This is a genomic window from Thalassospira sp. UBA4513, assembly GCF_002388495.1.
Classification (GTDB): Bacteria; Pseudomonadota; Alphaproteobacteria; order Rhodospirillales; family Thalassospiraceae; genus Thalassospira; species Thalassospira tepidiphila.
The window spans coordinates 23,595-81,265 of sequence record NZ_DGMR01000023.1 but is presented as its reverse complement, the minus strand read 5'-3'; the positions used below and the strand labels follow the sequence as shown (position 1 = coordinate 81,265).

Annotated in this window: 49 protein-coding genes (1 of these 49 only partly in view); 20 read left to right on the top strand and 29 right to left on the bottom strand. The window is 55.2% G+C overall.

Features of this window, described 5'->3' with window-relative positions; translation table 11 throughout:
* Positions 1 to 634, bottom strand: the 5' portion of a protein-coding gene (locus tag B2T33_RS09430; RefSeq protein ID WP_062955687.1) for an ABC transporter permease. The gene continues 314 nt to the left of window position 1, outside the view; 634 of the gene's 948 nt are visible here — the first part of the coding sequence; it begins with the start codon at positions 632 to 634; its stop codon lies beyond the left edge, outside the window.
* Between the two features lie 90 nt (positions 635 to 724).
* A complete protein-coding gene (locus B2T33_RS09425; RefSeq protein WP_286791782.1) occupies positions 725 to 2,293 on the bottom strand; it encodes an ABC transporter substrate-binding protein in 1,569 nt (522 codons plus the stop codon).
* 240 nt (positions 2,294 to 2,533) lie between these two features.
* On the opposite strand from B2T33_RS09425, the gene B2T33_RS09420 reads away from it, so the two are divergent.
* The 5 genes from B2T33_RS09420 to B2T33_RS09400 all read left to right on the top strand — a co-directional run bounded on the left by B2T33_RS09420 (position 2,534) and on the right by B2T33_RS09400 (position 8,904).
* The gene (locus B2T33_RS09420) at positions 2,534 to 3,199 is read left to right on the top strand and encodes a DUF1028 domain-containing protein (protein WP_197147076.1); all 666 of its coding nucleotides are present in this window, start codon (positions 2,534 to 2,536) and stop codon (positions 3,197 to 3,199) included.
* 19 nt (positions 3,200 to 3,218) lie between these two features.
* Positions 3,219 to 4,466: an allantoate amidohydrolase gene (locus B2T33_RS09415; protein ID WP_286791779.1), complete on the top strand. Its 1,248-nt coding sequence runs from the start codon at positions 3,219 to 3,221 to the stop codon at positions 4,464 to 4,466.
* Between the two features lie 594 nt (positions 4,467 to 5,060).
* The gene (locus B2T33_RS09410) at positions 5,061 to 5,495 is read left to right on the top strand and encodes a universal stress protein (protein ID WP_064781861.1); all 435 of its coding nucleotides are present in this window, start codon (positions 5,061 to 5,063) and stop codon (positions 5,493 to 5,495) included.
* A gap of 31 nt (positions 5,496 to 5,526) precedes the next feature.
* Positions 5,527 to 7,047 carry an alanine/glycine:cation symporter family protein gene (locus B2T33_RS09405; RefSeq protein WP_197147074.1) on the top strand — a complete coding sequence of 507 codons (1,521 nt, stop codon included), beginning with the start codon at positions 5,527 to 5,529 and terminating at the stop codon, positions 7,045 to 7,047.
* A gap of 210 nt (positions 7,048 to 7,257) precedes the next feature.
* Positions 7,258 to 8,904 carry a U32 family peptidase C-terminal domain-containing protein gene (locus tag B2T33_RS09400; RefSeq protein ID WP_008890140.1) on the top strand — a complete coding sequence of 549 codons (1,647 nt, stop codon included), beginning with the start codon at positions 7,258 to 7,260 and terminating at the stop codon, positions 8,902 to 8,904.
* Between the two features lie 66 nt (positions 8,905 to 8,970).
* Here B2T33_RS09400 and B2T33_RS09395 read toward each other — a convergent pair whose 3' ends face one another.
* The 3 genes from B2T33_RS09395 to B2T33_RS09385 all read right to left on the bottom strand — a co-directional run bounded on the left by B2T33_RS09395 (position 8,971) and on the right by B2T33_RS09385 (position 11,315).
* On the bottom strand, positions 8,971 to 9,564 hold the full coding sequence (locus B2T33_RS09395) for a DedA family protein (protein ID WP_064781859.1): 594 nt from the start codon (positions 9,562 to 9,564) through the stop codon (positions 8,971 to 8,973).
* Positions 9,565 to 9,654: 90 nt separating this feature from the next.
* Positions 9,655 to 10,068, bottom strand: a complete 414-nt coding sequence (locus B2T33_RS09390; RefSeq protein WP_008890142.1) for a DUF3830 family protein — start codon at positions 10,066 to 10,068, stop codon at positions 9,655 to 9,657.
* A gap of 8 nt (positions 10,069 to 10,076) precedes the next feature.
* The gene (locus tag B2T33_RS09385) at positions 10,077 to 11,315 is read right to left on the bottom strand and encodes an SLC13 family permease (RefSeq protein WP_286791773.1); all 1,239 of its coding nucleotides are present in this window, start codon (positions 11,313 to 11,315) and stop codon (positions 10,077 to 10,079) included.
* Positions 11,316 to 11,918: 603 nt separating this feature from the next.
* Here B2T33_RS09385 and B2T33_RS09380 point away from each other — a divergent pair.
* A complete protein-coding gene (locus B2T33_RS09380; RefSeq protein WP_008890144.1) occupies positions 11,919 to 13,052 on the top strand; it encodes a type III PLP-dependent enzyme in 1,134 nt (377 codons plus the stop codon).
* A 23-nt stretch (positions 13,053 to 13,075) separates the two neighbouring features.
* Positions 13,076 to 13,582 carry a GNAT family N-acetyltransferase gene (locus tag B2T33_RS09375; protein ID WP_286791770.1) on the top strand — a complete coding sequence of 169 codons (507 nt, stop codon included), beginning with the start codon at positions 13,076 to 13,078 and terminating at the stop codon, positions 13,580 to 13,582.
* 82 nt (positions 13,583 to 13,664) lie between these two features.
* Here the strand turns inward: B2T33_RS09375 and B2T33_RS09370 are convergent, their stop codons facing one another.
* Both B2T33_RS09370 and B2T33_RS09365 read right to left on the bottom strand, forming a co-directional pair.
* Positions 13,665 to 15,239 (bottom strand): YbaY family lipoprotein, encoded by a 1,575-nt coding sequence (locus B2T33_RS09370; protein ID WP_063087934.1) that lies wholly within the window; start codon positions 15,237 to 15,239, stop codon positions 13,665 to 13,667.
* A 181-nt stretch (positions 15,240 to 15,420) separates the two neighbouring features.
* Positions 15,421 to 16,311, bottom strand: a complete 891-nt coding sequence (locus B2T33_RS09365) for an SMP-30/gluconolactonase/LRE family protein (protein ID WP_286791767.1) — start codon at positions 16,309 to 16,311, stop codon at positions 15,421 to 15,423.
* Between the two features lie 303 nt (positions 16,312 to 16,614).
* Here B2T33_RS09365 and B2T33_RS09360 point away from each other — a divergent pair, with 303 nt between their 5' ends.
* The 4 genes from B2T33_RS09360 to fhuB all read left to right on the top strand — a co-directional run bounded on the left by B2T33_RS09360 (position 16,615) and on the right by fhuB (position 21,365).
* Positions 16,615 to 17,391: an ABC transporter ATP-binding protein gene (locus B2T33_RS09360; RefSeq protein WP_286791765.1), complete on the top strand. Its 777-nt coding sequence runs from the start codon at positions 16,615 to 16,617 to the stop codon at positions 17,389 to 17,391.
* A gap of 132 nt (positions 17,392 to 17,523) precedes the next feature.
* The gene (locus B2T33_RS09355; RefSeq protein WP_286791763.1) at positions 17,524 to 18,399 is read left to right on the top strand and encodes an iron-siderophore ABC transporter substrate-binding protein; all 876 of its coding nucleotides are present in this window, start codon (positions 17,524 to 17,526) and stop codon (positions 18,397 to 18,399) included.
* Positions 18,400 to 18,411: 12 nt separating this feature from the next.
* On the top strand, positions 18,412 to 19,347 hold the full coding sequence (locus B2T33_RS09350; RefSeq protein WP_286791761.1) for an iron-siderophore ABC transporter substrate-binding protein: 936 nt from the start codon (positions 18,412 to 18,414) through the stop codon (positions 19,345 to 19,347).
* On the top strand, positions 19,344 to 21,365 hold the full coding sequence (fhuB, locus tag B2T33_RS09345; RefSeq protein WP_286791760.1) for a Fe(3+)-hydroxamate ABC transporter permease FhuB: 2,022 nt from the start codon (positions 19,344 to 19,346) through the stop codon (positions 21,363 to 21,365). The genes B2T33_RS09350 and fhuB overlap by 4 nt, the downstream gene beginning before the upstream one ends.
* A 52-nt stretch (positions 21,366 to 21,417) precedes the next feature.
* Here the strand turns inward: fhuB and B2T33_RS09340 are convergent, their stop codons facing one another.
* The 5 genes from B2T33_RS09340 to B2T33_RS09320 all read right to left on the bottom strand — a co-directional run bounded on the left by B2T33_RS09340 (position 21,418) and on the right by B2T33_RS09320 (position 26,604).
* Positions 21,418 to 21,822, bottom strand: a complete 405-nt coding sequence (locus B2T33_RS09340) for a GFA family protein (protein WP_064781851.1) — start codon at positions 21,820 to 21,822, stop codon at positions 21,418 to 21,420.
* A gap of 95 nt (positions 21,823 to 21,917) precedes the next feature.
* A complete protein-coding gene (locus B2T33_RS09335; protein ID WP_286791759.1) occupies positions 21,918 to 22,328 on the bottom strand; it encodes a hypothetical protein in 411 nt (136 codons plus the stop codon).
* Positions 22,329 to 22,407: 79 nt separating this feature from the next.
* Positions 22,408 to 24,813, bottom strand: coding sequence for a TonB-dependent receptor domain-containing protein (locus tag B2T33_RS09330; protein ID WP_286791757.1), 2,406 nt, complete (start codon positions 24,811 to 24,813; stop codon positions 22,408 to 22,410).
* Positions 24,814 to 24,939: 126 nt separating this feature from the next.
* On the bottom strand, positions 24,940 to 26,004 hold the full coding sequence (locus tag B2T33_RS09325) for a FecR family protein (RefSeq protein WP_286791756.1): 1,065 nt from the start codon (positions 26,002 to 26,004) through the stop codon (positions 24,940 to 24,942).
* A gap of 75 nt (positions 26,005 to 26,079) precedes the next feature.
* Positions 26,080 to 26,604 carry an RNA polymerase sigma factor gene (locus B2T33_RS09320; protein WP_286791755.1) on the bottom strand — a complete coding sequence of 175 codons (525 nt, stop codon included), beginning with the start codon at positions 26,602 to 26,604 and terminating at the stop codon, positions 26,080 to 26,082.
* A gap of 489 nt (positions 26,605 to 27,093) precedes the next feature.
* On the opposite strand from B2T33_RS09320, the gene B2T33_RS09315 reads away from it, so the two are divergent.
* Positions 27,094 to 28,443, top strand: a complete 1,350-nt coding sequence (locus B2T33_RS09315) for a flagellin (RefSeq protein ID WP_286791754.1) — start codon at positions 27,094 to 27,096, stop codon at positions 28,441 to 28,443.
* Between the two features lie 114 nt (positions 28,444 to 28,557).
* On the opposite strand, the gene B2T33_RS09310 is transcribed toward B2T33_RS09315, so the two are convergent.
* The 5 genes from B2T33_RS09310 to kdgD all read right to left on the bottom strand — a co-directional run bounded on the left by B2T33_RS09310 (position 28,558) and on the right by kdgD (position 33,484).
* The gene (locus B2T33_RS09310) at positions 28,558 to 29,352 is read right to left on the bottom strand and encodes an NAD-dependent epimerase/dehydratase family protein (protein ID WP_286791753.1); all 795 of its coding nucleotides are present in this window, start codon (positions 29,350 to 29,352) and stop codon (positions 28,558 to 28,560) included.
* 33 nt (positions 29,353 to 29,385) lie between these two features.
* Positions 29,386 to 30,675: a TRAP transporter large permease gene (locus B2T33_RS09305; RefSeq protein WP_286791752.1), complete on the bottom strand. Its 1,290-nt coding sequence runs from the start codon at positions 30,673 to 30,675 to the stop codon at positions 29,386 to 29,388.
* A gap of 1 nt (position 30,676) precedes the next feature.
* A complete protein-coding gene (locus B2T33_RS09300; RefSeq protein WP_008890159.1) occupies positions 30,677 to 31,222 on the bottom strand; it encodes a TRAP transporter small permease in 546 nt (181 codons plus the stop codon).
* A gap of 96 nt (positions 31,223 to 31,318) precedes the next feature.
* The gene (locus tag B2T33_RS09295) at positions 31,319 to 32,311 is read right to left on the bottom strand and encodes a TRAP transporter substrate-binding protein (protein WP_063087906.1); all 993 of its coding nucleotides are present in this window, start codon (positions 32,309 to 32,311) and stop codon (positions 31,319 to 31,321) included.
* Positions 32,312 to 32,557: 246 nt separating this feature from the next.
* The gene (kdgD, locus tag B2T33_RS09290; protein WP_197147052.1) at positions 32,558 to 33,484 is read right to left on the bottom strand and encodes a 5-dehydro-4-deoxyglucarate dehydratase; all 927 of its coding nucleotides are present in this window, start codon (positions 33,482 to 33,484) and stop codon (positions 32,558 to 32,560) included.
* A 275-nt stretch (positions 33,485 to 33,759) separates the two neighbouring features.
* On the opposite strand from kdgD, the gene B2T33_RS09285 reads away from it, so the two are divergent.
* A complete protein-coding gene (locus tag B2T33_RS09285; RefSeq protein ID WP_286791751.1) occupies positions 33,760 to 34,524 on the top strand; it encodes a 2-keto-4-pentenoate hydratase in 765 nt (254 codons plus the stop codon).
* A gap of 69 nt (positions 34,525 to 34,593) precedes the next feature.
* On the opposite strand, the gene B2T33_RS09280 is transcribed toward B2T33_RS09285, so the two are convergent.
* The 3 genes from B2T33_RS09280 to B2T33_RS09270 all read right to left on the bottom strand — a co-directional run bounded on the left by B2T33_RS09280 (position 34,594) and on the right by B2T33_RS09270 (position 37,438).
* A complete protein-coding gene (locus B2T33_RS09280; protein ID WP_286791750.1) occupies positions 34,594 to 35,508 on the bottom strand; it encodes an SMP-30/gluconolactonase/LRE family protein in 915 nt (304 codons plus the stop codon).
* Positions 35,509 to 35,632: 124 nt separating this feature from the next.
* Complete coding sequence (locus B2T33_RS09275; protein WP_008890164.1) at positions 35,633 to 36,349, bottom strand: FadR/GntR family transcriptional regulator; 717 nt, start codon at positions 36,347 to 36,349, stop codon at positions 35,633 to 35,635.
* Positions 36,350 to 36,448: 99 nt separating this feature from the next.
* Positions 36,449 to 37,438 (bottom strand): aldose 1-epimerase, encoded by a 990-nt coding sequence (locus B2T33_RS09270; RefSeq protein ID WP_286791749.1) that lies wholly within the window; start codon positions 37,436 to 37,438, stop codon positions 36,449 to 36,451.
* A gap of 162 nt (positions 37,439 to 37,600) precedes the next feature.
* On the opposite strand from B2T33_RS09270, the gene B2T33_RS09265 reads away from it, so the two are divergent.
* Positions 37,601 to 38,332: a FadR/GntR family transcriptional regulator gene (locus tag B2T33_RS09265; protein ID WP_120226528.1), complete on the top strand. Its 732-nt coding sequence runs from the start codon at positions 37,601 to 37,603 to the stop codon at positions 38,330 to 38,332.
* Between the two features lie 6 nt (positions 38,333 to 38,338).
* Here the strand turns inward: B2T33_RS09265 and B2T33_RS09260 are convergent, their stop codons facing one another.
* Positions 38,339 to 39,115 (bottom strand): HAD family hydrolase, encoded by a 777-nt coding sequence (locus B2T33_RS09260; RefSeq protein WP_286791748.1) that lies wholly within the window; start codon positions 39,113 to 39,115, stop codon positions 38,339 to 38,341.
* A gap of 215 nt (positions 39,116 to 39,330) precedes the next feature.
* Here B2T33_RS09260 and B2T33_RS09255 point away from each other — a divergent pair, with 215 nt between their 5' ends.
* Positions 39,331 to 40,920 (top strand): FGGY-family carbohydrate kinase, encoded by a 1,590-nt coding sequence (locus B2T33_RS09255; RefSeq protein WP_286791747.1) that lies wholly within the window; start codon positions 39,331 to 39,333, stop codon positions 40,918 to 40,920.
* A 246-nt stretch (positions 40,921 to 41,166) separates the two neighbouring features.
* Here B2T33_RS09255 and B2T33_RS09250 read toward each other — a convergent pair whose 3' ends face one another.
* Together B2T33_RS09250 and B2T33_RS09245 are read right to left on the bottom strand one after the other, a co-directional pair.
* Positions 41,167 to 44,313, bottom strand: a complete 3,147-nt coding sequence (locus B2T33_RS09250) for an efflux RND transporter permease subunit (RefSeq protein WP_063087892.1) — start codon at positions 44,311 to 44,313, stop codon at positions 41,167 to 41,169.
* Positions 44,314 to 44,324: 11 nt separating this feature from the next.
* Entirely contained in the window at positions 44,325 to 45,461 is a 1,137-nt protein-coding gene (locus B2T33_RS09245; RefSeq protein WP_286791746.1) for an efflux RND transporter periplasmic adaptor subunit, read from the bottom strand.
* A gap of 165 nt (positions 45,462 to 45,626) precedes the next feature.
* On the opposite strand from B2T33_RS09245, the gene B2T33_RS09240 reads away from it, so the two are divergent.
* Positions 45,627 to 46,298 (top strand): TetR/AcrR family transcriptional regulator, encoded by a 672-nt coding sequence (locus B2T33_RS09240; RefSeq protein WP_286791745.1) that lies wholly within the window; start codon positions 45,627 to 45,629, stop codon positions 46,296 to 46,298.
* Between the two features lie 212 nt (positions 46,299 to 46,510).
* Positions 46,511 to 47,674 carry a hypothetical protein gene (locus tag B2T33_RS09235; protein ID WP_286791744.1) on the top strand — a complete coding sequence of 388 codons (1,164 nt, stop codon included), beginning with the start codon at positions 46,511 to 46,513 and terminating at the stop codon, positions 47,672 to 47,674.
* Between the two features lie 80 nt (positions 47,675 to 47,754).
* On the opposite strand, the gene B2T33_RS09230 is transcribed toward B2T33_RS09235, so the two are convergent.
* From B2T33_RS09230 to B2T33_RS09215, 4 genes are all read right to left on the bottom strand, one after another.
* Positions 47,755 to 50,175 carry a TonB-dependent siderophore receptor gene (locus B2T33_RS09230; RefSeq protein WP_286791743.1) on the bottom strand — a complete coding sequence of 807 codons (2,421 nt, stop codon included), beginning with the start codon at positions 50,173 to 50,175 and terminating at the stop codon, positions 47,755 to 47,757.
* Between the two features lie 225 nt (positions 50,176 to 50,400).
* Positions 50,401 to 51,501 carry a FecR family protein gene (locus tag B2T33_RS09225; RefSeq protein WP_286791742.1) on the bottom strand — a complete coding sequence of 367 codons (1,101 nt, stop codon included), beginning with the start codon at positions 51,499 to 51,501 and terminating at the stop codon, positions 50,401 to 50,403.
* A gap of 4 nt (positions 51,502 to 51,505) precedes the next feature.
* Complete coding sequence (locus B2T33_RS09220) at positions 51,506 to 51,643, bottom strand: hypothetical protein (RefSeq protein WP_286791741.1); 138 nt, start codon at positions 51,641 to 51,643, stop codon at positions 51,506 to 51,508.
* Positions 51,640 to 52,167: a sigma-70 family RNA polymerase sigma factor gene (locus tag B2T33_RS09215; RefSeq protein WP_232308341.1), complete on the bottom strand. Its 528-nt coding sequence runs from the start codon at positions 52,165 to 52,167 to the stop codon at positions 51,640 to 51,642. The genes B2T33_RS09220 and B2T33_RS09215 overlap by 4 nt, the downstream gene beginning before the upstream one ends.
* A 156-nt stretch (positions 52,168 to 52,323) precedes the next feature.
* Here B2T33_RS09215 and B2T33_RS09210 point away from each other — a divergent pair, with 156 nt between their 5' ends.
* Positions 52,324 to 52,539: a VOC family protein gene (locus B2T33_RS09210; protein WP_286791740.1), complete on the top strand. Its 216-nt coding sequence runs from the start codon at positions 52,324 to 52,326 to the stop codon at positions 52,537 to 52,539.
* A gap of 489 nt (positions 52,540 to 53,028) precedes the next feature.
* Positions 53,029 to 54,948, top strand: a complete 1,920-nt coding sequence (locus B2T33_RS09205; protein WP_286791739.1) for an autotransporter outer membrane beta-barrel domain-containing protein — start codon at positions 53,029 to 53,031, stop codon at positions 54,946 to 54,948.
* 87 nt (positions 54,949 to 55,035) lie between these two features.
* Here the strand turns inward: B2T33_RS09205 and B2T33_RS09200 are convergent, their stop codons facing one another.
* On the bottom strand, positions 55,036 to 55,623 hold the full coding sequence (locus B2T33_RS09200; RefSeq protein ID WP_286791738.1) for a HupE/UreJ family protein: 588 nt from the start codon (positions 55,621 to 55,623) through the stop codon (positions 55,036 to 55,038).
* Between the two features lie 161 nt (positions 55,624 to 55,784).
* Between B2T33_RS09200 and B2T33_RS09195 the strand changes: the two genes are divergently transcribed.
* On the top strand, positions 55,785 to 56,171 hold the full coding sequence (locus tag B2T33_RS09195; RefSeq protein WP_064781830.1) for a c-type cytochrome: 387 nt from the start codon (positions 55,785 to 55,787) through the stop codon (positions 56,169 to 56,171).
* Positions 56,172 to 56,251: 80 nt separating this feature from the next.
* Here the strand turns inward: B2T33_RS09195 and B2T33_RS09190 are convergent, their stop codons facing one another.
* A complete protein-coding gene (locus B2T33_RS09190; protein ID WP_286791737.1) occupies positions 56,252 to 57,175 on the bottom strand; it encodes an arylamine N-acetyltransferase family protein in 924 nt (307 codons plus the stop codon).
* Positions 57,176 to 57,671: the final 496 nt, after the last annotated feature.

The window sequence follows — 57,671 nt, the reverse complement described above, 5'->3', positions numbered from 1 at the left end:
GACGCAGGACTTCAAGCATGTTCGATCGGGTCAACCGGGCAATAATCCCGGTTGCCACCACGGCAAGCGTGACCGACGGTAAAATCAAATGGCGGATCAGATCGGGCAAATCCCCACCACCATAAATCGCATACATGCCGCTGACCGGAAGCCACCGCAATTCAACGGCAAAGAACATCATCAATAAAAGACCCAGCCAGAAACTGGGCACGGAAATGCCAATCAGGACCGCAAAGGTCAGCGCCTTGTCCGCCCAGCCATATTGACGCACGGCGGAAATTACCCCGGTCAAAAGGCCAAAAATGGTACAGAGAACAAGCGACGTACCCGCAAGGATCAGGGTCGCGCCAAACCGTTCAAGGATTTCATCCAGAACTGGTCGGTTCAGGCTATAGGATCGCCCGAAATCGCCCTGAAGCATATTTGTCAGCCAGATCCAGTATTGTTCGACCATGGTTTTGTCCAAACCAAGATCGGCACGCAACTTCTCGACATTATCCGGCGTGGCATAGGATCCAAGGATCGCCAATGCCGGATCGCCGGGGATCATCGACATAATCAAAAATACGATCACGGTCAGGCCCAGTAAAACCGGCACCATCAGGATCAATCGACGTAAAATATAGACGTGCATGGCAAGGCTCGTCTGGCTATGTGCGGGAAATGGGATTTAAAGCAAAAATGCCGGGGCTGGCAGGCCATGCCCCGGCATTGATGTATCAGATCAGTTCTTTACGACATCATCAAGCAGCAGGAAGAAGGACGGCTGCAATTTGAAACCATCCACCATCGTGCTTGAAACCGCATTCTGTTTCCAGTTTGCGATAAAGGCCCAAGGTGCATCGTCATAGACGATTTCCTGCATCTCGCGATACAGCTTGGCACGTTCGGCCTGATCGGTCGAAGAGCGGGCTGCTTCAAGAAGCTTGTCCACTTCCGGGTTGGAATAGTACCCCGAATTGAAGCCACCCTTGTCCGGCCATGCATCGGTGCGCAGTGCCAGATATGGCAGGGTGTCGGGATCGTTGGTCATCCATGCCATTTCTGCCATGTCCGCCTTGCCTTCAAGACCCGGGTTCACCTTGCCAAGGAAGGTGTTCCATTCGTAGGTCTCGATTGCAACCGTCAAGCCAACCTGTGCCAGATCCGCCTGAATAGCTGCCCCCATCGGAACCGGATCAAGCATGCCCGAGCCGCCTTCGGTGACATAGAAGGTAACTTCTGCCCCTTCGGCACCGGCTTCCTTGATCAGCTGTTTGGCCTTTTCAACGTCATGCGGATAAGGCTGGAGCTGCTCGTTATAGGCCCATGCAAAGGCAGGCGGGGTGGGACCCGATGCGATTTCAGCCGTCCCCTGCAGGACGTTTTCCACCAATGCCTTTTTATCAATGGCATAGTTGATCGCCTGACGGACTTTCTTGTCCTGGAACGGGCCTTCTTTCAGATTGAGGATCAGGAACCACAAGTGCGGGCCTGCCTGTTCATAGACGCTGAAGTTATTGTCGCCCGCAAGCTGGGTCAGGCTGTCTGGCGGGACTTCGACCATCAGGTCAATACCGCCAGCCATCAATTCAGCCACACGGGTGTTAGCATCCGTAATCGGACGGAACACAACTGCTTCAAGCTTGGCAGGATCTTCCCAGTAATCGTCGTTGCGTACGACAACCACCTTGGCGTTGCTTTCCCATTCGGCAAATTTGAACGGACCGGTGCCCACCGGGCTGCGGCCAAAGTCTGCCCCGTTTTCCGCAACAGCCGTCGGCGAAACAATCAGGCCGGTCGGATAGGCAAGGTTGGACAGGAACGGCGCATAAGGTGCGTTCAGCTGGAACTTGACGGTCAGGTCATCGACGACTTCGACCTCTTCCACCGCGCTAAAGAAGAAGGCAAGCGGGAAAGGACCGGTGTCATGTTCAGGATGATTTTCATCAAGCATGCGGTCAAAATTGTATTTGACCGCCTCGGCATTGAATGGTGTGCCGTCATGGAAGGTCACATCATCCCGCAGATTGAAAGTGTAAACCGTGCCGTCATCTGAGATCGTCCAGCTTTCTGCAAGGGCGGGCTCGGCTTCGAGCGTGCCGTCCTTGTAGCGGACCAGACCATCATAAACATTCATCAGAATGCGGAAATCATTCACGGCGGTCACTGCCGCCGGATCAAGTGATTTGGGCTCTGCAATCTGACCGACCACCAGGACACCCGGTGGCGTCTGGGCTTCGGCCGGGCCGAAACCGATTGCGGAAACCGCAAGGGTTGCTGCTGCAAGCACCCCTTTAAACAGGCTTTTCATTCAAGCCTCCCATGTTGAAACCTTCCTGTTACCCCCGGCTCATACCGAACCGACCGACAACGCACCGTATGTGAGGTGTTCTTTTTGATTGGACGTTTCCTGAATTCCGAACCCGTTGTCGATGCTTTCGGATGTCACGGTTGCAAAACCTATTTATAATGATAAATTCGAATTCGGCAATTATTTATCATGATAAATTTAGGACAGCACATTCAACAAGCTGTCTGACAGGCGGGAAACATGACCTTCACAATCGTCGCCAGAGACCCGAAAACCAATGCACTTGGCATCGCCAGCGCAACGGGAAATCTGGCCGTTGGCGGGTTTGTCCCGCATATTGCGCCGGGTATTGGTGCCATCGCCACACAGGGTTTCTCGACCAATTTTTGGTACGGCATCAATGGTCTGGCACTGCTTGAACAAGGAAAATCTGCGGAGTCGGTCCGAGAAAAACTGACCGGCGATGACGATGGTCGCAATTGGCGACAATTGATCGTCCTTGACCAGACTGGTGAAACGGCTGTCTGGACGGGGGATAAAAACCGATCAGAAACCGCCGATATCACCGAGCGTGATTTGGCGATTGCCGGAAATATGCTGGCCCACAGCAATGTACCCGATGCCATGCGTGAAAAGTTCACCATGATGCGCAAGGCACAAGAGCCATTTGAAAAATGCATTCTCGAAGCGCTCGTCGCAGGTTTCAAGGCCGGGGGTGATGTGCGTGGCACAACATCGGCAGTGATCAAGGTCATGACGCCAAACCGCCTGCCCCTTGATCTGCGTGTTGATGATCATTCTGATCCCGTGCACGAACTGATGCGCCTGTATGGCAAAACACAGGACCCGGAATACCGTTACTTCTTTGATCGTCTGCCGACGCCTGACAAACCTCACCAATACTAGAACCAGGGCAAAAATCGCCATGCTTGGCCAACTGATCTTTGACCGCCTTGAAGAGGCCGCCATCCACAGCCAACCCGGTCCGGGTGTTACCCGTCTGTTCTTGAGTGACGAACACCGCGCCGTCACGCCGCTGATCCGCGATTGGATGACCAGGGCGGGCCTTGTCAGTGAAATTGACGCCGCAGGCAATATTGTCGGGCGTGATCAAAAGGCGCTGGATGGCGCGCCTACCCTGATTATGGGATCCCATCAGGACACTGTTGTTTCAGGCGGAAAATATGACGGAATGCTGGGCGTTGCCCTGCCAATTGCGGTGATCGAACAACTCAATAAATCAGGGATCGACTTGCCCTTCGGCATCGAAATTGTCGCCTTTGGCGATGAAGAAGGTACGCGCTTTCAATCAACACTCGTCGGTTCTCGGGCGCTGGCGGGCAAACATGACCCGAAATCGCTGGAGGCCACCGATGATAAAGGCATCTCTGTTGCCGATGCCTTGCGCGCATTTGGCTGTAGGCCCGAAGATATCGCAGGCCTCAAACGTGACAAGGCCAATGTACTGGGCTTTATCGAAACCCATATCGAACAGGGCCCGGTTCTTGAAAAACGTGATCTGCCCGTTGGCGTTGTTACCGCACTGACCGGCATTGAACGCCACCGCATCCGTATTCAGGGCAAGGCCAGCCATGCGGGAACAACCCCGATGAATGACCGACACGATGCCTTGGTGGCAGCCGCCGATGTCATCCATCAGGTAGAAGGCATCTGTTCGATGACCGATGGCATGGTCGGTGTCGTCGGCAAGATCGAAGTCAGCCCGAATGCCGTCAATGTCATTCCCGATCATGTCGATCTGACCATCGAACTGCGCGCACCTGAACGGATCGTTCGGGTCAATGGTCGCGGACAAATCCTGTCGGCACTGCCCAATATCGCGACCAATCGCCGTGTGGAAATATCGGCCGACCTGACCTATGAGGCCGAAGGCGTGCCGTGCGCCAACTGGATCATGGATGGGCTGGGTCAGGCAATTGGTGAACAGGGCATAAAACCCTTTCGGCTGTTTAGCGGGGCTGGCCATGACGGACTTGCCATGCATGACCTGTGCGACATTGGCATGTTGTTTGTGCGGTGTCGCGACGGGCTAAGCCACCATCCCGACGAAGCCGTCACGCCCGAGGATATCAATGTTGCCGCCCGCGTTTTGATCGACTTCCTGCAAATGGTCGGCCCTATCAAAGGAATTTCTGGCACAGAAACGGCCTGATCAATCCGGTCGACCCACTTTTTTTAAGCGTTCATACAAAACATTCCCGCGCGCGCCGAAAAATTCGGCGCGTTTTATTTTGTTTGGGCGGCAAATAACACGCCAAAACAGAACATCTTATTTTTATATATCAACTTTTTGGCGAATTCGTTTCAGTTTTATGTATCATTCCCCGATGTCGTTTCACTTGGCGCTGGAAATGAAATTCGGGGGAACCGTCGTGTGCTGGTGTCAGGGATTAGGGGCAGGATCTATTAATTTGGTTTGAATGGCAGTGCTTATATTTGTGAAATCCAAGGAAAAGCCCGCTGGGCGGGTTGGTATCCCGCTCAAGGGATTTGACGCGGGAGTTCGCAAATATAAGCACTGTCCTTCGGATCGACCGAATTTGCACGGGCTACTTTGTCGCAAAAACTTGAAAGATATATATCTTCCTGCGTTTTCGCTTCGCGTATCCGCTCAAATTTGGTCGACCATTCGAAACAAATTAATAGGTCCTGCCCCTAAAGCGACATGGTACAGGCCGACACCTGTATTGCGAGAGGAAGTGGGAGAGTCTTATCCGACATTTCAGTCTCTGATCAGGAGAAGCACATGACCGATCAGCCAATTCTTGTGGGCTATGACGGAACAGATGCAGCACAGCGTGCCGTGGAATTCGCGGGCAAACGCGCAACAGCCGAAGGCTGCGCCATTCATCTGGTTTACGTTCTTGAATGGTCCCCCTACAGCTTCCTGTCGACACAGGAACTTGAAGAACGCCATCAAAGGCGAACAGAAGAACTGTCGCGGGCGGAGGAAACCCTCAAGCCCGCGTTGGACGCGCTTAACAAACTTAAAATACCGGTAACTTCGGAAGTCCGCTACGGCCATTCCGGCGAATTGATCTGCAAGATCGCCGAAGACAAAGGCGCCTGTCAGATCATCGTCGGCAGGAAGGGTGGATCGACATTGAGCGCGCGGCTGCTGGGCAGTTTGCCGCTTACCCTGGTTCAGGCATCGCCTGTTCCGGTCACTGTCGTTCCGTAAGGCAATCACGAAGTTAAACCGGAGAACCATCATGTTCTGGAAAAAGACAGCAGCGGCCAGCGCCGTTGCAATGATATCGGCCACCCTGCCGCAAATCGCACTTGCGCAGGAAGTCGGCCTTGATGAAAGAATCAATCAGGCGATCGCACCGATTTCTAACGTGATTGCCGGCACCATGTTCTATTCCGTGCCGATTGCCGGCACAGAATTTCCCCTTATTGTCGGCTGGCTTGTTGTTGCCGCCACCATTTTCACGCTTTATTTCGGCTTTGTTCAGTTCCGTCGATTTGGCCATGCCATTGCGCTGGTCAAGGGCGACTATTCCCACCCCGAAGATGCCGGTGAAGTTTCGCACTTTCAGGCCCTTGCCACCGCCCTTTCGGGCACGGTCGGGCTTGGCAATATTGCCGGTGTCGCAGTCGCCGTTTCCATTGGCGGACCGGGGGCAACATTCTGGATGATCCTGGCCGGACTTTTGGGCATGGCATCGAAATTCACAGAATGTACGCTGGGCGTTAAATACCGTAACGAATATGACGACGGGCGCGTTTCGGGGGGCCCGATGTATTACCTGTCCAAGGGCATGGCTGAAAAAGGCAAACCGGGATTGGGCAAGGTCTTGGCCGTGGTTTTTTCGATCTGTTGTATTGGTGGCGCTGTTGGCGGCGGCAATATGTTTCAGGCCAATCAGGCCTTCCAGCAGGTAGTCAATGTCACAGGCGGGGAAAACAGCTTTTTGGCCGGATCGGGCTGGCTCTTTGGCCTAGTCATGGCAATCATTGTTGGCGTCGTGATCATTGGCGGCATCAAATCCATCGCCAAGGTGACCGAAAAGATCGTGCCACTTATGGCCGTGATTTACGTCACCGCCGGCATGATCATTATCCTGTCGAACATCACCATGGTCGGTGATGCCTTTGCCCAGATTTTTGTCGGTGCCTTTACCGGTGCCGGTGTTGCCGGCGGTGTGATCGGTGCATTGATCCAGGGCTTCAAACGTGCAGCCTTCTCGAACGAGGCCGGCATTGGCTCAGCCGCCATCGCCCACGCAGCCGTTCGCACCAAGGAACCGGTGACAGAGGGTTATGTCGCCCTTCTTGAACCGTTCATTGATACGGTGGTGATCTGCACCATGACCGCCCTTGTGATCACCATCAGTGGCGAGTTGAATTCTGGTCTGACCGGGGTTGAGCTGACCTCGGCCGCGTTTGCATCGGCCTTTACATGGTTCCCGCTGATCCTTGCACTGGCGGTTGTGCTGTTTGCCTTTTCGACCATGCTGTCTTGGTCCTATTACGGGCTTAAAAGCTGGACCTATCTGGTCGGTGAAGGCAAGGGCAAGGAGATCATTTTCAAACTGTTCTTCTGCCTGTGCGTGATCGTCGGTGCGTCCATGAGCCTCGGTCCCGTGATTGATTTCTCGGATTCCATGATCTTTGCCATGGCGATCCCCAATATCATCGGCCTTTATTTCCTGATGCCGGTGGTGCGCGGGGAGGTCAAACAATACTGGGCCAAGATCGAAAGCGGCGAGATCAAGAAGGTCAAGTAAGCCAAACTTTGAAACGATTCCAAACACCCCTGCCCCTTGGCGGGGGTGTTTTGCTTGGCGCCCTGCAAGTCCGGCATGGCAGATCATCACGGCCATAGCTATGCAAGGCTTGTGAAATATGCGATTTTAATCGGCACAGGCAGCAGGCTGTGATAGAAGCCGCGCCAGAGAGATTTCCCGCAGACGACCAAAAGAAAAGACCCGCAAGTGATGAGTAATCAATCGCGCCGTTCCGAATTGCTGATGCCCGCAGGCTCGCTCGAAAAGCTGAAAGTTGCTGTGCTCTATGGAGCAGACGCCGTTTACATGGGCACGCCGGACCTGTCGCTGCGCGTTAAAAGCCAGATGTCACTCGATGACGTGGTCGAGGGCATCGACTTTGCCCACAGCCATGGTGTGCGCGTTTACCTCACACTGAACCTGTTTTCGCATAATAAGGACATCGACAAGCTTCCGGAATATGTCGATACCGTGCGCAAGGTCCGCCCGGATGGCCTGATCGTTGCCGATCCGGGTGTGTTCATGTTTGTCCGCGAACATGCGCCAGAACTTGATTTGCATGTCTCGACACAGGCAAACGTATGTTCCTGGCAGAGTGTCAAATTCTGGCAGAGCATCGGAGCCAAGCTGGTCGTTCTCGGGCGTGAAGTTTCCTATGAGGAACTGACCGAAATCCGCGAAAAATGCCAGGACATCAAGATCGAGGCATTCGTGCATGGCTCGATGTGCATGACCTATTCCGGTCGCTGCCTGCTGTCGAACTTCATGGCCGAACGTGGGGCGAACCAGGGGGCATGTGCCAACAGCTGCCGCTGGAAATACAAAGTCCACATGAAGCTTAAGGACGGCACGGTCAAGGAACTCAAACTGACCGAGGAAAACTTGGAAATGTTTGACTTCTTCCTCGAAGAAGACATGCGTCCGGGCGAGCTGATGGAAATTCAGGAAGACGAGCGCGGATCGTACATCCTGAACTCGCGCGATCTGTGCATCATGCCGAAGCTTGAGGATTACCTGAAAATCGGTGTCGACAGCCTCAAGGTCGAAGGCCGCGGCAAAAGCCCGTATTACGCCGGTCTCGTTGCCCGTGCATACCGCATGGCGATTGATGACTGGTACAAGGATCCGGAAAACTGGTCGGCCGAAGAATACATGAAGGAACTGGCGACCATCCCGAACCGCGGTTACACGCTGGCCTTCCATGACGGGCGCCTGACCAACTACGCACATGGCTATGACAGCAACACCAATGTGTCGGATTGGGAATTTGCCGGAATGATCGAGGAAGTCGAAGACGACGCCTTTATCATGTCGGTCAAAAACCGCATGTTGCCCGGCGATGTGATCGAAATCGTGCCGCCGCGTACGCGCCAGACGATCTTCATCCGCATGTATGAATTCATCGATGCCAAAACCGGCAAGGTCGGCGAAGCGGTGCATGCCAATACCCATCCGCGCATCCGCCTTCCGTTCAGCCTGTTTGAACAGGAAGACCCGGAATTCCTGAAACGCGAAATCCTGCCGATGACCATCGTGCGCAAGGAAAAGGCGCTTTCGGAAGACGAGTGGCAACGCCTGAAACTTGATCAGGAAGGCCACAAGATCGAGATGGGCAAAGGCAACGAAGAACGCTATGACGCGAAACGCGAAGCGCTTCAGACCGCCCTTGATGATCGTCAGAAGGAACGCTCCTTCCGCACCCCGCGTGTTGGCACCAAGGGCTGCTGTGGCCGGGGTTGCAATGGCTGCCTGATCTTCTGGCACGATGAGAGCTACGCCAAGGCGCGCGAAATTCTTGCCAAGCGCAAACAGGGCGAGATGCTTGAAAAAGACGGCAAGACGATTGCTGCTGAATAAGCAGCCCACCTATCGCAAAGACAAAAACGGCAGCATTCGATTTCGATGCTGCCGTTTTTCGTTGGATTACTTAATAGCGCGTTCGGCCTGTTGCTCCAGCCGATCAATCCGGCGGAGCGCAAACCAGCCCAGCACAAGAAACACGATCAGCAAGATCGGGCTGAGCATCGCAAGGTTTTGTTCAACCAGTTCGGACATCCCCGCCCCCAGGCTATGGCCAAGCCCGTAATAAAGCCCGACCCAAAGCAGGACTGAGGCGATGCTGAGCGGCAGGAAACGGATAAACGACATCGAACTCATGCCGACCGGGAACACCCCAAACGATCGCACCCCATGCGGATAGCGACACAGCAGGATATAGGCGACACCATAATGCTCAAACAATCGCAGGGTTTTGCCCATCCAGTCGGACAGGGATTTGGGCAGCTTGCGGACAATCGCATCGCCGTATTTGCGAGCTAACCCAAAGCGCAACACATCGCCAACAAGCCCACCCGCGATCATTGATGTGACAGCTGGCACAATCATCAGGCTTTCGGCCGCTACCAGCATCCCGGCAAATACCGGCAGGATGCTGGATTTGCTGACGCAATAGGTGAAGATCAGGATATAGACCAGATCCTGATGATCCTGAATCCACAGATTAATCGTCTCAAACACGGCACGCCCGCCTGCACTTATTGGATGGTGGTTCGCCTTCTAGGCCAATCCGGACACACTTGAAAGTGTGCCCGATCACAGTTGCGGTGATTACGCCAGTTCAAACCGGATTGACTGCGCGCCTTCCCACAGCGTCATCTTGCCAAGCTTTTCAAGGTCTTCGAGATTGCTGGTCACCGTGATGAAATGGTTGCCGGCAAGCTGGCCGACCTTGGATGCGAAATGCACCCCGCCATAGGCCAGCAGGATTTCGGTTTCACTGATGCCGCCGGGATAGAGGATGATCTGGCCGGGTGCCGGGAAGCTGGTGTGGTTTTCATAATCAACACCGAACTGATAATCGCCGAGCGGCATCCACACCCCCTCACCGCTCCAGCGGACATGGACCGCCTTGCTTTCAAACGGCATGCGATCGAGGAACGCCTTGCAGGTATGCGGTGCCTTTTCGATTTCGAGCACCGCATCAAAGGTGAAGGGACCGGCGGTAATTTTGATATTGGACATGATGTTTCCTATGAAATCAGGATGACCCAACCCAGCGACAGCGCCAGACTGATCAATGTAACGGGCACGCCAAGGCGCGCATAATCGATAAACGAAATCACCGTTCCGGCCTTTGCGGCCTGTTCAACGGCAATAATATTGGCAACCGAGCCAACAATCAGGAAGTTGCCGGACAATGTCGAAAAAATCGCCAGCGCATGCAACATTTCCGTGCGCCATTCCGGGCCGAGTGAGAGCAACATCATCACCAGCGGCACATTGCCAATCGTATTTGACCCGGCCAGCGACACCCCGGCCAGAACACCCGGATGATGGATTTGCAACGTGATCAGAACATCGCGAAACAGGCTGGCAATCACGTCATTCTGCGCCATCGCGCCGGTGACGATAAACAACCCGCAAAACAGGGCCAGCAAATGCCAGTCGACCCGCCCCAGAACCTGATCGGTCGACAGGCGACGACTGAGCAGCAAGGCCCCCACCACCAGAAGCGACCAAAGCGCACGGTCTTCAACAAAGACAAAAATCGTGATCACGGCGATGGTCGCCAAAACCGCCTTGGTCAGGATTGTTTTATCAAGCGGGTGAACCGGTTGATCAACTGATCGCGCATTTGCAATTTCCCCTACCCCGGCAGCACCTGTTTGCCCGCGCATCAAGGGGCTTCGCAAAATCACGACATAGACCACGCCAAGTGCAAGAAGTGCGGGCACAGCACAGGCCAGAACAAAGCCGATAAAATCAAGATTGCCAAACTCGGCAATCATCAGGTTCTGCGGATTACCGATCAGGGTGGCTGCCGATCCGGCATTGGCCGCACACGCCACCGCAATCACATATGGTTTGGGATCAAGTCCGCGGGCCATCACCCCGGTGATCAAAACCGGCGTCACCGCCCAAACCACAACATCATTGGTCAGAAAGGCCGATAACAGCCCGCACATGACAATCACCCCGGCCAGCAACCCGCCCGGCCCGCATTTGAGCGCGGTGATCCGATGCCCGATCCAGTCAAAAAAGCCACTTGCCGCATATTGTGACGACAGCACCATCAATGTCAGCAACACAGCAAGGGTGGCAAAATCAATCGACGCCAGCGCGCCATCGCGGTCAACCGCCCCACTGATCAGCAAGATCACCGCGCCGAACACGGCAATGCCGGTGCGGTTGATCGCAAGCCAAGGCCACCGCCCCAGCGCCATGCCGATATAGACCAGAACAAAAACAACGGCGATCAGCCAATTCATAAAATGCCCCCATGACCACGGCGACTGCCGGGTTTCGAATAATGGCTACAGCGCCGCCGGGAAACGGTCAATCGGCTTGATATTCACGTTCCGGTTATGCGCAAATTGCAATGCCCCATACCGAAATGCGCCAACTGAATTTCTTGCAAACCCCTAACGCGGCCATTTGAGCCATTTTGTGCGTTGCGTCATCAGTTCTTCGACGATCCTGCGATTGTTTCATGACAAAACGGGTGAAAATTTCACTTGCGCCGAAAAAGCAACGGGCGTAAACGCGGACTTGCCCAAAGTCGCACGTGCCTGTGGTGGTCCTGCTTACTGGAACCCTCCTGTATCAATGGCGGACTTACTTAAAGCAACGACGGTGTAGGGCTTTTTTGGTCTCAGGTGGCGTCCAAATCCACCGACACTAAAGAGGCACACCATCATTGCCCACGTGCGGAACGGGAACTCCCCATTCCATAGCGAGGCAGACTTAACTTCGCAGTTCCGGTTGGCCCCGGGGCTAAACAGCACGCAAGTAGTCCGCGTCATTGCGCCTCCACCGCGCACACGCATCAGGTACATGCACGCTGCCATATCGTGGAATGGGAGAACGCCCCAATGGCAACTCAGCGTATTATTGATTTTCTCGCACAGAACCGCCCGGAAGGCCCTTGCCTTGTTGTTGACCTCGACGTTGTTCAGCGCAACTACGAGACCTTTACCCGTGCCCTGCCGAGCTCGCGCATTTTCTATGCGGTCAAAGCAAACCCGGCACCGGAAGTTCTGAGCCTGCTTGCCGATCTTGGCAGCAACTTTGACACTGCATCCGTCCCGGAAATCGAAATGGCGATGGCCGCTGGTGCAAGCCCCGACCGCATTTCGTTTGGTAACACCATCAAAAAAGAACGCGACATTGCGCGCGCTTTTGAACTCGGTGTGCGCCTTTATGCGGTTGATTGCGTCGAAGAAGTCGAAAAAATTGCCCGTGTCGCACCGGGTGCGCAGGTTTTCTGCCGCATTCTGACCGACGGCGTTGGCGCAGAATGGCCGCTGTCGCGCAAATTCGGTTGCGCGCCTTCCATGGCGCTCGAAGTTCTTCAGCATGCCCATCACATGGGTCTGGATGCCTATGGCGTGTCGTTCCATGTCGGGTCGCAGCAGTGCAACCTTGACGCCTGGGACACTGCCCTTTCCGAAGCATCCTCGATCTTCCGTACCCTGGCGGAAAAAGGCATTCACCTTCGCATGGTCAATATGGGTGGGGGCTTCCCGACCCGTTACCTGCGCGACATTCCGGCAACCGAAGCATACGGTGCGGCGATTGTTGATGCGCTTCACAACCACTTTGGCAATCACATGCCCGAAACCATTATCGAACCGGGCCGTGGCATGGTGGGTGATGCCGGCGTGATCAAAGCCGAAGTTGTTCTGATTTCGCGCAAGCATGCCGACGATCCGGTGCGCTGGGTTTACCTTGATATCGGTAAATTCGGTGGCCTTGCCGAAACCATGGACGAAGCCATCCGCTATCCGATCACCACGATCCACGATGGCGGCGAAGTTGCCCCGTGCGTTCTGGCTGGTCCGACCTGTGATTCGGCTGACGTGCTGTATGAAAAGACCCCGTATGACCTGCCGGTCTCTTTGACCATCGGTGACGAGGTTCTGATCGAGGCAACCGGTGCCTATACCACCACTTATGCATCTGTGGCGTTCAACGGCTTCTCGCCGCTTGCCGCCTACATCATCTGACCCCATTCGGGAAAGATAGGCCAATGATCACAATTGATCGCGAAGGCGCATATTCGCACATTGAACGCGAAAAGCTGCTTGATCGCGTAATGGGTCAGGCGCGGTTTCAGAAATCGTCTGAAATCCTGCGCCGTAATCGGCTTCCGGCGGACGGTCTTGCGTTTGTCGCCCACGACGGCAAACAAATGATCGGCACTGTCCGGTTGTGGAATGTCAATGCTGGCGATGCAGGGGATGCATTGCTGCTCGGCCCGCTTGCCGTCGACAAGATCTATAGCGGGTCCGGCGTGGGTGCCGGTCTGGTTTATGCCGCCCTTAATGCGGCACAGGCAGCCGGTCATCGTTCGGTTCTTCTGGTGGGGGATCCGGACTACTACGCGCGCTTTGGCTTCCATGCGGCCCCCGCAAGCGGGCTTTTGATGCCCGGCCATTTTGACCGTCACCGGTTCCAGGCGGTCCATCTTGGCAACGGCGATAGCTTGAGTGGTTCAACCGGCATGCTGAGCGCAACCGGGGCCATGATCCACTAAGACATCAAAGCGATACGACAAAAAAATCCCGGCCCGGGTTTCCCCGGCCGGGATTTTTGCTATCCGGTCTTTACCGATCAGATCAGCAAGTCTTTTCCGACAACCAGCCGATAAACACGCCGTTCTGTTCAAGGCGTTCATGAGCAAAGCATTCGCCGCCGGGATAGGCGCTATTGGCCGGGGTGTAGCGCACAATATCTTCGCCGGGCAAAATGTTGGTCGTGGTTTCGACCTGTTCGGTATGGGCGGTGCCCATGCCGTCAGAAGTGACAAGACAATCATAACGCCCGCCATTGCCATTGATGGTTCGGACACCAACCATGCCATGATCCATCGGCCAGGCTTTCAGCACCGACACCAGATCACCGGGGTTTTTGGCAAGGCAGGCGGTGATGGCAGGCATCATGTCATCGAAATAGCGCGTCCAGATACCATCGCCCTGTCTTTTAAGCTCGGCAACCGAGACCACCGGGAAATCACCCGGTGCAAGGGCAAGGCTTGCGGCCTCGACCGGCATGGATGAAACCGCACAATGGAAATCGCCCGACGGCGTTGTCCAGATTGCATCAGCCCCCTTGCCCCGCAATTCGTACATGTCATTGCCATAACCATATCCCGAACCGGTCGGCATCTGTGCCAGACTGATCGGTTCGCGTCCGCGCATTTCGACAATGGCGCGCTCCGCGTCATGATCGAATGTCACGGCAAAGCGGCTTTGATCATCGCAGATAAACAATTCCGGGCCGGTCATCGGATCCGGGGTGCTGTTAAGCTGGCTTAACATCGCCTCGATCCGGCTGAGCGCCACCTTGCTTTGGGATAATGCTCCGCTGATTTCATGTTCATCGGGCTGGCTGGATGTGCCGTTGACGGTTTTGGTACCACTTGAAAAGCGCCCCTGGGCGAAATCCAGTGTCAGGGTGTAATGCAGCGGTGCGTCGCTTTGCTCCCCGCCGTAATTGACCCGTTTGGCGTCCTCGGCAAAGCGCAGCAATTGACCATTGCGGTAATAGAGTTTGACGTCACTTGATCCGTAATCACCAAGATCGCGATGCTCATCAACCAGAAGCGGTTCACCATCCGTCGTGACATAGGCCTTGTAGGTCACGGTGTGGTCCGATGCGGAATACTGGCCGGGAATGACGCGCATGTCGGCCAGTTTGGCCTCGATCGCTGCGATGTCGTCAGGCACATCCGATCCATCGCCGTTACGCGCACCGTCACCCTGAACGCGCGGCACCTGGCGAACGACGATATCAACGTCGCTTGGCGCACCACGGGTCAGGACCGGGTAGCTTTGATCATTGCGAAACAGAAGATCGCCATTGGCATTGACGATTTTGGCTTCGACCGCATAGCTGTGACGCGGCTCGATATCATCAAGATCATAGGGCAGGATGAAAACCATCGGCGGGTTTGCCACCGGCTGGCGCAGCGATGCGATTTCCACCGATGGCGCGTCAGCGCGCGAGACATCAAGCAACCGCACGACAAGGAAGGTATTATCCGGCGAAAGTGCGATCCGTTCACGGTAACTGACCGATCCGGTGACGCTGTTGCTTGGTGATTGCAGGGCGGCACAGCCCGACAATATTGCGACCACGCCAAAGGCAATAAGCGCCCTTGCCCACATGGTTGCGGCGGTAACAGGTTTCATTTTAACCCCGGCTTGCTCGTATTTTTGGTGATGTATTCTGCCACCACATAATGGTGACGCCAAACATACTGAAAACCAAGGCCAAAAATGGGCAAATTGCGCCAATTACCCGATTTAGGGCACCCAAGGGGCTGTTTGGCGCGATTTGCCCGTAAGGCGATGCAATCGTGACGAAAAAAGCCTAGCCGGCAAACGGATGGCACAATTGGCCGGCAACCTCGGTTCGGATCGACAGCAGCGCACCTTCAAGCGGATTGCCATTGCCTTCCAACCCGACCGCGGCCGAAGTGATATAAAGCGTCTTGAGATCCGGGCCACCAAACACGCAACTGGTCGGCTGGGTCACCGGCAGTTCGATGATACGATCAACACTGCCATCCGGCGCAAAGCGGATCAGACATCCCCCGCCCCACCGCGCATTCCAGATATAGCCATCGGCATCCATCGCCGAGCCATCCATATTGCCGCGATCCTGCGGCCCAAAGAACACCTTGGGATTGGATGGCACGCCGGTTTTCATATCAAAGTCATAAACCTTGAGCGTATTGGTGATGGTATCGCCAAAGAACATCTTTGTGCCATCGGCCGACCACAACAGCGTATTGGAAATGCCGATATTCTCGCCAAAACGCGATGTCTCGCCATCGGCCGTGACACAGTTCAGCGTCCCGGTGGAAATGGTGACCGGCAGGTCTTCGCCATTCGGCCCGATATTGTTTTGCATGGTGCCGATCCAGAAACGGCCCATCGGATCGACCCGGCTTTCATTTGATCGGTTACCCGGATGATCGCCATCGGGGGCGACAAACGGGGTGGTTTTGCCACTGTCGGGATCGAGAAAGGCCAACCCGTCGGCAAGGGCTACCACAAGCCCGCCCTTTTGCCGTGGCACGATGGCAGCAACCGGCTGATCAAATACCCAGCTGCGCGATCCGCCGTCATCCGGGCGGAGCGCATAGGCGGTCTTGCCGACAATATCGACCCAGTACAGAACGCCATCTTCGGCGTCCCAATGCGGGCCTTCCCCCAGTGTGCATCGCAGATTTGGCAAAACGGTTTTTACGTTAGACATGGGTTCTCCCTGATCGCGGCGCGTCTGTTTGGCGCCTTGTAATTGTATGACCATTCTTATCGCGGCAAACCGCCCGATGCGATCAAAATTATAAGCTTTCATTGCTAACCGGAATGATGCCCGCTGAAAAGTAATTTTATATGATGATTAGATGGGTCGCTTTAATTTTCCGCAGGCTGCAATCGCAACTCGGTTGCATTTAGAGAAAGTAATTGATAAGCATTCTCAGACTTTATAGCGCGCCGGCTTGCCGCGATCCGGCGATGGCGCAGTTTCCATTTCCCGGCGCATGAGTTTCCGTCCATGTTCGACCTGAAAGACGTCGCTTTCAAAAGTGATGGCAAAAAGCCAAAGACGCTGCTTGAGAATATCACGGTCGGTTTTCCGACCGGGGCGTTCAGCGCGATTGTCGGCCATAACGGATCGGGCAAAAGCACGCTGATCAAGCTTTTGGCACGCAAAAACAAACCGGCATCCGGGGCCATTGCACTCGACGGACAGGACCTTGCCGATCATGGCACCCGCGATTTCGCCCGCAAGGTGGCTTACCTTCCGCAAAACCCGGTTGTGCCACCGCATTTGAGTGTGCGCGAACTGGTGGCCTTTGGCCGCTATCCATGGCGCGGCGCGTTTGGCCGTTATCGTGACGAAGACCACGCCAAGATCGATCGGGCAATGGATCTAACCCACGTGACGGAGTTTTCCGACCGCCTGGTCGCAAGCCTTTCGGGTGGGGAACGCCAGCGGGTCTGGCTTGCCATGTTACTGGCACAGGATGCGCCGGTGCTATTGCTTGATGAGCCGACCTCGGCGCTTGATGTCGGTCATCAGCGCGACATTTTGCAACTGGTCGCCAACCTTAAGGATCAGAACAATCTGACCGTGATTGCCGTCTTGCATGACATCGACATGGTCGGGCGTTTTGCCGATCACATTCTGGCACTGCGCGGCGGGCGCACCTGCTGGCAGGGCACGCCGCACGATTTCATGAATGGCGATACGCTGCGCGATATTTTCCAGACCGACATCGACGTCATCAAACTCAGCAACCCGGACCGCTTCATAAGCTATGTCGCCTAGCTGCTTGCGCACGTCTCCACATCAACAGGGATCAGGGAAATCATGATATCAAAACCTTGGATTGGTCGCACAATTGCGTGCCTTTCAGTCGTCGTCGGAACTGCAGCTCTGTCCGTTGGCGCCCTGCCCGCGATGGCTGAGGAAACCTTTATCCACGAGTTGGGCGAAGTCACTCTTGAAACCCATCCGACCCGATTTGCCGCCTCAAACTGGTCTCTGACCGAAAGCCTTCTGGCACTTGGCATTGATCCGGTCGCCATTCCCGAGGCCGATGGATATCGCCTGTGGGTGGCGGAACCCAAATTGCCTGAGAGCTTCAAAGATCTCGGCAACCGGCGCGAACCGAATTTCGAGGCACTTCGCGAAGCCAAACCGGATGCCATCCTGATCGGCGGCGAAATCTCGATGGCCTATGACAAACTATCAGACTACGCGCCGACATTTGTCTATTCCATCTACAATACCGGCAGCACTGAACCCGCCATTGACCGGGCCGAGACCCTGTTGCGCAATGTCGCCAAACTGGCCGGTAAACCGGCCGCCGCCGAGGATGTCATTTCATCGGTCAATGCCCGGATCGAAGCCGCCGCCGCGCGCATCCGTGATCACGTCGGCGATGATGCGAAATTCGCTGTTGTCCGTATTCTTGATGAGTCGCATTTCCGCATTCATGGCAAGACATCGCTGTTTGGCTCTGTGCTTGGGCGCATGGGTTTTGCCAACGCATGGGACGGGGATGTGAACGGCTGGGCATTTCATAATGGCGATGTGTCGGATCTGGCCAAGATGGGCGATGTGCAGTTCGCCTATGTCGAGCCGATCGCACCGACCACACGCGAAACCCTGTTTAACTCTGCGATCTGGAAGGCCATGCCGTTTGCGCGCAACGACCATGTCCATGCCATCCCGGCAAGCTGGACCTTTGGCGGGGTATTGTCCGCGGCACGCTTTGCCGAATTGCTGGCCGATGCGGTTACGGGCACTGACACCGCCGCAAGCGGTTCGTAAGGGACATCTGGCATGAACATCCTTCGCGCGCTTGTTTGTCCGGTTTTGCTGTGTGTTGCCCTGATCGGTGCAAATGCGTCAACCGCCATCGCCGACCCGATCGAGATCGAACATGAACGTGGCACTTTGCGCCTTGATACCCCGGCCACGCGGGTGGCGACCATCAACTGGGCCTTTACCGAAAGCGTCATTGCCCTTGGCCTTGATCCGGTCGCCATTGCCGACCCGCAAGATTACCTCGACTGGGTTGCCAAGCCGGATCTTCCAGACAGCTTCGTTGACCTTGGCCAGCGTTCATCGCCCAATCTGGAAGCCCTTCGTGCGTCAAATCCGGATCTGATCATTTCCGTGCCCGATCTCGGAATGTCTTATGAAAAACTGGCCGAAATTGCGCCGGTTCTGGAACTGCAGTTGTTTGATGGCAAGCGCCCTGCGTTTGAAACCGCGCGCGAGGTGTTTGGCAAAATCGCCAAGGCCACCGGGCGCGAGGAAGAGGCCAAAGCATATCTCGCCGATATTGATCAGGAACTGATCAAGTATGGCGACCGCATCAAAACCGCCATCGGGCCCGATCAGACAATCAACGTTGTGTTCTTCTTTGATGAAAGCAATGTCGGGATCTTTGCCGATATCTCGCTGCCCGGTTCGGTGATGACGGCAATGGGCGTGCCGGTCGCCTATGACGGGGAGGTCAACAAGTGGGGCTTTGGCCGCGGCGGGTTGGAGGTCCTCGCCCCCTATGCCAGGGAAACGCTGGTCTATACCAATCCGGTGCCCGACATTGTGCTTGATAAACTTCTGAATTCCCCGATCTGGAAGGTGATGGACTTCACCCGCAACAACCGGGTTTATGAATTACCGGTGGTCTGGGCCTATGGCGGGGTGCCCTCCGGGCTTCGTTTTGCCAAACTCCTGACCGAGACCATTGAAAACGGCCCGCAACAATGAGCAATGAGGCACTTCACGGTTCACGCAGGTCCGGCTTTCCCGGGACGCTGTCCATTCCGGCAATCCTGACAGGCATTCTGGGGCTGTTGCCCCTTGCCGTGCTGGTAATTGATTTCTGGCCGTATCTTGCCGGTGGACAGGCAACACAGGCCCTGTTCAGCCCGGATGAAACCGATTTTGACCAGATCCTTTTTCATTACAGCATCCTGCCCCGCCTTGCGATGGCGTTTCTGTGTGGTGCGGGTCTGGCCTTGGCCGGGGCTGCAATCCAGACGGTTTTGCGCAATCCGTTGGCATCACCCACGACCCTTGGCGTCGGGGCGGGCGTTGAATTTGCCCTGACCCTGTTTGTCCTGCTGGCCCCGGCATCGCTTGCCATGTTTCAGGAGGCCTTTGCCCTTGCCGGGGGTCTGATTGCGCTCGGTGCGGTCTATCTGATTGCCGCCAATCGCGGTAACGCAACACTTTGGCTCATTCTCGCCGGGATGATCGTCAATCTGCTGTTGCAGTCGGGATCGCAAATTATCCTGCTGTTTAACGAGCAATATCTGCAATCGATCTTCATGTGGGGGGCCGGTGATCTGGCCCAGAACGGCTGGGAGGATACGCAGTTTGTCTGGCCGCGTGTGCTGATTGGCATGATTGCCATTCTGGTCCTGTCGCGCCCGCTTGATCTTCTGGCCCTTGGCGATGACACGGCGAGTTCTCTGGGCGCGAAGGTAACGGTTCTTAGACTGCTGATCCTTGGTCTTGCCGTTTTCATCACGGCATCGGTGATTTCGGCAGCCGGCATGATCGGCTTTGTCGGGCTTGCCATCCCGGCGGCCCTGCGGATTGCCGGTTTGTCACGGTCGCGCGACTTGATGATCTATTCGGTTTTCACCGGCGGCTTTGCCCTTGTCTTGATTGATTTTCTGGTGCGCCAGTTTAACGAATTTGGCGGCGATCCCTTGCCGACCGGGGCTGCCACCGCGCTCTTTGGTGCACCGTTCATCATTTTCATGTTGCGCAAGGCGCGCATCATGCCCGGCAGTCAAAGCGACGATCAGCACAGCGATCAACAGATCGTCTCCAAAACCGCCCTTTCGATTGCGCTTTCTCTCAGCCTTGTCATCGGTGTGGTGTTTTCATTGTTCGTCTCGCTGGATGGCAATGGTTTTGTTGTTCTGGGCTGGCAGGATATCAGTCTTGATATCCTGATCGGGCGTGCAGAGCGCACCTTTGCCGCGATGATTTGCGGCGCCGCCCTTGCGGTTTCGGGCACGCTTATTCAGCGTGTCGGGCGTAACCCGCTGGCAAGCCCGGAAATCACCGGGGTCAGTTCGGCCACTGCCCTTGCCATGATCATGGCACTGGCGATTTTCGGTTTCGGACAACGTGCGGAATTGATGGTGATAGGGGCCGCGGGCGGGATTGCATCGCTTTTCGTCTTGCTTGCCCTTTGTCGCAAATTCACCCACGCGCCGCATTACATGTTACTCAACGGTCTTGCGATGACGGCCATTCTCGGCGCGATTGTCCGCATTGTTCTGACCCGCGGCGGCACGCAGACATCAATGCTGATGTCCTGGCTGGCAGGCACCACCTATTTCACCAATATGGACGAGGTAATGATTGTCGCCGCCGTCACCGGTGTGCTTCTGGTGGTGGCGATTGCACTTCGCCGTCCGCTGGAACTGGCATCGCTTGGCACGGATCAATCCGTATCGTTGGGTCTTGGGATTTCCGGCTTTCAGTTTGCCATGATGCTGCTTGCTGCCATTCTGGCGGCAAGCGCGACGCTTCTGGTCGGGCCGCTCAGCTTCGTTGGGTTGATGGCACCGCATCTGGCACGTGTTGCGGGATACCGCCTTTCGGGTGGTCATTTGCTGGGCGCTGTTCTGATCGGGGTTAATGTCATGATGGTGGCCGAATGGCTGGCGCGTAACATGATTTATCCGGCACAACTGCCGACCGGCCTGATCGCCGCCCTGATCGGGACGAGCTATTTCCTGATCCTTGCGGTTCGCAAACGGTGATCACAGGCGTCATGGCATTTCATGACTCCTGTCGAAATCTGGTCTGTTAGCGTTAGCCGTTTGGCGGGATGTAGTCGCCGTCAAACTTCAACAGATCATCCTTGATGTCATACCAGTCGGGCTTCGACGCTGTATGGATATGCACGGATGGGCGAATTTTCGGATCATCATCAAGGGCGGATGCCGCCACAACGTAAATGTCGCCCGAAGACAAATCACCAAGCGATGTGCCGCATTCCTTGCAAAAGCAGCGGTCAAACTTTGCGTCCGGCCCCTTATAGCGACCAATCACCTCTTCACCGGTCAGCATATGAAGATCATCCGCCTTGCCAATCACCACAGCGGAAAAAACGCCCGCCGCCTTGCGGCAGCGCGAGCAGTGACAATAGCTCAGCGATGATGGTTCGCCGGAAATTTCGAACGTAACCTTGCCGCACAGGCAGCTTCCCTTGATCATTTTTAAATCCTGTTATGTGATGCCTTTTAAAAAGAACATAACATGAACATTTATCATATTCCAACCCCGGATCCGTATTCAGTTCGCCCGATCCGTTAGTGGTCCGACGGCGGCCAATCACGGGCAAGGGCAAATGCGGCATCCAGCGTCGCAACATGTTTGACGGGGAATGGCAGCATTCGGGCAAAGTTGCTTTGTTGCGGGTCCTCTTCATCGTGACGGTGAACCGCGCCATCGCCATGATGGTGCCCCTCATCGACGCGGATCAGGCCCTTGGCAAAGACGTTCAACCGGTCGCGGTTTTGCTTGAACCAGATGGCCGCCTGTTTGCGGATTTCGTGATCCTGATCGGCAAATCCCGCCACGCGGAAAATCAGAATGGCCGGATCGCGGCGGGCGGCCAGTGCCTCAAGTGCGGCAAGATAGGCCTTACCATCCGCATCACTTTGCCGATCAATCATTTCAAACAGGACGATGTCCGGGGCGGGGTTGCTTGATCGAAACATACTGGTTTCCTTTACGCGCAAGAGCCCGGCGGAAAACCGCCGGGCCGTTGGATGGGTCCATCAGATGCAGGTGCCGTCATCAGAATTCGCGGCGATACCCCATCGTCACGGTGCGGCCATGACCGGCAACCGAATAGCCACGCAGTGCGGTTGCCGCCGGATTTTCGTAGCTGGTATCAAGGATGTTTTCGATCCCGAAGCGCGCCGTGCCGCCCAGCAGCGGATAGTTGCCCGACAGGTTGAAAACAAGGCTTGGCTTGATCTTGGCATCTTCGATCTTGTAACGGCCCGCCGTATAGGTCCCGTCAAAGCGCATGTTCAGGTCGCCCCAGACGTAGCTGTCGACATAACCGGTAAAGCGTAACGGCGACGGGATGCGGTTGTTGGGAAGCCAGCTATCAAGATCACCGTCTTCGTTGGTGTCATAACGGCCTTCAACATAGGACGCCAATGCCCCGACATAGGTATCATCCGAGATGTAATATTCGCCGGTCAGCTCCGCCCCGATGATGCGTTCCTTTTCCTGGCTGAGCTTGTTTTTCGAGGAATCATAGTTATCACCGCGCTCATTGGTGCTCATATAGATCGCACCGGTAGAGCGGAAATCGGTTCCGTCATAGCGTGCCGCCACCTCATAGGTTTTGACCTTGGAGGCCTCGACATCAATGTCATTGAAGTTAAGTGGGATGGACGTGCCACTCAGTCCGGCGCGACGGGTATAGGCGCCAACATCCGGAACAGAGAAACCTTCGCTATAGCTAAGTGACGTATCAATGCGATCCGTCCAGTGCACCACGGCCGAGGCATTGTAGGTCACGGCGTCATAGGTCGTTTCGCCGCCGGTGAAGGCCGCAGCGGCAAGGATCTGCTGCGGAGTTCCACCGTTGTATCGCATATAGCTCGGACGGGTGAAATCCTTGACCGTCAGATCATATTCCTCGTAACGCACACCACCGGACAGGTCGACATACTTTGTCACAGGTGCTGAAAGCTGGGCAAAGATGGCGTGACCCTCCTGCTCCATCGGGGCGCCGATATCCCGCCCGCTGACGGTTTCATATTTAACATCGTCAAAGGTCAGATCCCCACCCCAGGTCAAGGTCAGCCCCTCATAGGCGGCATCAAGGTTGGTGTCGGTCGATAGCTTCACGCCATACTTGACGGTATCGATAACCGATTGCCCCAACGGATCTTCAATCGCACCGTTACTGGCAAGCGAAACAAGGCCGGGATTATGCGACGCGTTATATTCAGCACGTGCGGCCTGCTTGTAACTGTCATTGTAAAACAGCTTCAGATCACCAACACCGATCTTACCAAAATCAAACTCGTAACCGCCGGTGAAATACTGGCTTTCATCTTCAAGCGGTTGCGCCAGATAGGGGCTGTCATAATTGACCGACACCGGGTCGGTCGAAAGGTCGGCATAGTATTCGATATCCTGACGGAACCGCACGACTTCCGAGGACAGAAACACCCGATGGCCTTCGGCAAGAGTGACACCGGCCTTGCCGAAAACATTGAGGTCTTCGGCGTTATCAAACCCGCCCTGCCCCAGCATCGCATCTGATGGCACCTGATTGCCATAACCGTCATAGGCATTGCCGGTTTTCGAACCGGTGATGCTGGCCGCCAGATCGACGGCGCCAAAACCACCACTGCCCGAAAGGGTCAACGACGGCGAGAAGCTTTCCCCGATATCATCGGTGTAGCTTTTGACATGGCCATCAACGACAAAGACGTTTTTGCCGACTTCACCGGTCTTGGTGATGATATTGATCGTCGCCCCCGTCGCGCCATCCCCGTTCATCGCGTTCGAGCCCGGAATGACTTCGATGCTTTCGACTTGCTGGATGTCGATCATCGAAAGGATACGACTGCTGTTGCGTAGCGGCGTGTTGCGAGCGATCCCGTCAACAAGGACCTGCACATCACGACCACGGAAGGTTTCGGTGCTGGAGATCAGGCTTTGATCATCAAACATGAAGCCCGGCACATTGTTGCGAATAACATTGGTGATGTCGCTGCTTTTGGCCGACTGGGCTTCGATCTGATCAGGGCCGATCACCACGACCGACGGCGACATGGTGGCAATTGATCTGCGCGAACGGGTGGCAGTCACGACAACCTCAGGCAAGGTGACCTTGCTCTGTGTGTCGCTTGTGGTGGTTGTGACTGGTTTGATGATGACGCTGTCTTCAGAGACAAATTCATACCTGTAACCACTGCCCGACAGAAGGTTTTGAAGGGCCTCGCCGGCGGACATGTCGGCGGTCAGCGCACCACTTTCGATGCCCGAAAGATCCCCCTGCACAACAAGCTGCAAACCAAACTGATCGGCAACCTGATCAAGGGCGGTGCGCAGATCCCCTGCGGCAACCGCAACCGGCTGCGCAGTATCAGATGCGGTTTGTGCCATGGCCTGTGGGACCGATGTGATCATCAGTGTGGCAAACAGGGCTGTGCTGCCCACAAGGCGAGACATTCCGAATTTTCTGGTTTCCCCAAAAGTCACGATATTCAAGTTCGAACCCCTTCGCATGAGAATAATAATGCAAATCACTATTACCTTCATGACGAACACCGCCGCGAAATGAGGAGGTGAAATTTTCTATTTTTTTGAAATTATTCTGAAACCGCCCGGAACAATGTGGTCCGTCAGGCCATAGGCCGCCAGAATGGCACCATAGGCCCCGTCCGGTTTGGTCAGATCGAAACTGCCCGAAACCGTAATATCACCCAAGCGCGGATCGCGCACGAAGCTGATACCCTCCATCAAAGGCGAAAGACGGGCGAACAATTCGTCAATCGGCAAGTCATCGACCACCCAGCGACCATCGCGCCACGCGCCAACCCGATCCAGTGCCACCATACCGTAATGCATGTCGCCATCTGCATCCTGCCACGATGCCCGTCCGGCGGTCAGGCGGGCGAGTTTTGCCGTCCGGCTTTCAAGATCAACCGTGCCCTCGGACACCTCAACCCGGACATGACCGCCCCATTTGGAGGCGCTGAATGCCGTGCCGACCGCCGTTGCCGTCAGTTTGTTCAGATGAATACGCAGCGGGCGTGTGCTATCCTTGGCGACTTCGATGAATACACCGCCTTCAAGAACAGTAAGGTCGCGATACCGATCGCCATAGGCCAAGGCAACGCGTGTGCCCGGCTCCATCCAGATGCGTGAACCGTCAGACAGCTCATGAACTTCACCGACAACACCGGGAGTGCTTTCCGCAATCAGGTCGGCATCAGGTTGAAACGCGGAATAGCCCCACAGCCCCAGCAGCAACAGAATGGTGAAAATCGCCAACATCGGACGGGCGCGGCGTTTGGCCGATCGCATGCCCGGCAGGCGACTGTTGCCGCCTTCAAGCGCACCTAATCGTTCCAGATCACGCCGGACGGCTTCGCTATCAAAGCCGGTGTCATGATCTGGCTTGCGCGACCTGATCGAATGGTCTTCATCGTCTGAAAATTCGGCTGCGGCGATTTCCATGCCCTGCCATGTCTGACGGGCCCGGATCAGGCGTGCAGGGTTTTTCGGATCCGCCGCCTGCCAGCGTTCAAAGGCGATTTCTTCAGCGACACTTAGTTGCACATCATCAAGGCGTACGGCCCAGTAATCGGCAATGTCATCATTGCTTTGGCAGTCGTCGGGATAGCGGAATTCGGTCATGGCAGTGTCGTTACCCGGCTTCTGACGGAGGAGGCTGTTGTATGTTTGACGAACGGGCCGCGCAAAAGAGGATGTTTAATTTTCATGGCGCGCCAGCACCTGTTTGCAATGTCCAAGCGCCTGACGCAAATGCTTTTCGACCATATTGCGACTGATGCCAAGTTGTTCGGCTACTTCCACCGTGCTTAGATGATCGCGCTTGCACAGCAAGAACACCTCGCGACAGCGCGGTGGCAGATCATCAATCGCGCGTCGGATGATCTCAAGCCGCTGGCGATCAGAACTGATCTGTTCGGGGGTGACGGACTGGCTGCCTGCGCCATCCATCTCGCTGATCTCGGTCGGGTCGGTGAATTCAACCGGATTGCGATTGTGACGACGCAAGGCATCAATTGCCAGATTGGTCGCCATGCGCATCAGAAAGGCCGGAGGATTGGCAATGTCAGCCGGATCGATCTTGCGATGGCGCAGTTGCACATAAAGATCCTGCAACACATCTTGGCTTTCGTCGCGCGCCGGCAGATATTTCTGCACCTGTCGCAACAAACGGTCATGATATTGCTGATAAAGACTATCCCAGGAACGGTCACAGACCGCCATCGCTGCACATCCAGAATTCGATAATGATAACTATTATCATTTTTATTTATGCTTATAAGCAATCCTGACCATGCGTCAATTCAAAAAGCATAGGCCCCTACGACCATTCCCCTTGGGAAAGTCCCGGGTTTGAAAGCCAGCATCGCGATACGAAGATCTTGCTGCGTTCGCTACACAACAACTGCCGATTTAAACCCCAACTCTGTGGCGGAGCTATTTCAATGACAGAATGCGAAACCGCCAGACGGTGCGAGTCCCGGCACAGAAACTCTACATGCGGTCTCAGAGTGGCATTGCTTCGCACTCTGTTCATCGAAAATAGCCGCTCAAAACCTACCCTAAAGAATAGGAACATACTGTTTATCTGTCGTATAAATTAGATTTCGCTCGACAAGAGGATATTTTACTTATAGTTGTTACTGTAGCTTTATCACTAATTGCGAACTTTACACGTAGTAAACCATCGCCACTTTCCAGGTAGGAAATCCAATGGCACTCAACATTATATCCAACTATGCGGCAAATGTTGCGCATCGCAACTTGTCTGCTTCTGACGAGATGGCGACCCGTTCGCTGTCGAAACTGTCTTCTGGTACCCGTGTTGTTTCTGCACGTGACGATGCCGCTTCCATGGCCATCGGTGCGCGTTTGAATGCAACCACCCAGGCTCTCAAAACCGCAACCGTCAACGTTGGCCAGGCCAACTCAATGCTCCAGATCGCCGATGGCGGTATGGCAACCATTGATGATGTTCTCGTTCGTATGAAGACCCTGGCTGTCCAGGCATCGTCTGGCAACCTGTCAGATACCGAGCGCGGCTTCCTTAATGACGAATTCGTCCAACTGCGTGACGAAATCGACCGGATCGCATCCTCGACCAACTTCAATGGTATTCAGCTGCTTGGCGATGGGGGTGATGTTGCAATCAATCTCACACCTGCCACCAACAATGAAGCGCTCACGCCCGCTTTCGGTTTTGACCGGTTCGCGATCACGGACAACAATTACTGGGCACAGGACGTAGCTGCAGATGGTGTCGACGATAACGGTTTAGAGATAAGAATTAACGAAGGTTCCGGCGAGCAGGTCATCATGACTGTACTTACCGCGATTGATGGCTCTATCGAGCGGACCCAGTCAATTGATATCACCGATTTTGCCGCGACCGGCGGGTCACGATCCATTGCTGCTGGCGAGAACACGGTGCTCAATTTTGATGAGCTGGGTCTTTCAATTACGGTAAACACCAACTTCTCCGACACCGTTGATTATGTTAGGGCTGGTACCGCAGGTTCCAATGATTTCGGCTTTGGTTCGGTTAACACCGATTTCATGGGAACTGGCGTCGACACATCCGCCGGTCAGCTCTTTTTCATGGAAGAGGACTCGGGCCAGCAGCTTTCCGACACAATTGAGTTCCAGGTCGGTGGCGGCAACACCGCCAATGATCGTCTTTCGATTAATTTGAGCGCAGTTGACTCTGCGGTACTGGGATCATCTGGTATCGGTCAGGAAACGCTCGAGGATCTTGGTGCTAACGCTATTAACACTGCAGCTGGCGCCCAAAACGCAGTCGAAGTCGTAACGCGTGCGATTGACGACTTGCAGCGCGCCCGTGCCGCAATTGGTACTTCCCAGAACCGTCTGGACTTTGCAGCACAGAACCTTGCATCGACGCAGGAAAATACGGAATCCGCGCGTTCCACCCTGCTTGATCTGGATGTTGCCGCTGAAATGACGGCCTTTACATCCAAACAGATTTTGGTTCAGTCCGGTGTTGCCATGCTGGCCCAAGCCAACCAGATGCCGCAAAACCTGCTGCGGTTGCTGCAAGGCTAACGGACCACATCTGACAAACTTTTTGACGTGCCTACCTGTTGCAACAATGGCCCGAACGAAACTCGTTCGGGCCATTGATTTTAGGTAGCCCTGAGATCGAAAGACGACCCTATATCAGTCTTCGAAATGGCCCTTGGCGGCAAAACCACCGCCCTGATAAATCACAGCCGGGTCTTTGCGATCTTCGGGCGGAAAGGCAGCCTCGATCTCGGCACGGAACTGTTCGGAGCTGTCTTGCGGTTTCCAGCCAAGGAAGTCCGCGTGATCATTGCTCCACCATTTCGATGTGTTGTCCGAAACCCCGTACATCACGAGATGGCCGGTCATCGGGGCGTTAAAGATCGCCTTCATCAACGAGATAAAATCACGCGGGCTCATCCAGGTGGACAGCATCCGGCGATCCTTTGGCTTTTCAAAACAGGACCCGATGCGCACCGAGACGGTTTCAACATCGAACTTGTCGAAATAGTAGCTTGCCATCGCCTCGCCGTAACATTTGGTCACGCCATAAAGGCTATCGGGGCGCTGTTCGGATGTGTCATCCAGCTTGGTGGTGCGTTTGTGAAAACCAATCGCGTGGTTGGAGCTGGCAAACATGATGCGCTTGACGCCGTTCTGACGCGCACCTTCATAAAGGTTATAGGTGCCTGCAAGATTGGCCTGAAGCAGGTCATCAAAGGCGGCCTCGATTGAAATGCCGCCAAGATGGATGATGCCATCAACATCCTTGGTCAGGTCAATGACGCCGGCACGATCCGAAAGGTCGCATTGCACGACTTCTTCGTTTGGGCCAGCCGGATCCATTGCGGAAATATCAGACAGGCGAATGACATCGGCATAGCCCTTAAGCCCTTCGCGGCAGATCTTGCCAAGGTTTCCACCGGCACCGGTGATCAGCAAACGTTTCATAATTATCCTCTTTGGTATCGATTTTTCCCGCGATCAATTTCCCCCGAACACAAGGTTCGGAAGCGTCAATGAAATCGCAGGAATATAGGTTGTCAGCAAAAGTGCCGTCAGGATCGCCAGATAAAACGGCCAGATCGTCTGAACGGCCTTTTCGATTTTCACCCCGCCGATTGCGCAGCCGACAAACAGGCACGATCCCACAGGCGGCGTACACAGGCCAAGGCCCAAATTCATCATCAAAACCATGCCGAACTGGATCGGGTCCATGCCGAACTGCATGGCAAGCGGCAGGAAGATCGGCGTACAAATCAGGATGAGGGCCGCCATATCCATGATCATGCCAGCAACCAACAACATGACATTGATCAGCAACAACACCATGATCGGATTGTCGGTAATGCCGGTGATCGCATCGGCCAGGGCATCAGGCACCTGATAGAACGCCAGCATATAACCATAGGCCGACGCGCAGCCGACCAGCAGCATCACAAGGGCCGTCGTCTTGGCCGATTGTTTGACCGCAGCAATAAAACCGGCCCAGCTCAGTTCACGATAGACCAAACCGGTAATGATCAGCGCATAGGCGACACCGATCGCCCCTGATTCTGTTACGGTGAACACACCGCTCAGCACCCCGCCGACAATAATGACAGCGGTAAAGAAGCCCGGAAGTGCACGGACTGCTGTCTGCCAAACCACTGCCCAACCCGGGAACGGTTCCGCCGGATAGCCGTGCTTGATCGCAACCAGCCAGGTCGCAAGCCCGAGCAACAAGCACATGATAATGCCCGGCACCACACCGGCCATGAACAGCTTGGAAATCGAAATGCCGCCACCGGCCGCCACTGCATAAAGGATCATGTTGTGGCTGGGCGGGATCATGATCCCGGCGATTGACGAGGTCACGGTGACGTTGACGGCATAGTCCGCGCGGTAGCCTTCCTTTTTCATCACCGGGATCAGGATCGAGCCAAGGGCCGATGTATCGGCCACAGCAGAACCGGAAATGCCTCCAAACAGCATTGATGAAAACACATTCACAATGCCAAGGCCGCCGCGGCGACTGCCGACAAGGGCGGTCGCAAATTGTACCAACCGGGTCGCAATCCCGCCGTGAAGCATCAATTCACCGGCAAAGATAAAGAACGGAATGGCCAGCAACGAAAAGGCCGAGATCCCCGATCCGATGCGCTGAAACGCAATCAGGGTCGGAAGGCCTTCGACAAAGAACGCGCCAAGGGCGGCAATGCCAAGTGCGATGGCAACGGGCATGCCAATCAGAATACCAATGGCAAACACGCCCAGAAGAATGGTCATGCCCATGTTATTTCACGTCCTCGTTCAAAAGATCGTCATGGTAAATGCGGGCTTGGGAAATGGTTTTCCACCGCGCCGCGATCTTGAGGATATGAACCACGCTGTAAAACATGATCCCGGCCCCGCATACCGCCATCGGAACGGACCGCAAGCCATCTGAAATATGAATGATCGGCATGGTCTTGGCCCAGTTAAACGCGACCAGATCCATCGCCCCGATCAGCATCCAATAGCCAAACCAGGCCGACGCGCCATACCCGATGGCCGCAACAATGGCGGCCATTTTCGGCGGCAAAGCATCGCGGAAAAAGGAAACGGAAAGGTGGCTGTTGTCGCGGATGCCAGCAGCTGCGACCGGAAAGGTAATCAGCACAATCAGAATAAGCGAAACCTGTTCAACCCAGGTCGGCGTTTCATTGAGGACATAACGCCCGAACACCAGCCAGGCGAAACTCGGGATCAGTGCGACAAGGGCCAAACCACCAATCAGGTTCAGCACCCCGGCAATCCCACCGCCCAAGCGATCAATCACATTAACAAAACGAGAAAACATCTACGCGCTACCAGAAACAGATAAACGACGAACATACTAAGCGCAGCCAAAAAGAAGGGCGACGATATTATCGCCGCCCTTCAGATATTTAAGGCCTTATTTCTGCGCGTCCTGGATCGCCTTGACCAGATCGGCAAGATCCGGGTTGGCTTTCAGGAAGTTGTCATAGACCGGCTGCATGGCATCCTGGAAAGCCTGCTTGTCGGCGATCTCGTTGACTTCGATGCCGGCGGCAATGACTTTTTCCTTGGACTGCTCTGCACGATCGGCCCATGCGGCACGCTGTACAGTGACCGACGCTTCAGCTGCTTCGTGGACGATTTTCTTTTCCTCGTCCGACAGGCTGTCATAAAGCGCCTTGTTCATGCACAGGCATTCCGGAAGGATCAGGTGCTGGGTGACGGAATAGTATTTCGCCGCCTCAAAGTGGCCGGAGCTGTCATAGGACGGGTAGTTGTTTTCCGCACCGTCAATCACGCCGGTTTTCAGCGACTGATAGACAGAGCTATAGGCCATCGGGGTCGCGTTACCGCCAAGCGCATCAACCATCTGAACATACAGATCGTTGCTCATGACGCGGAATTTCAAACCGTCAAGGTCCGCCGGGGTATTGATCGGACGCTTGGAGTTATAGAACGAACGCGCACCAGAGTCATACCAACCGAGCGGCTGAAGGCCAGCTTCGATCAGGCCATCGGCGATCTGCTGACCAGCCGGGCCATCCATGACGTCATGCATGGCATCGACACTTTTAAAGATGAAAGGCAGCGACACAACGTTGGCTTCGGGGGCGACTTCACCCAGCGGGCCAAGGTTGAAAACAGCCCAGTCCAAACCACCCAAACGAACCTGCTGGATCGCATCAGGCTGATCGCCCAGAACGCCGCCGTGGTAAACCTTGGCTTCCAGATCGCCACCGGACTTTTCATTGATCAGCTTGGCGAATTCTTCCATGCCGGTCGAAACCGGGTATTCCGGCGGATGAATGTTCCAGCCGCGCCATTCCTTGGCCTGCGCACCGGATGCCAGCGCCACCGATACGGCAGCCGCCGCAATCGTCAGCGTTGTGGTTTTGATAAACTTGTTCATTTCAGGTCCTCCCAGACAATCTGTTGTCTATTTCATTGAAGCATTTTGCCCTTTTGGGTCTTGTTCTTATCATTTAATCCTACAATTCATCACTTGTAAACATAACTGTAAGATTTGTTAACAACTAAGTTGCGACCGGTATCAAATTCCCGATCACCGATTGCAGCTTTAGCGTCCCATTCTGTTTCCCCGGCAGGCGATCCTGCCGGGAAATAACAAGTCATATGTCGCGTTGGCGACCCGCCATCAGGCGGCGCGAAGTGCCGCGTCGCCATAGGCCTTGCGGATCACATCGGCCAGCATGTCATGTTCCGCATCCGTCAAATCGGTCAGCGGACTGCGCACCGGGCCGGTATCGCGCCCGATCACGCGCATGCCCGCCTTGACGATGGAAACGGCGTAACCCTTTCCACGATTGCGGATATCCAAATACGGATAGAAAAATTCGGTCAGTGCGCGGCTCATCGCGGCGTCATCGTCGCGACCGAGCGCGTCATAGAAATCAAGCGCCTGTTGCGGCAGGAAGTTAAAGATCGCCGATGAATAGGTTGTCACACCGGCTGCCTTGTATGCCTTGGCAAAGACCTCGGCTGTCGGCATGCCGCCGATATAGGACAGGCGATCCCCGATCACGGTGCAAACCTTGGTGACCATTTCGATATTGCCATGGCCGTCCTTGAACCCGACCAGGTTCGGGCAGACATCACACAGCTTGGCGAGCGTTTCAGCCGTAATAATCGAATTGTCGCGGTTATAGACAATCACGCCGATATCAACCGCATCACACACCGCCTTCACGCGGGCAAACAGGCCTTCCTGTTCGGCACCAACCAGATATTGCGGCAACAGCAAAAGACCATCTGCACCGGCGTCCTCGCAGGCCTTGGCAAGTTCAACCGCCATTGCCGTGCCATATCCACACCCGGCGATGATCGGGGTGTCGCCCGCAACCTCCTTGGCCGCACGCACGGTTTCGACCACCTCGGCCGGGGTCAGGGAAAAGAATTCCCCGGTGCCACCGGCGGCAAACAGGGCGGTTGCCGGATATTGCGACAACCAGCCGACATGCGTGCGATAGGTCGCAAGATCAAGCGCGCCTTCGGCATCAAAAGGCGTCACCGGAAAAGAAAGCAACCCGGCGCCAATCGCCTTTTTCATCTCTAGATAGTGCATCAAGCGTCCCTAATGTCTGAATACGTCAAATAACTATGACGATTCTATAAATTCATCATATCACTTTGTCAAACATAATACTCAGACTTTTTGAAATCGCCATAAACCGCAGAAAACATGGGTTTCTTGGTCATTCCGACGATGTACGACTTTGGAATGAATCAGGAAGATCTGGTCGATTTCACCGAATCGCGGCAATTGGTATGATGACTTTGGCAACAAAGCCCGCTAGGCTCTGGCGACCAAATCAATTGCCACAAACAAGAAGACCGGGAATGACTGATATCACTGCCGCCAGCCGCATCCTTGCCGATGCCTTCACCACCCACACCCTGATTGATCCCCTGCCTGCTGACATTGCGCCCAAGAACTTTGAGGAGGCCTATGCCATTCAGGATGCCACCCTTGCCACGGTCGGTATTGCGCAGGCGGGCTGGAAGCTTGCAGTTGCGACCCGTGCGGCACAGGAAAAGATCGGTGCCGATGGCCCGCTGGTGGGGCCTTTGCTGGATGGACGGATTCTTGGCGATGGCGCGACACTGACCACCAAGGACATCCATTTTCCCAATATCGAGGCGGAAATCGCGGTTGTCATGGACAGCACCCCTGCCCCGGATGCGACATCAAGCGACATCCTTGATCATATCAAAAGCATGCATCTGGCAATCGAGATTGCCGATCGCCGCTATCACGAAAAGCAAGACCCGATCCAGACACTGGCGGATCTGAATTCGACCAGTCACTTCATCCTGGGTGCTGAAATTGACGGTTGGCGTGATCTTGGTTTTATTGGCGGCAAAGTCACCACCAAAAGTGACGGCGAAGTTCTTGCCAGCAATGATGATCCGGATGCCTGGCCAGAGATATTTGGCGGGCTGGAATATCTGGTCGGGTTCCTTGCCAAGCGCGGCAAAAGCCTGAAGGCAGGTGACGTCATCACCACCGGTGCCTGCGCCCTTCCGACCATTACACCGCATGGCAAGATCGAGGCGATCTTTGAGGGACTTGGCACTGTGACGGCTGAAATCAAAAAGGTCTGATCAAACCGACCCCAAAGAAAAAGGCCATGCAGATTTCCCTGCATGGCCTTTTTGGTTTTAGCGGACCTCTTAGCGGGGTTGCGCACGGCGCTCGCTATTTTCGCGGAACGCTGTGACCGGCACACCGGGCACTTCAACGCGCAGCTTGACCAGCTTCCCGGCATGCGGGAACTCAGCGCGTTTTTCCGGGCTATAGCCTTCCTGATGGCTGGTGACATAAAGCGTTTTCATGTCCGGCCCGCCAAAGCACGGCATGGTCGGATTTGGCATTGGCATCGGGATTGATTTCAAAAGCGTCCCGTCCGGGGCAAAGCGATTAAGGTTGCCCGCCGACACACCCGCCGACCAATAGCACCCTTCGGCATCCACTGCCCCGCCATCCGGGCGGCCAAGCGTATCATCGAGATCAAGGTAACGCGTGCAGTTGGAAATATTGCCGGTGGCAGCATCAAAATCCCAGCGATTGACCCACGGCCCGCGCGAGTCCGAGTGATACATTTTCGATCCGTCACCGGACCAGGCAATGCCGTTGGAAATCTTGAAACCGGTTGCCTTTTCCTCGATCTTGCCATCGGCCGTAATGCGATAGAGCGAGGCAATTGGCATCTTTTCAGGATTGTCATCCATGGTGCCGACCCAGAACGCGCCGTCCGGCCCGATCTTGCCATCATTGGTGCGGCTGTTGATCCCGTCTTCAATGCGACACAGCGGCGCACGCGCATCGGTTTTCGGATCAAGGAAAAGGATATCCTTGCGCAGGGCCACGATAATGCGGCCCTGATCGGTCAGCCCGAAACAACCAAGCTCGCTGTCAAAGGTCCATGTCTTGCGAAGGCCCGTGGCAACATCAAGCGCGTGCAGTTTGCAATTAAGGATGTCTGTCCAGTAAAGCCGATTGTTGGCCGCATCCCAATTGGGGCATTCCGCCAAAGTGAAAGTCTCATCACTGAGAATTTCCGGCTGATACATTACACCACCGGCCATCGCACACTCCCAAATTCATATGATTAATTTTTGTTGTGTCTGGTTTGCCAGTCCGGGGCCCTGTTCGTCAACAGGATTTGTGCCCGCCCCTGCCCGCACCCGTCAGGCCGGGCGGCACATCTGATTACTTGTCGCGGGCGTGGTCGGTAACGCGTTGGCGGGCCTGATGCAGGTGATAGCGCATCATCAGTTCGGCACTATTGCCATCATGACCAAGGATCGCATCATAGATCTGACGGTGTTCGGAAAGCACCTTTTGCGCACGTTCGGCCGAGCCCCCGCGCGTGATATTAAGCGCCACACGCATGGATTTCGACATCACTTCATGCAGGGAATTAAGGATGGTAACGAAAATCTCATTGCCGCTGGCGCGTGCGATTGCCATGTGAAAGGCCAGATCGGCCTTATCGGCAATATCACCGGCTGATACCCCGTCTTCGAGCAGTTTAAGCGCATTTTCAATTTCGCGATGATGGCGGGGGCTGGCGCGTTCGGCGGCCATGCGGGCCGTTGTGCCCTCGATCGCGGAACGTGCCTCAAAGCAACGCAGAAGCCCCGCGACATCGCTGACACCGCCAAACTCGATCAGACCTTGTGGCGGGCGTTTTTTAACAAACGACCCGACCCCTTGGCGGGCATAGACCAACCCATCGGATTGCAGTTTGCGCAACGCTTCGCGCACAACCGGGCGCGACACCCCAAAGGACGCACAGATTTCATTTTCCGAGGGCAGCTTGGCACCTTCGGCAAGGTTGCCCGAGATGATCTGTTCAAGGATCTGACCATAAAGCTGATCGGCAAGCTTTTCGCGCTTCTGAACCCTTAAAAGCAATTCCGACATCCGTCCCCCGGACTTGTTATCTTGTAAAACTTACTTGTAAGTTTTTATCGATAAACTTCTGGTCGGTAAAGCCTTTGCCGATCTGCCCGCCGTTTCGGATCAATCCACCAGCGAATAGTCGCGATTGCCCGGTTTGCCGAAAACCTCGTCCTCGTCGACCAAGCCGTTATCGGGTGTCTCAAGCAAGGTCGGGATCAGCGTCATGGTCCCGGTCAGCGTCTGGTTGTTATCAAGTACGACAAGATCGCCGAGTTCCTTGAATTCCGGACGATTATGAACGTTTGGAACGTGGGAGACCGGTTCGACACAGAATGTCTTGCCGTCTTCGGGGATATAGAATTGCACGTTTGACAGGCTGTCGCTTGCCAGCATCTTCACACTGTAACCGGCATCCTGCCAGACCATGTCGGCTTCAAGGTGCCAACCGGCATAATGGGCATCAAGTGCCAGGTTATGGCGGATCATGCGACCATCGGAAAAATCGCGACCCAGATCAATCACCGTGCGCGCGGTTGGCAGCATATCCTCGTCGGTTGCGAAACTGTCAGAGGCAATAAAGGCGACCGAAACATCTTCGCCACCCGGGAACCAGGGATGCAGACCAATGCCATAGGGCATCGGTGTTCGACCCAGATGACGCACACCGATTTCGATGGTCACATCCCCCTCGGTGACCTTGATTTCCTGCCAGGCGACATAGACAAAGCCACTTTGCGGATCGTCATGTTTGTGATTGAAGCGCAGCGTATCAACAGTCGGGCGTTCGATCTGCCATTCCGAAGATCGGCCAAAGCCGTGAATGGCATGCGGGCTGGGTGGGCGGTTGGCAGGGACCTTGACGATACGGCCATCAAACTCGAACTCGGCAAAGGCCAGTCGGTTGGCAAACGGCACCATCGGGAAACAGCCCAAATTTGACGGATTGCCCGATGCAATCGCCTCCGGGGTGACCGGACGCAACAAATTGATAATGCCCTTGCCATCCGGGCGGATCCAGTCAATCCGCGATATTGCCCCGCCCTCTGGGACAATTCCGATCTGAAAAGGACCACTGTTCCAACGGTATTCAGGTTCGCCTTTTTTGGCCATTCCTGTGTGCCTCAAATCCAACCAAAATCATATGATGACTTTACAGAACCACTATCGTTCGATTAATTGAAGATGGTAACTGCAATGGCGCAAACAAAGATTAACGCCAACCTGCCATTTTTATATCCGGTTGTTTTACACCGGAATTATCGGATACGCAAAATGAACAAACCCCGTGTGTCGGCCGCCCCGCGCAAAGTATCGCTGACCGAAAAAGTCATTGCCAGCCTGCGCCAAGAAATCGAAAGCGGGCAACGCGAACCCGGAAGCAAATTGCCGACCGAACCGGTTCTGACCGAACAGTTTGGCGTCAGCCGCACCGTGATCCGCGAAGCAATTGCCGCCCTTAAGGCCGACGGGTTGCTGGAACCGCGTCAGGGTGCCGGGGTGTTTGTTCTCTCACCGCAAACGCGGGCCAATGATAAATCGATCTTTGCGGTTGATTACGCGCAAGTGTCCGACGTTCTGGAAATTCTTGAATTGCGCATGGCGGTCGAGATCGAGGCGGCCGGGCTTGCCTGCACGCGAGGCTCTGTCGCGCAGCAAACCAAGATTTACGAGGCGATGGCCAGAATGGAACGCGCACTTGAAAAGGGCGAGCCGACCGAACAGGCCGATTTCGAATTTCACAGCGCGATTGCATCCGCCACCAACAATCGCCGCTTTGCCGAGTTCCTCGAACATCTGGGCGATAAAACCATACCGCGCGCGCAATTGCGCCGTCGTCCGCCAGAGGCCGAAGACCAAAAGGCCTATATGCAGATGATCACCGGTGAACATCGCCGGATTTATGATGCAATTGCCGCGCGCGACGAAGATACCGCCCGCAAGGCGATGCGCGATCACCTAAGCCAAAGCCAGACCCGCTATCAGAAACTTCTGACCCAGCGGTAAGCTGCGCTAAACCGCAATCGCCTGTGCCAACATCGACATGTCGGAAATAACAATGTCGGCGCCTGCTTCATAAAGTCGCAGGCTGGCCCCTTCGCGGTCATCGGCATAATGCCCGCCGCCGACAAAACCTATGCATTTCATGCCCGCCGCCCGTGCCGCCGTCACCCCGGCAACAGAATCCTCGATCACGATGGCATCACCCGGGACATATCCCATGGCATTGGCCGCATGCAGGAAAAGATCCGGGGCCGGTTTGCCGTTTTCAACGAAATCCGCACTATAAACACGCCCGTCAAACCAAGGGCCAAGGCCCGTGACCTGCATGGTTTTTTCAAGCCGTTCGACAGAACTGCTTGATGAAATGCAAAAGGCAATATCGCGTGCCTGAAGGACGGTCAGGACGGTTTCGATCCCGTCAATCTTGGTCAGGTCGCGGTCATAGCGGTCAAACAGCATTTTATAGTAATACGGTTTGAATTCCGCACTGACATCGCGCCCCGTTTGGGTTTTGATATATTCAATCGGTGCGGAACTTGATCGTCCGGTAAATCGGTCAGATACGTCGCGCAGACTGAGCGGCGCGTTAAAGTGTTCCAGCACATCGACAAGGGTTGCCAGCGAGATCGGTTCGCTGTTGACCAGAACGCCGTCACAGTCAAACAGGACAACACGACAGGCGTCAAACAGACCTTGGATCTCTGATGCTGACGTTACGATACCGGTCCCGCCATCATCGGTCGGGCCTTGGACATTGTTTCCTCGGACTTTATTTTCATTTGCCATGTTAAACCTGGCTTGTTTCGTTTGTGTTATCCCGACAGCCTAGCCAACTGGCAAGTTCAGCGTCAACAAAAATGAACATTTGACCAATTAATGAACTTTTGATCAACTCAGGCAAAATTGAGCCCAAAACAGACGAAACAACAGCCCAAACAAAAGATCACCCGGCATCGGAGAAATCCCGAAAAGCTAGGGGATATGCGGAGGAGTACCAGATCATGAGTCCCACTTACCCGTGTTTTGTCGGTGTCGATGTCGGCACCGGAAGTGCGCGCGCCGGCGTGTTTGACGCCAATGGCAAATTGCTGGGCAGTGCCGCACACGCGATTGCAATGAACCGCCCGAAACCCGATTTCGTCGAACAGGATTCTGAAAATATCTGGCAGTCGGTCTGTCAGTCGGTGCGTGATGCCATGGCCAAATCCGGGGTCCCCGCGCAAAAGGTCGCCGCCATCGGGTTTGATGCCACTTGCTCGCTCGTGATCCGCGATCAGGATAATAAACCACTGGGCGTCACCCCCAATGGCGCGGACAACTGGGATGTGATTGTCTGGATGGATCACCGCGCCGTGCGCGAGGCCGAGGAATGCACCGCCACCGGTGCGAAGGTGCTGGAATATATCGGCGGCACCATGTCACCCGAAATGGAAATCCCCAAGCTGATGTGGCTGAAACGCCATCACAATGCCGCCTGGCAGAAAATGGGCGCGGCGTATGATCTGGCCGATTTCCTGTCGTTCCGCGCAACCGACAGCAACGCCCGGTCCTGCTGCACGGTGACATGCAAATGGACCTATCTTGCCCATCAGGATGAACCCTGGGATCGCGATTTCCTTAAAGCCATCGGCATGGAAGACCTGAATGACAAGATCAACATGCATGATCCCGCGCTTGCGGTTGGGGAACTGATCGGATCGCTTTCCGAACAGGGGGCGGCCGACCTTGGCCTGACCACCGATTGTGTGGTCGGGGCTGGCCTGATTGATGCCCATGCCGGGGCGCTGGGTACCCTTGGTGAATATCTTGATGGCAACCTTGATCAGCATTTTGCCATGATCGCGGGGACTTCGACCTGCCATATGGCGCTATCGAAAGAACCGCGCTTTATCAAAGGAGTTTGGGGCCCCTATTTCGGGGCGATTGCCCCGAACCTTTGGCTTAATGAAGGTGGGCAATCGGCGACCGGTGCGTTGCTGGATCACATCGTTGCCATGCATCCGTTTTCCCATGACATGGGCCGTGATGCCCACAAGCTTGCCGGTGAAAAACTGATGCCGATGATGGCGGAAAAGACCGATCTGGCGCCGCGCCTGCATGTCCTGCCAGATTTCCATGGCAACCGATCACCACTGGCCGATCCGGAAGCGCTTGGCGTGATTTCCGGCCTGACACTGGATCAAAGCGAGGAAAGCTTCCTGAAGCTTTACTGGGCGACTGCCTGCGCGATTGCCTATGGCACGCGCCATATCATCGATGCGATGAATGATACCGGCTATGACATCACCCACATTCACCTAAGCGGCGGGCACACCGCCAGCAAGGTACTGGTGAAACTCTATGCCGATGTCACCGGCTGCACGGTTGTGATGTCTGATTGCGAGGAGCCGGTTCTTCTGGGATCGGCGATGCTGGCCGCCGGTGCCCTGGATGCAAAAGGCGGCCTTGCCCGGGCCGCACGCCAGATGGCCAGCAAGGAAACCGCCCACGCACCAGATCCGTCAGCCAAGGCAGATCATGATCGCCGATACGCGATTTTCCATCAGATGCATACCCATCGCCAGACCCTTGATAGCATGAGTAAAACCTGATTTTCGTCCTGTGAATTGGCCCTATCGCCCGGGTTAAGGCCCGTTTGACGGCCATTGGCCCATCCAAAAGGCGCTTGACCTTATTGGGGGTTGCGGTCAAAACAAAAGGGCCGATGCAAACGCATCGGCCCTTTCTTTCGCACGCGCAACGGCGGGGTCGGGGGATCATGCAGAAATTTAAATTCTGCACCGTCACGGCGCGATGCCGTTTAAGGCCAGCCTTTTGATCAAGGCTGGCCTTAAATTTTATTCTGCCGGATGTTCGTGGGCGGCTTGGACTTCGTCCTTTTTCTTCCGGTTCTTGGCAAAGGTGCCAACAATCAGAACAAAGAACAGCGGCACGAAGAAGATCGCAAGCACGGTTGCCGCAATCATCCCGCCCATCACACCGGTACCCACGGCCACACGGGCCCCGGCACCGGCGCCGGTCGAAATCGCCAGCGGCACAACACCAAGGGTGAAGGCCATCGACGTCATGATGATCGGACGCAGACGCTGACGGGCGGCCTCGACAGTTGCCTCAAGAAGCCCCATGCCCTGGTCATAAAGTTCGCGGGCGAACTCGACAATCAGGATGGCGTTCTTGGCCGACAAACCAATCGTGGTCAGGATGGCCACCTGGAAATAGACGTCATCAGGCAGGCCACGCAGCATCGCTGCGATCACCGCACCAAGGACACCCAGCGGCACGACCATCATCACCGAAATCGGAATGGCCCAGCTTTCATAAAGCGCTGCCAGACACAGGAACACGACGATCATCGACAGGGCATACAATGCCGGTCCCTGCTCGCCCGCTTCGCGTTCTTCATAGGACAGTCCCTGCCATTCAAGGCCGATACCACCCGGAAGCTTGTTTACCAGTTCCTGCATTGCGTTCATCGCGTCACCCGATGCCACACCCGGGGCGGCTGAGCCCTGAATGTTAAGCGAGGACAGACCGTTGAAGCGTTCCAGACGCGGAGAACCATATGTCCATTCACTTGTCGAGACAGCCGAAATCGGCACCATCTCGCCCATCTGGTTGCGGACATACCAGTAATCCATGTCTTCGGGCATCATGCGGTATTTGGCATCTGCCTGCATATAGACGCGCTTGACCCGGCCGTTTTCGATGAAGTCGTTGACGTAGCTTGACCCCCAGGCTGCTGCCAATGTCTGGTTGATATCAGCAATGCTCACGCCAAGGGCGCTTGCCTTTTCCTGATCAATATTGACGTTTAGCTGCGGGGTATCATTGAGGCCATTCGGACGCACACCGACAAGACGCGGGTCCTGTGATGCCATGCCCAAAAGCTGGTTGCGGGCCGCAATCAGGGCATCGTGACCAATGCCACCGCGATCCACAAGCTGCAGGTCAAAGCCGTTTGCCGTACCAAGTTCGATAATCGCCGGCGGTGCAAAGGCAAAGACCATGGCTTCGCGGATACCCGCAAATGCGCCATAGGCACGGCCAATCACCGCATCAACCGATTGATCCGGACGGGTACGTTCCGACCAGTCTTTCAGGTTCACGAAGGCAATACCGGCGTTCTGGCCACTCCCGGCGAACGAGAAGCCGGCAACCGTGAACAGACCATCGATGTTTTCCGCCTCGTTCTCCATGAAGTGTGTTTCAAGCTTCTTGAGAACATCAACCGTGCGTTCCTGAGATGCGCCAGCCGGAAGCTGGACCATGGCAAACATGATGCCCTGATCTTCTTCTGGCAGGAACGATCCCGGCAGACGACCAAACAGCGCAATCAGGGCCGCGACAAGAATGCCGTAGACGAACAGATAGCGCCATTTGCGGTTCACGACATGACCAACACTGCCTTGATAGAAGTTGTTGGTCTTATCGAACCCGCGGTTAAACCAGCCAAACGGGCCTTTCTTCTTGCTTGGATCTTCATGACCGGGTTTGAGCATGGTCGCACAAAGGGCCGGTGTCAGAACAATTGCCACAACCACCGAAAGCGCCATGGCCGAAACGATCGTGACCGAGAACTGACGATAAATCGCCCCCGTAGACCCGGCAAAGAACGCCATCGGCACAAACACGGCTGACAGCACCAAGGCAATACCGATCAGCGCGCCAGTAATCTGGCCCATGGATTTCCGCGTTGCTTCGCGTGGCGGAAGCCCGTCTTCGTGCATCACACGTTCGACGTTTTCAACCACAACAATCGCGTCATCGACCAAAAGGCCGATGGCCAGCACCATCGCAAACATGGTCAGCGTGTTGATCGAATAGCCAAAGGCCGCAAGGATCCCGAAGGTACCGAGCAAGACAACCGGCACGGCAATCGTCGGAATAAGCGTTGCCCGCCAGTTTTGCAGGAACAGGAACATCACCAGGAAGACGAGGACAATCGCCTCGAACAGGGTATGGACCACTTCCTCGATCGACACTTCGACGAACGGCGTCGTGTCATAGGGATAGACGATCTCGATGCCTTGCGGGAAGAACGGTTTTAGTTCTGCCAGACGGGCCTTGACCGCATCTGCGGTATCAAGCGCATTGGCACCGGTGGCAAGGTTGATACCAATACCGGTTGCCGACTGCGCATTGTAACGCCCGACGATGTTATAGCTTTCGCCACCGATCTCGATGCGGGCAACATCGCCAAGACGCACCTGAGAGCCATCGGTTTCGACCCTTAGCAGGATGTTGGAGAATTCATCGACCGTCTGAAGTTTGCTTTGGGCGGTGATGGTTGCGTTGATCTGCTGACCGTCAATCGACGGCGCGCCGCCAATCTGACCGGCGGTGACTTCGGTGTTTTGTGCCTCGATGGCATTGTTAACATCCATCACCGTCAGGTTATAGGACAGCATCTTGTTCGGATCGAGCCAGATGCGCATCGCGTGCTGCGCACCGAACACCTGAACCGAACCAACACCATTCACACGGGCAATCGGGTCTTCCACCGACGAAACGACGAAGTCCGAAAGGTCTTCGGCATCCATCGATCCGTCTGCCGAGACAAAGCCGACAACCATCAGGAACGAGCCACTGGACTTGCTGACGGTCACACCCTGCTGCTGCACCTCGGTCGGAAGCGACGACATGGCAGCCTGCAGTTTGTTCTGCACCTGAACCTGGGCGATGTCCGGATTGGCTTCGGGCTCAAACGTCAAGGTCACTGTTGCCTGACCGTTCCCCGAAGACGTCGAGGACATATAACGCAGGTAATCAAGCCCGTTCATCTGTTGTTCGATCACCTGGGTGACCGTGTTTTCAACAGTTTGGGCCGATGCCCCCGGATAGGTTGCCTCGATCTCGACCGACGGCGGTGCAATCGACGGATACTGTTCGATTGGCAACTGCCAAAGCGAAAGTCCCCCCGCCAACATGATCACCAGGGCGACAACCCAGGCGAAGACGGGGCGATCAATAAAGAATTTTGCCATTGAATAAGTCCTTATTCGGCGGCTTTGGCGGTTTCAACGGGCTGTGGCGCAACCGGTGCACCCGGTCCGATACGCTGGATGCCATCAACAATGACTTGCGCGCCATCTTCGATACCGGCCGTCACCAGCCAATCCTGTCCCTGCGACTGCTCGATCGTCAGATCCTTGGAGGCAACTTTGCCATCCTCGACGACATAGGCATAAGCCGAGCCATCCGGGCGGCGCATCACCGCTTTTTGCGGCACAAGGAATGCGTCCTCAAGATGCCCCTGACGGACCTGACCGCGAACAAACATGCCCGGCAGAAGCGTGCCATCCGGGTTCGGGAACACAACGCGCAACCGCACCGTGCCGGTGGTTTCATTCACCGTCACATCGGAAAACTGCAAGGTGCCCTTGTGCGGATATTCTTCACCGGTGGCATCAATGATCAGGGAAACCTCGATCTGGCCTTCCTCGATACCCTTGATGCGACCATTGCGGATGGCTTCCTTGATCTTCAGCAACCGGCCACCGGCCTGGGTCACATCAACATAGATCGGATCAAGCTGGGTGATGGTGGTCAGTTTTGCCGACTGATTGGCGGTCACAAGCGCACCTTCGGAATAATCCGACGAGCCGATCTGACCGGAAATCGGTGCGGTGACCGTGGTGTAGGCGAGATTAATGCGCGCCTGTTCAAGCTCGGCACGTGCCGCGGCAACCGCTGCCTTTGCCTGTGCTTCTGCGGCGACCGCATCGTCATAGGTTTGCTGGCTGACGGCCTGCGACTTGATCAGCGGGTCATAGCGCGAACGCGTCTTGGTCGTCTGATCAAGGGTTGCGCGCTGACGGGTCAGTTCGGCCTGTGCGGCATCAACGCGCGCCAGGTACACTTCCTGATCAATCATATAAAGCTGCTGACCGGCTTCAACAAACGCACCCTCGGTGAAGTTGCGTTCCTTGATAATGCCATCGACCTGCGGGCGGATGTCTGCCTGACGGAAGGCAACGGTACGACCGGGCATTTCCTCAACCAGGCCAACAGTCTGCGCGTTCAGCGTCACGGTACCGACCGGGGTCGCCTGTGGCTGTTGCTGGGCGGCTGCCTGTTGGTCACCTTCGCTCTGCTCGCTGCAGGCGGCTACAAGCACGACAAGCGCTGCCATACCAGCGAATTTCAAACAAGATCGCATGGACAAAATGCTTATTCCTTCTAAGTCCGCGCAAAGCCGTGTGGTGTGCGCTTTGCCATTGCTTTTATAAATACTGTACGGTACAGTACACATTGTGCGCTGCACGATCAAGAGCCAAAAACAGCAGAGCCAAGAAAGATGAGTGAAACGCCCGAAAAGCTTGAAAAACAACATTCTCGCGGTACTGCACGCCGTCGTGCAATGATGGATGCTGCATGGGCGTTATTGCTTGAACGTGGCTTTGCTGGCGTGACCCTCAATGACGTGATTTCAAAATCTGGCGGGTCGCGCACAACCCTGTACGAAGCGTTTGGCGGAAAGGATGGCTTGCTGGCTGCGGTCATGACCGAGCAATGCAAAGAATTCTCAGCCGAACTGCATATTTCACTGGAAACCGATCTCCCTCCCCGTGATGCCCTTACGGACTTCGGCACGAAACTGGCCCAAAAGATTGTAACCGAGGAAGTCGCCCGCTTCACCCAGATTCTGTATTCCGAAGGCCAGCATTTTCTACCCTTGATCGAGAAATTCTTTGAAGTTGGCCCCGACAGCACGCGCAAGCACCTTGCCGATTACCTTTCAAGGCAACAAAAGCTTGGCAATATGATCATCGACGACCCGGATCATTCGGCTGAAATGTTTGAATCCATGGTCATCGGAGACTGGCTGTCGCGCATCATGAAACACAACCCGCGCCCGCCAATGACCGATCAGCAGATTGCTGAACGCGTTGCCCGCGCGGTTGAAACCTTCCTGTGTGGTGTCGCAACACCGCAAGCGCGTGACACGTTCGACTGTGCGAACAAATAAATCCCCCTTCGTCGTCGGTGACCGGTTTTATAGCCAGCCCCTCCTGACAGCATCCTGTCAGTTATGACCGATCGTGGCGAAATTTCCCGAAGGGTGACCTGCATCACACCTGAATTACTTTGCCCTAACATTACCAAATTTGGGGTAAACTCTGGCCTGCGTTACCAACAGAGGGCGTATTTCCCCCTTCTGGCAAGCAAAAGGATCCCGTCATGCAGTTGCGAAAGGCACTTACCGGCTTTGGCGTTCTGGCAATTTCGATTGCCGGCCTGACCACGCGTGCCGACGCTATTTCAGTCGAAGATGCCCGGACTGCCGTTGATGCGATCCTGATGCAATCGGGCATTTCCGCGACCGAGGTCGATGCCCGCCCCGTGGATGGCGATGCGGTCGAACTGGTTTATGACGCGGTTTCCATTGATCTCAGCGGCTATTCCAGCCCGCGCCAGCTGGCGATGGATGACGTTCTGGTCACGGTGCGCGATACCGATAGTGCCAATCAGGTTGATCTTGATGTCAAACTGCCCACACAGGCCAAAATGCTGGCCGAGGCAACCACGGATCAACGTGACCTTACGCTGCGCAATGCCGGGGGTTATCTGCGCTGGGATACCGCGCGCAATGTGCCGGTTACCTTTGACGGCTTTGCCGATTTTCTGGTCGGCGATGAACCGGTTTCGCGCAAGCACTGGCTGATGAATGGGCTGATCATTCAATGGTTGCCCGAAATGGCGAAGATCGCCTGGCAGGCAGCCGAGTGGACCGGGCCGAACCGCGAAAAGCGCGGATCGATCAAATCGGCGAGCTTCACGCTTTATCCTGACAAAGACGGCGCAACCCACCTTGATTATTCCCATGATGGTTTGTGGCTGCCAAGCCTGATCCAGCCCCGCACGGTACGGGTCAAAAGCAGCAGTACCGGTCTGCCATGGTCTGATGCCCAGCCCATTATCGAAAAGGGTTTCCACGATATCCTGACCGGCACCGCCCCGCGCTTTGCCCGTCGCCAGATTGGCGATGCGCTGTGGAAAAAGGCCGCCCAGAACGGCGCCCCGGTCAAGGTTGACGAGTTCTATATTGAATCCCGCGGGCTTGAGGCGCTGGGTTCTGGCGAATTCCTGGCACAGGCCGCGGCACGTTATGGCTTCACCGGTGAGTTTGATTTCAGACTTCTGGGTCAGGAAAAGCTGGTCGACCTATTGGGAACGCCAGACAACCCGACCATCCTTGGCGCGCTTGTGCCCTTTGCCGTCAATGGCCTTGCTGCCGGTCGCCCCGGCCCGCAAGGCACGACCGAATATGATGGCCAACTGCTGCCCGATGGGCGGGTTGTCGTCAACGGCATGACGGTCTTTCGTACTGCTGACGGCAGCTAGGTCTTTATACCCCGTCCCGACACAACAAAACGGCCGCCTGTGATCACAGCAGGCGGCCGCTTCTGTTTAAAGGCTTGGCGTTACCAGCTGTATTTCAGAGTCGCCAGAACCTTGCGGCCATCGCCGTAATAGTCGGTCCCGAAATAGCTGGTTGTGCGATATTCGCGATCAAACAGGTTGGTCGCATTGATCGACAGATCGACATTGTCGGTCACGGCGTAATTGATTGCAGCATCAAACACCGTATAGGACGGCACATTGACCTGATTGGCGTTGTCGCCATAGGTCTGCCCGTTAAAGCGCACCCCACCACCAAAGGTCAGATCGCCGCGCCAGCCACTTTGCGGAATGGTGTAATCCAGCCAGGCCGACGCCATATGCTCTGGCGTCAGGCTTGGGCGATTGCCCTCGTCAGTGCCGTTGCCATCGTCAACAATCTCGGAATCCATGAAGGTATAGGCAACCGTCATGTTGACGTGATCGGTCAAGGACATCTTGCCTTCAAGCTCAAGTCCTCGTGTCCGGATTTCACCAACCTGGCTTTTCTCTGTCGGGCTGATGTTATAGGGGACGTTGGTCTGCGCCAGATCGAACAAGGCAGCGGTAAAAATAGCATCATAGTCGGCAGGCACATATTTCATGCCAACTTCATACTGCGTGCCTTCCTGTGGCTTGAGCTCTCCGGTGACGGAGGTAAGGCTGTTTGCCGTTGCGGCATAAAGCGGCTGGAAGGATTCCGAATAGTTCCCATAGACCGAGAAATCATCAGTCACCTTATAGGTCAGGCCCGCACGGGTGGTGAAAGCATCGGCCTCGTCATTCTCAACAAGCCCGGTATCGAGATACTCCGTCTCGGTCTCGACATAGTCAAACCGCCCGCCCAGGGTCACGATCCACTTTTCATCAATCGTCAGCTGTTCCTGGGCATAAACCCCGTAGGATTTCTGATTTACATCCCAATCGCGATAAAGCTTGTTCAGATTGATGCATGATAGCCCGCAATAGACCGGGTTAAAGATATCGATCCCGTCAGCCGTACCGGTCCGTACCGTTTCCCGGTTGCGGTCATTGGTGAAATCAACACCCATCAGGGTCTTGCTGTCGAACTGATCCCAGGACGTGTCGTACTGAAGCTGGTTATCGATTGAGAAACGATCAAGCGTACCATCCACCGTCCAGGCGGTTCGGTCTGTTGCCGGATTGATCGCCGCGCCATAGACCTGCTTGTTATCAAGCTCAACATGGGTGTAACGCGCATTCTGGCGCACTGTCCATTTGTCGGCGAACTGATGGGACAGCAGGTAACCGGCGTCAAACTGCTCGGTTGCGAAACTGTTGAAATCGGGCTCGCCCAGGAAAGTGTCGGGATCAACATCAACACCGCGCGGGAAGCCATAACCAAGGCTGCTGTCGCGCTCGCTATAATCGGTCAGGATGGTGAACTCGGTCCCTGCCTTGGGCTTGTAGGTAAAGGCAGGCGCAATATAAAGGCGATCATCACGCGAATAATCCTGTCCGCGTTCGGCGTCCTGCCACAGGGCGGTGAGACGGTATGTCCAGTTGCTGTCTTCGGCAACCGGTCCGGTCACGTCGCCACCGGTGGTCAGGTGATTTTCACCAAATGTCGTAAAAACTTCACCGCGCGCCTCGTCTTCCGGGCGCTTGGTGATCCCGTTAATCAGACCACCCGGCCCATTCAGGCCAAAAAGACTGGAGGTCGAGCCCTTCAGAACATCAATCTGTTGCAGGCCATAGGGTTCAGAACGGCTGGTGGTCCAGCCATAGATGCGCTCTGCAAGGCCATCCCGGTAACCGCCAAGCGAATTCAGGGCAAAACTGCGAATACGGATAAAATCATAGCGGTCATCCGAGCCGTAATCATCCACCGCGACACCGGCTGTGTAAGATACCGCTTGTTGCAAATCCTGAACCTTGCGGGTTTCCATTTCCTTTTGGGTGATCACGGAAATTGAGGCCGGATCATCCAGAACAGGGGTATCGGTTTTCGATGCCGTCAGGCTGCGCGGTGCGACAAAGCTATCGGTGACGGCATCAGCGGGATCGTAGGCCTCTGCTGCATTGGCCTCGACCCGGAGCGTTTCAAGAACTTCTTCACCGGCACTGCTGGTGACGGCTTCGATCACAACCGTGCCATCGCTGGTCACGTCATAGTCAAGCCCCGACCCGCGCAGAAGCGCCTCCAGGGCTGTGCTTGCGCGCATCGTGCCATTGATGGTCGGCGCATCAATTCCGCGTGCCAGCGCCCCGTCAACCGTGACCTGCACACCGGCCTGTACGCCAAACTGCGCCAGCGCACTGGTCAGTGACTGGGCCGGAATATCAAATGTGTGCTCGGCATTGATCCCGCCCGCACTGACCTGTGCATTTGCATCAGGTGCAAACAACACGACCGGCGCCAAGGCGGTTGTCATCATCAAGGCACTGGCTATTACCACAACACGACCACGTTTTTGCAGTCGAGCTGCACCCCCATTGTTCATTTTCTTCTATCTCCGTTTCATGTCCTATGCCTGAAACAAATTGAGAATGCAAACGCTTCTCAATTTCGCATAAAAGACAAAACGGATGCCGGTTCTGTTTTTTCAAAAATTTTTATGGGAAATCATCAGGATGGTTCCAAACCCGCAAAGTTCTGCGGATTTGAAAGGCATTATTTTTTCTGGCAAGTGAGCATAAACGGGGCCGAAATCCAGCCCCCACCGCCATCAGGACTTTGAGACAACCAGAACCCACGGGGTGATTTCACGCACCGTCGCCTTTTGCGCCCGTGCCATACCGCGCAAGGCCGACACCGGATCATCAAGGCGATAGACCCCTGTGACCGTCTGGGCAGCCAACACCTCATCGGTGATCAGGATGGTGCCATTGAAATAGCGCCGAAGCTGATCAACAACTTCGGATAACGGTTGATCCTGTGCGATCAGCTGGTTCTTGCGCCAGGCACCGATCTGGCTTGTCGGCGAGGGATGACGGGTCACCGTGCCATCCTGCCCGACCCGGACATTCTGCCCAGCCTCAAGAATTTCAAAAACCGCCGGAACATTGGCGGCATTTTCGACCTGCACCCGTCCGTGTTCCACGCCAACCATGGAGACCGCATTGCCTTCGGAAACATCAAACCCGGTGCCAAGCACCGTCACCGTCACCTGATCCGCCCCGACGCGAAACGGCTTTTGCGGATCCGGGGTAACGTCAAAGAACGCCTCGCCATCGAGCAGCTCGACAAAGCGTGTTGACCCGTCAAAATGCACCGTAATCGCGCTTTCCGGCGCAAGGGTCACCGTGCTGTTGTCAGAAAGCGTGATGGTGCGCATCTCGCCCGTTGCGGTGACATGGTCGGCCTGCATATGGGTTGCGATATCCGGCCCGATGATGGCGGCCACAAGGGATGCGGCCACCGCCACTCCGCCAAGCCCGATGCCGCGCCAGGACATATTGCCGCGCTTTTGAAACCGGGTTTGCGCCGAGATGACCTTGCCCTCGGCAACGGCCTTTTCGTAATCAATATTCAGCAGGGCCGCGACCGCGTCATTCTGTTGACCGTCGGCACCGCCTTTGTCGCCAGCCTCACGGCGCGCTTCAAGGAACGCCTGCCAATCGGCTCTGCCAGACGGTGCGGCCTTCGCCATCAGATCGGCGGTCTTTTGCGTGGCGTTCCAGGCATCAAGATGGGCTGGATCCTCGGCACACCAATCGGCAAACTGCGCTTGCAGTTCCGGGTTTTCCGGATTTTCCTGCAGGCGGATCAACCAGTCGGTCGCGGCCTTGCCCGCCTGTTTTTGAACTGGATCGGTTATCTCTGCCATCAGCCTATTGCGCCTCCGTTGCACCACCTGGCGCGATCAGGGCGATATAGCCGATATCACGCAACACGTCACCATCTGTGCGGGTTATGGTGCAAATTTCTGCACGGTCAGACTGTTTGGTCGGGCGATGAATGATCCTCATGGCCAGCCACCCAGCCGTTCACGGCAATGATCAATGCCCTCAGATACAAGCTTATGGGCAAGCGGCACGGAAATATCGAGATAATCGGCAATCTCGCGCAGTTTCGCCCCACCCACCCGATGCATCTCGCAGGCAATGCGCGTGCGTTCGGGCAGTTCGGAAAGGGCTTGCATCAAAATCGCGTATTCATCCTTGTACACCGCAACTGTTTCCGGGTCCGGGCTGTCGGATGCGCGGGTTTGCACGGCAACGTCATAATCAGATGCACCAGTCAGGCTGCTTTCACGGGCAATCTGGCGTTTGCTATCAAGTGCCAGATTGCGCACGATCCGGTACAGATAGCCGGTGGTATCGTCCAGAAACCGCCCCTTGGTCGCCGCATCAAACCGCAACCATGCTTCCTGCACCAGATCTTCGGCCTGCACGCGGCTGCCGATGATGCTGCTGGCATAGTTCACAAGTGCGGATCGTTGGCGCATGAACAGCGCCAATGACGTCACATTTGATGTCGCGTTCGAAGCCAATCAGAATGTCCTTTGCACGATGCGGGCAAGCCGGTGCCCGCATGGGATGACACGCTTAGCGCAAATGATACTGATTATCAACATCAATAAAGCACCCTATCCATCAGACGATGATCGCATCATCGAACTGCGCCGTGCCGATGGGGCCTGATCCTGATGCCGCATCCGGCAGGCAAATGTCAGAAAGCGGGCCAGTCTTTGATCAAACTGGTCTTTGAAGTCGAGGATGTCGAAAGCACCCGAAACGCCCTGATCAAATCCGGGGTAGCTGTCGGACCGATCCATCTAGCCGACAGCTACCAGTTCGCGAACCTCAAAGATCCGGCAAAGAATTCGGTATCGATCTCCAGCCGCGCACTCGCCTGCCTCTAACGCACGTTCGACGTCTATTGTTCTAGGGTCCAGACTCATTCAAATGGTCGATCCGGCTAGAAACCGGGTGCGATATCCAGAAAGCGTACAGAGTATCCCCAAAGCGCAGCAAACGTATGCCCGCACCAAATTGCATGTTTCTTTATCGGAGATGCAGCTTAATTTTTTGCGCGGGGATTGAAGCGTTTCTTGTTCACTTGAAAATTTAGCCGATCTTCAAGGTGTCTTTGCGTGATGGAAATTCATGCATCAGACAAAGACCTGTCTGGCGGATAACCGTTGAAGCATTGACCCGGGTAAAAAACTTGGCGTTTTGCAATCCGATGATGTGATCAGGCGCAAGCAGAGCAGACTTTCAGAGCCCTTCTCATCCCCAATGCAGTTCATAAGGCAAACCTTATGGCATGAACACGATGACCCTGTTTGCTGTGAGAGCAGCCAGAAGACAACAGTGGCGTAAAACGCATTGTCTGGGAGAACGATTGAGCTATGGAAAGCTATTTTAAGTCTGGCCACATATTGTGGCGGGCATTGCTTCTTATAACTAGGCTTACCAACAACACACTGAAAATAAATATAAAACGTGAAACAACACGGTACAAAAAAACAAAATCGACAATGCAGATAAAAACCAACTTCGCGCGGCTCTGCACTGGTGTACTATTTTTGCTTGTCGCGCCCAATAGCGCCTATGCCTACAGCGTAACAAACGCGGGTGGCAGTGCAGCGACACCGACACAGACGATTACAACCGAAGCCAGCAAAAGAGTGTCCGGCGACAGCTTGACCTTCTTCCAGGAGGCAAATCCGGCACCATCCGGATTTGCAGCGGGCGATACGCTGGAAATCTCGCTGAGTGGCGGGGCGACCTTTGGTGACGCCAACATTTCTCTCGAAGCGAGTGCGGGCGGCGCTGGCACTGGTGACCTGACTTGGGCAACCTTCTCGGGATCGCCCCAAGGAAGATCGTCGCTCACCGTCACCATCCAACAAGGAACGACGCCGGGATCATTTGCTAATTTCGACGGACTAATTCTGAGCGGCTCCACCATTGCAGGACAATTAGTCACGTTCAATCTTCCCCAGATTGCCGGGCGCGATATTTTCATTTCCTTTACCTTGCGCAACTCAGGCGGCACGGTGAAAGGAACAGCGAGCCTAAAGCTGTTTGACAACACACTTGCCCCCGCCGGGAACCTTGAAGAATCCCAGTCTGCGATCAAGACTGTACTTGCTACGCATATCAGAAACATGACGTCGCAAAGTGTTAGCCTTTCCGGATTGATTACCGGACGCGGATTTGGCCGTGGCGGCGGCAGCCTTGGCGGTTTGTTTGGCGACAGCGCCGCATTCGGGAATGCCCTGACGGAATCCACAGGTTTGACTTTGCCGGTTGCACTGGAGTTGAACGAAGGAAGAGGCAACTTTGCAGCAAATCTCAATAGTGTGATGAACTGGACGGGAGAACTGGCTGCCGGAGAGCAAAATACAGGTGGTCTCCCGCCCAGCGCGTTTTCCAATTTTGAAAGCCCGATGAACCTGTGGGTGAAGGGCAGATGGGAAGGCATTAATGATAGTCGGGGTGGCACAGCAGGAGACAGCGATTTCGGCCTGTTTATGACGGGCATCGACTATCGTGTTGATAAAGACACGATGGTTGGCATCCTTGGCCAATATGACCTCTACAAATCGACTGCCACTGGCCAAGACAGCCAAGGTGAGGGAAAAGGCTGGATGGTCGGGCCCTATATGGTGTCTCGACTGGATGAAAACCTGATTTGGGATGGTCGCGTTGCCTGGGGCGAATCAAAAAACAAGATCAATCCGCTCGGCCGGGGTTGGGACAAATATGACGGTGAACGCTCACAGTTGGAAACCAATCTGACCGGCGACATCCGCTCAGAAAATTGGGAATTTTATCCGCAGATCGGCATCAACTACTTCCGTGAAGAACAAAAAGCATACACAAACTTTGGCGGGGAGCGGATCGAAGCCCAGACAATAACCTTCGGCAACCTTACGTTCGGCCCGGAAGTTGTTCGCGTTTTGCAAGTCGAAGATGGCCCAATATATCGGCCATTCGTTGCTCTTCGCGGCATTTGGGATTTCCGGGCACCACCGATTGCACATAATAACGGAAGCCAAGTAGATACCGAAAAGCTGCGCGCCAGAGCGGAACTTGGCGGAGACATCACCTTTGAAGATGGCGGAAGTATCTACGCCAAATATGCCTATGACGGCATTGGCCTGGCGAACTATGAGTCCCATAGCTTTGAAATCATTGCCAACACGCCGGTAACTTTCGGTTTCCTGCCGGATAACAGCAAGTTCAAATCTTCATTTAATCAGGATGTAAGCTCAACCCAGGCAAGCACCTTCCGGATAGGGCTCGACATTCCGCTTAATTGAATTGATCCATGAAATGAAAAGGGGTGGCTTTATGCCACCCCTTTCTTTTCCACATCCGAGACAGATCGGATGGAATTATATCACTCGTCAGGCAGCCAGTAAGGCCACACCAGCCGCGGCAATCATGCCACCGCCGATGCGAACGGCGACAGGTGCGATTTTTTCGGCAATCTTTTTTGCGCCAAAACCAATACCCAGCCCGACCGCGTGCAAAATTGCCGTCGCAATCGCAAAGCCAAGACCATATTCAACACCACTGGCATCAATCGGCATTTCCGTTCCGTGCGCATGACCATGGAAAACCGCCAAAACACCCACCAACGCCATCGCAGCGCCGGTCGGCATGTGTTTGCCAAGCGCGATCACAGCGCCCAGGACAATCACGGAGCCCACAATACCCAGCTCGACAAAAGGCATTGCGACGCCTGCGATCCCCAAAGCACCGCCAACCACCATCATCGTCACAAACGAAACCGGCAAAAGCCAGACGGCTTTCCCGCCCTGCTGGGCAGCCAGAACGCCAACCGCAATCATCGCCAGCAGATGATCAAGACCGCCCATCGGATGGCTAAAGCCCGACGCAAACCCGGAAACCGAACCGGCCCCGGTATGAGCCAATGCAGGCGTCGCAAACAAAACCGAAAGCGCAAAAGCGTAAAGCGGTGATTTTTTCATTCCTGTCTCCCCTGAATGAAATCAGACAAATCGTATGAATTTTTCGATTTTATTCTTACTGCCATTAGAATGCAACGACGTTACCTTTAGGAAATTCGTTACCTTGCCCTGCTATACAATCAGTCATCAGACAACGAAGAAACACCATCCGGGAGCCCGCCATGCAGAAAACCAGCCTTGTCATCCTGTTGACCGGTGTTGTGGCCTTGGGCATGTGGGGGATCAGCGATTACATGGCGCACAAGGGCGAGGCCTATGGCGATGTCGAACGCGGGCAATCGATTGCCGAGCAGACCTGCCTGCGCTGTCACACCAAATTCGAAGGCGATCCCCTGCCCGATCCGAACGTCACCACCGCCCCGGCCCTTGCCAGTTTCGGGCAACGCTGGCCGCTGGAAAACCTTGAAGAAGCCCTGGCCGAAGGCATCACGGTATCGCATGACAACATGACCATGCCGGAATTTTCCTTTACCTCGCAAAGCATCGCCGATCTGCTGAGCTATATGGAAAGCCTGACAAACGAGGCCAACGCGAAGGCCGGCAAATAAGCCGTTTGAACGTAATTAGGGCGGGGAGCAAAACTCCCCGCCCTTGATCAAACACACACGGATAAACACCGCACAATCGTTTATCCGTGACTGTGATTGACCAGTCTGGCAAAGGCGCCGCGCCAGGCCGGGTCCGGCTCGATGCCAAAGATGTCTTTAAGCGTTTGGGGAATATCCCCAACACTGAGCGTATGTTGCTCTTCCTCGCCGGTGACCAGCCGGATGGTCAGGCGGTTATTAAGCAGGGTAAAGCGCGCAAACGGGGCAGAACGCGCGACCATCAGGGTCTTGCAAAATCCGCTGTCGGGGTGATCGGATGCGTACCAGTTCATGACCTCGTAATCGATATCCGAAACCGGCGCGATATCGATCTCATGCACCGGCTTCCACACGCCATCACGTTCCAGTTCAATCCGATAGCTGTGCGCGCCCTTGGTCACGCGGTATGTGTCGTGCGGGGTTGCTTGTGGCGTTTCGATATCAAGCAATAACGGCCCGGTTGGCACGCAGCCGCCCAACCCAACATCGGCCAGCCATGCTTCGCCGTCGATCATCACCCGAATGGCCATGTGGCAACGCGGACGGGGCAGATCATTCGGGCCATAGCCCCATAAAACCCGCCCGGCCAGACCTTCGACGTCAAAGCCAAGGCTGCGCAACACCCGGCGAAACAGGCCGTTTTGCTCAAAACAATAACCACCCCGCCCGTCATGAATAAGCTTCTGATCGACGCGCTCCGGATCGATGCTGACCGGGGTATCGTTGAAGACATCAATCGCTTCGAACGGGATGGTTGCCGGATGCATCGCATGCAGGGTTTGCAAGACTTCCAATGTGGCTTCGCGCGGGCCGTCATAGCCGATCCGGGCGAAATAGGCATCCAGATCCACTTCCTGCCTCGGGCGTTTGATCGGGGCGGCCCAACTGGCATTGATCCGGCTTTGCAAAGTGTCATGGTCTGGTGCGACCGGGGCGTTATGGGTGACGGGCTGGTGGCTATTCATCACAAGGCTCCATTCCTTTGACGATGTCTTTTCATCATCGTTTGATCTCATGAAGCAGGACGATAAAACCTCAACCTATGTTACGGTCAAACGCATAAAATCGAAAAATTTTAAATCGAATAATCTTCGAATAATATCACCAATCGCGGCCTTATTCACAGCATACACCCCATGATCACGGCCCATTCAAGCAACAATTCACCTTTTACACGCACGATATAGAGCTTTTGCGCGACAGATTGCGTCCCCCTGTGATATTTGAGACTCTAAAGAGCGGAGAAACCGAACAAGCCAATGATCGCGATGGCACTGGCCGTGCGCGAACGGGTCTTTGGAAACGTCGCTTATCCATCCATGACGGATCGCAACAGATCCGTTTGCCAGACAGGGAAGTAACCATGCGCACTGTTTATGTGAACGGCGAGTTTTTGCCGGAAACCGAAGCAAAGATTTCGATTTTTGACCGATCCTTCCTGTTCGCCGACGGCGTGTATGA

Excerpts from the sequence above, each read along its gene's own strand:
- B2T33_RS09245 (WP_286791746.1), bottom strand. The coding sequence starts at position 45,461 with ATGGCAGCGCTTGTCGTGCTTGTAGCCGCCTGCAGCGAGCAGAGCGAA.
- B2T33_RS09420 (WP_197147076.1), top strand. The coding sequence starts at position 2,534 with ATGACCTTCACAATCGTCGCCAGAGACCCGAAAACCAATGCACTTGGC.
- B2T33_RS09210 (WP_286791740.1), top strand. The coding sequence starts at position 52,324 with ATGCCGCATCCGGCAGGCAAATGTCAGAAAGCGGGCCAGTCTTTGATC.
- B2T33_RS09305 (WP_286791752.1), bottom strand. The coding sequence starts at position 30,675 with ATGGGCATGACCATTCTTCTGGGCGTGTTTGCCATTGGTATTCTGATT.
- B2T33_RS09390 (WP_008890142.1), bottom strand. The coding sequence starts at position 10,068 with ATGTCCAATATCAAAATTACCGCCGGTCCCTTCACCTTTGATGCGGTG.
- B2T33_RS09285 (WP_286791751.1), top strand. The coding sequence starts at position 33,760 with ATGACTGATATCACTGCCGCCAGCCGCATCCTTGCCGATGCCTTCACC.
- B2T33_RS09380 (WP_008890144.1), top strand. The coding sequence starts at position 11,919 with ATGGCAACTCAGCGTATTATTGATTTTCTCGCACAGAACCGCCCGGAA.
- B2T33_RS09240 (WP_286791745.1), top strand. The coding sequence starts at position 45,627 with ATGAGTGAAACGCCCGAAAAGCTTGAAAAACAACATTCTCGCGGTACT.
- B2T33_RS09360 (WP_286791765.1), top strand. The coding sequence starts at position 16,615 with ATGTTCGACCTGAAAGACGTCGCTTTCAAAAGTGATGGCAAAAAGCCA.
- B2T33_RS09365 (WP_286791767.1), bottom strand. The coding sequence starts at position 16,311 with ATGTCTAACGTAAAAACCGTTTTGCCAAATCTGCGATGCACACTGGGG.
- B2T33_RS09330 (WP_286791757.1), bottom strand. The coding sequence starts at position 24,813 with ATGTCTCGCCTTGTGGGCAGCACAGCCCTGTTTGCCACACTGATGATC.
- B2T33_RS09385 (WP_286791773.1), bottom strand. The coding sequence starts at position 11,315 with ATGAATTGGCTGATCGCCGTTGTTTTTGTTCTGGTCTATATCGGCATG.
- B2T33_RS09325 (WP_286791756.1), bottom strand. The coding sequence starts at position 26,004 with ATGACCGAATTCCGCTATCCCGACGACTGCCAAAGCAATGATGACATT.
- B2T33_RS09425 (WP_286791782.1), bottom strand. The coding sequence starts at position 2,293 with ATGAAAAGCCTGTTTAAAGGGGTGCTTGCAGCAGCAACCCTTGCGGTT.
- B2T33_RS09220 (WP_286791741.1), bottom strand. The coding sequence starts at position 51,643 with ATGAGGATCATTCATCGCCCGACCAAACAGTCTGACCGTGCAGAAATT.
- B2T33_RS09340 (WP_064781851.1), bottom strand. The coding sequence starts at position 21,822 with ATGATCAAGGGAAGCTGCCTGTGCGGCAAGGTTACGTTCGAAATTTCC.
- B2T33_RS09415 (WP_286791779.1), top strand. The coding sequence starts at position 3,219 with ATGCTTGGCCAACTGATCTTTGACCGCCTTGAAGAGGCCGCCATCCAC.
- B2T33_RS09310 (WP_286791753.1), bottom strand. The coding sequence starts at position 29,352 with ATGAAACGTTTGCTGATCACCGGTGCCGGTGGAAACCTTGGCAAGATC.
- B2T33_RS09260 (WP_286791748.1), bottom strand. The coding sequence starts at position 39,115 with ATGGCAAATGAAAATAAAGTCCGAGGAAACAATGTCCAAGGCCCGACC.
- B2T33_RS09300 (WP_008890159.1), bottom strand. The coding sequence starts at position 31,222 with ATGTTTTCTCGTTTTGTTAATGTGATTGATCGCTTGGGCGGTGGGATT.
- B2T33_RS09190 (WP_286791737.1), bottom strand. The coding sequence starts at position 57,175 with ATGAATAGCCACCAGCCCGTCACCCATAACGCCCCGGTCGCACCAGAC.
- B2T33_RS09265 (WP_120226528.1), top strand. The coding sequence starts at position 37,601 with ATGAACAAACCCCGTGTGTCGGCCGCCCCGCGCAAAGTATCGCTGACC.
- fhuB (WP_286791760.1), top strand. The coding sequence starts at position 19,344 with ATGAGCAATGAGGCACTTCACGGTTCACGCAGGTCCGGCTTTCCCGGG.
- B2T33_RS09250 (WP_063087892.1), bottom strand. The coding sequence starts at position 44,313 with ATGGCAAAATTCTTTATTGATCGCCCCGTCTTCGCCTGGGTTGTCGCC.
- B2T33_RS09225 (WP_286791742.1), bottom strand. The coding sequence starts at position 51,501 with ATGGCAGAGATAACCGATCCAGTTCAAAAACAGGCGGGCAAGGCCGCG.
- B2T33_RS09295 (WP_063087906.1), bottom strand. The coding sequence starts at position 32,311 with ATGAACAAGTTTATCAAAACCACAACGCTGACGATTGCGGCGGCTGCC.
- B2T33_RS09275 (WP_008890164.1), bottom strand. The coding sequence starts at position 36,349 with ATGTCGGAATTGCTTTTAAGGGTTCAGAAGCGCGAAAAGCTTGCCGAT.
- B2T33_RS09270 (WP_286791749.1), bottom strand. The coding sequence starts at position 37,438 with ATGGCCAAAAAAGGCGAACCTGAATACCGTTGGAACAGTGGTCCTTTT.
- B2T33_RS09235 (WP_286791744.1), top strand. The coding sequence starts at position 46,511 with ATGCAGTTGCGAAAGGCACTTACCGGCTTTGGCGTTCTGGCAATTTCG.
- B2T33_RS09405 (WP_197147074.1), top strand. The coding sequence starts at position 5,527 with ATGTTCTGGAAAAAGACAGCAGCGGCCAGCGCCGTTGCAATGATATCG.
- B2T33_RS09350 (WP_286791761.1), top strand. The coding sequence starts at position 18,412 with ATGAACATCCTTCGCGCGCTTGTTTGTCCGGTTTTGCTGTGTGTTGCC.
- B2T33_RS09205 (WP_286791739.1), top strand. The coding sequence starts at position 53,029 with ATGGAAAGCTATTTTAAGTCTGGCCACATATTGTGGCGGGCATTGCTT.
- B2T33_RS09200 (WP_286791738.1), bottom strand. The coding sequence starts at position 55,623 with ATGAAAAAATCACCGCTTTACGCTTTTGCGCTTTCGGTTTTGTTTGCG.
- B2T33_RS09320 (WP_286791755.1), bottom strand. The coding sequence starts at position 26,604 with ATGGCGGTCTGTGACCGTTCCTGGGATAGTCTTTATCAGCAATATCAT.
- B2T33_RS09375 (WP_286791770.1), top strand. The coding sequence starts at position 13,076 with ATGATCACAATTGATCGCGAAGGCGCATATTCGCACATTGAACGCGAA.
- B2T33_RS09315 (WP_286791754.1), top strand. The coding sequence starts at position 27,094 with ATGGCACTCAACATTATATCCAACTATGCGGCAAATGTTGCGCATCGC.
- B2T33_RS09280 (WP_286791750.1), bottom strand. The coding sequence starts at position 35,508 with ATGGCCGGTGGTGTAATGTATCAGCCGGAAATTCTCAGTGATGAGACT.
- B2T33_RS09400 (WP_008890140.1), top strand. The coding sequence starts at position 7,258 with ATGAGTAATCAATCGCGCCGTTCCGAATTGCTGATGCCCGCAGGCTCG.
- B2T33_RS09195 (WP_064781830.1), top strand. The coding sequence starts at position 55,785 with ATGCAGAAAACCAGCCTTGTCATCCTGTTGACCGGTGTTGTGGCCTTG.
- B2T33_RS09410 (WP_064781861.1), top strand. The coding sequence starts at position 5,061 with ATGACCGATCAGCCAATTCTTGTGGGCTATGACGGAACAGATGCAGCA.
- B2T33_RS09255 (WP_286791747.1), top strand. The coding sequence starts at position 39,331 with ATGAGTCCCACTTACCCGTGTTTTGTCGGTGTCGATGTCGGCACCGGA.
- B2T33_RS09230 (WP_286791743.1), bottom strand. The coding sequence starts at position 50,175 with ATGAACAATGGGGGTGCAGCTCGACTGCAAAAACGTGGTCGTGTTGTG.
- B2T33_RS09335 (WP_286791759.1), bottom strand. The coding sequence starts at position 22,328 with ATGTTTCGATCAAGCAACCCCGCCCCGGACATCGTCCTGTTTGAAATG.
- kdgD (WP_197147052.1), bottom strand. The coding sequence starts at position 33,484 with ATGCACTATCTAGAGATGAAAAAGGCGATTGGCGCCGGGTTGCTTTCT.
- B2T33_RS09370 (WP_063087934.1), bottom strand. The coding sequence starts at position 15,239 with ATGAAACCTGTTACCGCCGCAACCATGTGGGCAAGGGCGCTTATTGCC.
- B2T33_RS09355 (WP_286791763.1), top strand. The coding sequence starts at position 17,524 with ATGGCTGAGGAAACCTTTATCCACGAGTTGGGCGAAGTCACTCTTGAA.